The sequence below is a fragment of the Gemmata algarum genome (assembly GCF_034097035.1).
GTDB classification, from domain to species: Bacteria; Planctomycetota; Planctomycetia; order Gemmatales; family Gemmataceae; genus Gemmata; species Gemmata algarum.
In genome coordinates this window covers 1-54,395 of record NZ_JAXBLV010000198.1, presented here as the reverse complement: position 1 = coordinate 54,395, position 54,395 = coordinate 1, and the positions used below count along the sequence as shown (strand labels likewise).

General features: G+C 68.4%; 47 protein-coding genes, 1 tRNA gene and 1 pseudogene. 35 read left to right on the top strand and 14 right to left on the bottom strand.

The features are described 5' to 3' along the window. A partial coding sequence (gene rpmB / locus R5W23_RS21370; RefSeq protein WP_261190035.1) for a 50S ribosomal protein L28 occupies positions 1-257 on the bottom strand: 257 nt, incomplete at its 3' end. Between the two features lie 141 nt (positions 258-398). Here rpmB and R5W23_RS21365 point away from each other — a divergent pair. Beyond that, positions 399-1,610, top strand: coding sequence for a lysophospholipid acyltransferase family protein (locus tag R5W23_RS21365; protein WP_320688032.1), 1,212 nt, complete (start codon positions 399-401; stop codon positions 1,608-1,610). A gap of 72 nt (positions 1,611-1,682) precedes the next feature. Here R5W23_RS21365 and R5W23_RS21360 read toward each other — a convergent pair whose 3' ends face one another. Next, positions 1,683-1,907, bottom strand: a complete 225-nt coding sequence (locus tag R5W23_RS21360; protein ID WP_261190037.1) for a hypothetical protein — start codon at positions 1,905-1,907, stop codon at positions 1,683-1,685. A gap of 230 nt (positions 1,908-2,137) precedes the next feature. On the opposite strand from R5W23_RS21360, the gene R5W23_RS21355 reads away from it, so the two are divergent. Next, on the top strand, positions 2,138-3,136 hold the full coding sequence (locus R5W23_RS21355; RefSeq protein ID WP_320688031.1) for an NAD(P)H-dependent glycerol-3-phosphate dehydrogenase: 999 nt from the start codon (positions 2,138-2,140) through the stop codon (positions 3,134-3,136). Between the two features lie 44 nt (positions 3,137-3,180). Next, entirely contained in the window at positions 3,181-3,711 is a 531-nt protein-coding gene (locus R5W23_RS21350; protein ID WP_320688030.1) for a DUF1802 family protein, read from the top strand. An 87-nt stretch (positions 3,712-3,798) separates the two neighbouring features. Here R5W23_RS21350 and R5W23_RS21345 read toward each other — a convergent pair whose 3' ends face one another. Next, complete coding sequence (locus tag R5W23_RS21345; protein WP_320688029.1) at positions 3,799-5,001, bottom strand: lactate racemase domain-containing protein; 1,203 nt, start codon at positions 4,999-5,001, stop codon at positions 3,799-3,801. A 314-nt stretch (positions 5,002-5,315) separates the two neighbouring features. Here R5W23_RS21345 and R5W23_RS21340 point away from each other — a divergent pair, with 314 nt between their 5' ends. Next, positions 5,316-6,158 (top strand): hypothetical protein, encoded by an 843-nt coding sequence (locus R5W23_RS21340; RefSeq protein WP_261190041.1) that lies wholly within the window; start codon positions 5,316-5,318, stop codon positions 6,156-6,158. Between the two features lie 370 nt (positions 6,159-6,528). Here R5W23_RS21340 and R5W23_RS21335 read toward each other — a convergent pair whose 3' ends face one another. After that, positions 6,529-7,137: a Uma2 family endonuclease gene (locus tag R5W23_RS21335; protein ID WP_320688028.1), complete on the bottom strand. Its 609-nt coding sequence runs from the start codon at positions 7,135-7,137 to the stop codon at positions 6,529-6,531. 27 nt (positions 7,138-7,164) lie between these two features. Then, positions 7,165-7,815 (bottom strand): hypothetical protein, encoded by a 651-nt coding sequence (locus R5W23_RS21330; RefSeq protein ID WP_320688027.1) that lies wholly within the window; start codon positions 7,813-7,815, stop codon positions 7,165-7,167. A 141-nt stretch (positions 7,816-7,956) separates the two neighbouring features. On the opposite strand from R5W23_RS21330, the gene R5W23_RS21325 reads away from it, so the two are divergent. The 12 genes from R5W23_RS21325 (at position 7,957) to R5W23_RS21270 (ending at position 19,847) form a co-directional block, all read left to right on the top strand. Next, positions 7,957-8,028, top strand: a tRNA-Gly gene (locus R5W23_RS21325). 181 nt (positions 8,029-8,209) lie between these two features. Further along, a complete protein-coding gene (gene tig / locus R5W23_RS21320) occupies positions 8,210-9,721 on the top strand; it encodes a trigger factor (RefSeq protein WP_320688026.1) in 1,512 nt (503 codons plus the stop codon). Positions 9,722-9,836: 115 nt separating this feature from the next. Then, positions 9,837-10,463 (top strand): ATP-dependent Clp protease proteolytic subunit, encoded by a 627-nt coding sequence (locus R5W23_RS21315; RefSeq protein ID WP_261190046.1) that lies wholly within the window; start codon positions 9,837-9,839, stop codon positions 10,461-10,463. 167 nt (positions 10,464-10,630) lie between these two features. Then, positions 10,631-11,248 (top strand): ATP-dependent Clp protease proteolytic subunit, encoded by a 618-nt coding sequence (locus R5W23_RS21310; protein WP_010042289.1) that lies wholly within the window; start codon positions 10,631-10,633, stop codon positions 11,246-11,248. 29 nt (positions 11,249-11,277) lie between these two features. Then, positions 11,278-12,180 (top strand): hypothetical protein, encoded by a 903-nt coding sequence (locus R5W23_RS21305; RefSeq protein ID WP_320688025.1) that lies wholly within the window; start codon positions 11,278-11,280, stop codon positions 12,178-12,180. A 56-nt stretch (positions 12,181-12,236) separates the two neighbouring features. Further along, positions 12,237-12,716, top strand: a complete 480-nt coding sequence (moaC, locus tag R5W23_RS21300; RefSeq protein ID WP_320688024.1) for a cyclic pyranopterin monophosphate synthase MoaC — start codon at positions 12,237-12,239, stop codon at positions 12,714-12,716. Positions 12,717-12,809: 93 nt separating this feature from the next. Next, positions 12,810-13,844, top strand: coding sequence for a polyprenyl synthetase family protein (locus R5W23_RS21295; RefSeq protein WP_320688023.1), 1,035 nt, complete (start codon positions 12,810-12,812; stop codon positions 13,842-13,844). 22 nt (positions 13,845-13,866) lie between these two features. After that, positions 13,867-14,226, top strand: a complete 360-nt coding sequence (locus tag R5W23_RS21290) for a hypothetical protein (RefSeq protein WP_320688022.1) — start codon at positions 13,867-13,869, stop codon at positions 14,224-14,226. Beyond that, positions 14,223-14,945, top strand: coding sequence for a phospholipase D-like domain-containing protein (locus R5W23_RS21285; protein ID WP_320688021.1), 723 nt, complete (start codon positions 14,223-14,225; stop codon positions 14,943-14,945). Before R5W23_RS21290 ends, R5W23_RS21285 begins: the two co-directional genes overlap by 4 nt. A 59-nt stretch (positions 14,946-15,004) precedes the next feature. Next, positions 15,005-17,167 (top strand): DUF7133 domain-containing protein, encoded by a 2,163-nt coding sequence (locus R5W23_RS21280; protein WP_320688020.1) that lies wholly within the window; start codon positions 15,005-15,007, stop codon positions 17,165-17,167. Between the two features lie 278 nt (positions 17,168-17,445). Continuing rightward, a complete protein-coding gene (locus R5W23_RS21275; protein WP_261190053.1) occupies positions 17,446-17,949 on the top strand; it encodes a nucleoside deaminase in 504 nt (167 codons plus the stop codon). 146 nt (positions 17,950-18,095) lie between these two features. Continuing rightward, a complete protein-coding gene (locus R5W23_RS21270) occupies positions 18,096-19,847 on the top strand; it encodes an outer membrane protein assembly factor BamB family protein (RefSeq protein WP_320688018.1) in 1,752 nt (583 codons plus the stop codon). A gap of 229 nt (positions 19,848-20,076) precedes the next feature. On the opposite strand, the gene R5W23_RS21265 is transcribed toward R5W23_RS21270, so the two are convergent. Both R5W23_RS21265 and R5W23_RS21260 read right to left on the bottom strand, forming a co-directional pair. Beyond that, positions 20,077-21,459 (bottom strand): heavy metal sensor histidine kinase, encoded by a 1,383-nt coding sequence (locus tag R5W23_RS21265; protein WP_320688017.1) that lies wholly within the window; start codon positions 21,457-21,459, stop codon positions 20,077-20,079. After that, on the bottom strand, positions 21,437-22,111 hold the full coding sequence (locus R5W23_RS21260; RefSeq protein WP_320688016.1) for a heavy metal response regulator transcription factor: 675 nt from the start codon (positions 22,109-22,111) through the stop codon (positions 21,437-21,439). Before R5W23_RS21260 ends, R5W23_RS21265 begins: the two co-directional genes overlap by 23 nt. Before the next feature lie 364 nt (positions 22,112-22,475). Here R5W23_RS21260 and R5W23_RS21255 point away from each other — a divergent pair, with 364 nt between their 5' ends. The 3 genes from R5W23_RS21255 to R5W23_RS21245 all read left to right on the top strand — a co-directional run bounded on the left by R5W23_RS21255 (position 22,476) and on the right by R5W23_RS21245 (position 25,991). Further along, positions 22,476-23,684: a DUF418 domain-containing protein gene (locus R5W23_RS21255; protein ID WP_320688015.1), complete on the top strand. Its 1,209-nt coding sequence runs from the start codon at positions 22,476-22,478 to the stop codon at positions 23,682-23,684. Between the two features lie 453 nt (positions 23,685-24,137). Further along, the gene (locus tag R5W23_RS21250; RefSeq protein ID WP_320688014.1) at positions 24,138-24,980 is read left to right on the top strand and encodes a bifunctional transcriptional activator/DNA repair enzyme AdaA; all 843 of its coding nucleotides are present in this window, start codon (positions 24,138-24,140) and stop codon (positions 24,978-24,980) included. 72 nt (positions 24,981-25,052) lie between these two features. Continuing rightward, complete coding sequence (locus R5W23_RS21245; RefSeq protein ID WP_320688013.1) at positions 25,053-25,991, top strand: nucleotidyltransferase domain-containing protein; 939 nt, start codon at positions 25,053-25,055, stop codon at positions 25,989-25,991. Here R5W23_RS21245 and R5W23_RS21240 read toward each other — a convergent pair. Both R5W23_RS21240 and R5W23_RS21235 read right to left on the bottom strand, forming a co-directional pair. Further along, a complete protein-coding gene (locus R5W23_RS21240; RefSeq protein ID WP_261186740.1) occupies positions 25,988-26,533 on the bottom strand; it encodes a DUF2617 family protein in 546 nt (181 codons plus the stop codon). The genes R5W23_RS21245 and R5W23_RS21240 overlap by 4 nt on opposite strands. A gap of 125 nt (positions 26,534-26,658) precedes the next feature. Continuing rightward, complete coding sequence (locus R5W23_RS21235) at positions 26,659-27,165, bottom strand: hypothetical protein (RefSeq protein WP_261186741.1); 507 nt, start codon at positions 27,163-27,165, stop codon at positions 26,659-26,661. A 306-nt stretch (positions 27,166-27,471) separates the two neighbouring features. Between R5W23_RS21235 and R5W23_RS21230 the strand changes: the two genes are divergently transcribed. The 3 genes from R5W23_RS21230 (at position 27,472) to R5W23_RS21220 (ending at position 31,262) form a co-directional block, all read left to right on the top strand. Then, positions 27,472-28,785 carry a hypothetical protein gene (locus R5W23_RS21230; RefSeq protein ID WP_320688012.1) on the top strand — a complete coding sequence of 438 codons (1,314 nt, stop codon included), beginning with the start codon at positions 27,472-27,474 and terminating at the stop codon, positions 28,783-28,785. 110 nt (positions 28,786-28,895) lie between these two features. Next, positions 28,896-30,827, top strand: a complete 1,932-nt coding sequence (locus R5W23_RS21225) for an HTTM domain-containing protein (protein WP_320688011.1) — start codon at positions 28,896-28,898, stop codon at positions 30,825-30,827. 111 nt (positions 30,828-30,938) lie between these two features. Further along, positions 30,939-31,262 (top strand): DUF3467 domain-containing protein, encoded by a 324-nt coding sequence (locus R5W23_RS21220; protein ID WP_010049381.1) that lies wholly within the window; start codon positions 30,939-30,941, stop codon positions 31,260-31,262. Between the two features lie 242 nt (positions 31,263-31,504). Here R5W23_RS21220 and R5W23_RS21215 read toward each other — a convergent pair whose 3' ends face one another. Both R5W23_RS21215 and R5W23_RS21210 read right to left on the bottom strand, forming a co-directional pair. Next, complete coding sequence (locus tag R5W23_RS21215; protein ID WP_320688010.1) at positions 31,505-33,328, bottom strand: alkaline phosphatase family protein; 1,824 nt, start codon at positions 33,326-33,328, stop codon at positions 31,505-31,507. Positions 33,329-33,454: 126 nt separating this feature from the next. Next, the gene (locus tag R5W23_RS21210; protein WP_320688009.1) at positions 33,455-35,494 is read right to left on the bottom strand and encodes a prolyl oligopeptidase family serine peptidase; all 2,040 of its coding nucleotides are present in this window, start codon (positions 35,492-35,494) and stop codon (positions 33,455-33,457) included. Between the two features lie 203 nt (positions 35,495-35,697). On the opposite strand from R5W23_RS21210, the gene efp reads away from it, so the two are divergent. Beyond that, positions 35,698-36,273 carry an elongation factor P gene (gene efp / locus R5W23_RS21205; RefSeq protein WP_010038603.1) on the top strand — a complete coding sequence of 192 codons (576 nt, stop codon included), beginning with the start codon at positions 35,698-35,700 and terminating at the stop codon, positions 36,271-36,273. A 543-nt stretch (positions 36,274-36,816) separates the two neighbouring features. Here the strand turns inward: efp and R5W23_RS21200 are convergent. Beyond that, entirely contained in the window at positions 36,817-38,145 is a 1,329-nt protein-coding gene (locus R5W23_RS21200) for a leucine-rich repeat domain-containing protein (protein WP_320688008.1), read from the bottom strand. 217 nt (positions 38,146-38,362) lie between these two features. Next, a complete protein-coding gene (locus tag R5W23_RS21195; protein WP_320688007.1) occupies positions 38,363-39,757 on the bottom strand; it encodes a leucine-rich repeat domain-containing protein in 1,395 nt (464 codons plus the stop codon). Between the two features lie 302 nt (positions 39,758-40,059). On the opposite strand from R5W23_RS21195, the gene R5W23_RS21190 reads away from it, so the two are divergent. The 10 genes and pseudogenes from R5W23_RS21190 to R5W23_RS21145 all read left to right on the top strand — a co-directional run bounded on the left by R5W23_RS21190 (position 40,060) and on the right by R5W23_RS21145 (position 50,078). After that, positions 40,060-40,524, top strand: a complete 465-nt coding sequence (locus R5W23_RS21190; protein WP_320688006.1) for a hypothetical protein — start codon at positions 40,060-40,062, stop codon at positions 40,522-40,524. Positions 40,525-41,010: 486 nt separating this feature from the next. After that, positions 41,011-41,877 carry a hypothetical protein gene (locus R5W23_RS21185; RefSeq protein ID WP_320688005.1) on the top strand — a complete coding sequence of 289 codons (867 nt, stop codon included), beginning with the start codon at positions 41,011-41,013 and terminating at the stop codon, positions 41,875-41,877. 97 nt (positions 41,878-41,974) lie between these two features. Then, positions 41,975-42,319: a hypothetical protein gene (locus R5W23_RS21180; protein WP_320688004.1), complete on the top strand. Its 345-nt coding sequence runs from the start codon at positions 41,975-41,977 to the stop codon at positions 42,317-42,319. A 953-nt stretch (positions 42,320-43,272) separates the two neighbouring features. Beyond that, a complete protein-coding gene (locus tag R5W23_RS21175; protein ID WP_320688003.1) occupies positions 43,273-44,778 on the top strand; it encodes an aldehyde dehydrogenase family protein in 1,506 nt (501 codons plus the stop codon). Between the two features lie 321 nt (positions 44,779-45,099). Continuing rightward, positions 45,100-45,303, top strand: a pseudogene (locus R5W23_RS21170) (aldehyde dehydrogenase family protein); the annotation flags it as partial. 149 nt (positions 45,304-45,452) lie between these two features. Then, complete coding sequence (locus tag R5W23_RS21165; RefSeq protein WP_320688001.1) at positions 45,453-45,689, top strand: hypothetical protein; 237 nt, start codon at positions 45,453-45,455, stop codon at positions 45,687-45,689. A 23-nt stretch (positions 45,690-45,712) separates the two neighbouring features. Continuing rightward, positions 45,713-47,062: an acetyl ornithine aminotransferase family protein gene (locus R5W23_RS21160; protein WP_320688000.1), complete on the top strand. Its 1,350-nt coding sequence runs from the start codon at positions 45,713-45,715 to the stop codon at positions 47,060-47,062. Between the two features lie 100 nt (positions 47,063-47,162). Further along, positions 47,163-48,188: a methyltransferase gene (locus tag R5W23_RS21155; RefSeq protein WP_320687999.1), complete on the top strand. Its 1,026-nt coding sequence runs from the start codon at positions 47,163-47,165 to the stop codon at positions 48,186-48,188. 59 nt (positions 48,189-48,247) lie between these two features. Further along, positions 48,248-49,261 carry a dTDP-glucose 4,6-dehydratase gene (gene rfbB, locus R5W23_RS21150; RefSeq protein WP_320687998.1) on the top strand — a complete coding sequence of 338 codons (1,014 nt, stop codon included), beginning with the start codon at positions 48,248-48,250 and terminating at the stop codon, positions 49,259-49,261. Between the two features lie 88 nt (positions 49,262-49,349). Beyond that, positions 49,350-50,078, top strand: coding sequence for a sugar phosphate nucleotidyltransferase (locus R5W23_RS21145; protein ID WP_010039516.1), 729 nt, complete (start codon positions 49,350-49,352; stop codon positions 50,076-50,078). A 61-nt stretch (positions 50,079-50,139) separates the two neighbouring features. Here the strand turns inward: R5W23_RS21145 and R5W23_RS21140 are convergent, their stop codons facing one another. Then, complete coding sequence (locus R5W23_RS21140; protein ID WP_320687997.1) at positions 50,140-51,210, bottom strand: FAD-dependent oxidoreductase; 1,071 nt, start codon at positions 51,208-51,210, stop codon at positions 50,140-50,142. A gap of 204 nt (positions 51,211-51,414) precedes the next feature. Here R5W23_RS21140 and argA point away from each other — a divergent pair, with 204 nt between their 5' ends. Together argA and R5W23_RS21130 are read left to right on the top strand one after the other, a co-directional pair. Beyond that, on the top strand, positions 51,415-52,716 hold the full coding sequence (gene argA, locus R5W23_RS21135; RefSeq protein ID WP_320687996.1) for an amino-acid N-acetyltransferase: 1,302 nt from the start codon (positions 51,415-51,417) through the stop codon (positions 52,714-52,716). Between the two features lie 607 nt (positions 52,717-53,323). Further along, entirely contained in the window at positions 53,324-54,196 is an 873-nt protein-coding gene (locus tag R5W23_RS21130) for a ThuA domain-containing protein (RefSeq protein WP_320687995.1), read from the top strand. The last annotated feature ends 199 nt before the right edge of the window (positions 54,197-54,395 follow it).

Here is a 54,395-nt window from a genome sequence, read left to right as displayed (position 1 = left end):
ACGTTCACCTTCTCGAACGGCTGGACCTTCACGGGCTTCACGACCAAGCCGCTGCGGATGGCGGACGCGGACACCCACACCCGCTTCGCCTCGCCGTCCACCATGCAGAGCACCTTTTGCAGGTTCGGCTTGAACTTGCGGCGGCTCGTGCCGAGGATCTTCTTACCGACGCCGCCCAAGTACTTCGCCTTACCGCGGTACTTCTTGCGGTTCCCGAAGACCGCCTTCTTCCCGGTGAAAATGCACGTCTTGGCCATGGCCGTTGATCCCAGTTACCTCGGCCCGGGGACCGGGACCGAACGCGAAATCGAAAATCTTACTATAGCGGTCGCTCCGACAGTGGCAAGGATTCCGGCCGGTTGATATACCGTGCCCGCGTCCATCTCCGGGAGGAACCGATGCCGGAATCCGAGTCGCCCCAGGTCGTGCGGGACCGGCGCAGTCTGTTCGTTGCGGTGGCGGTCGTGTGCTTGGCCCTCCCGAGCGCGGCCTTTCTCGTCTCCGTCGCCCCGGGCGGCGACCGCACCGACCAGCTCCTCTGGTTCGCCGGCACGGCGGTCGCGGGGGCGGCGCTTCCGTTCCTGTACTGGAACCCGTACCGGGCTCTCGGGTTCGTTCCCCTTGCCGCGCTGGCATGGCTCGCGGCGGCGGCCCACGGCGTGTACTGGCACGAGTGGCCCGGTTGGGCGCACGGGCTGCCGCTGGGCCTGATCGTGGGGGCCTGCGCCAGGGGGCAGCGCGGGAAGCAACCGGCGGCCGAAACCGCCCTCCTCGCCGGCGCGGTGCTCGCCGGCGTGGGCGTGCTGCGCGCGTTCGACCTGCGCGGCCGGCCGTACGACGTGATGGAATGGTTCGCACTCGTGGCCGCGGTCGCGCTCGTGATGTGGTCGTGGGCGCGGCTGTTCCGCCCCGCGTTCGAGGTGTCGCTGGAGCCGGCGTGCTGGCTCGCGTACCGCATCCGGTGGCACGGACCGGGGTTCGCCCGGTTCCCCCGAACGGGGCCGTGTCTGGTGATCGCGAACCACGCCTGCTGGCTCGACCCCATCTTTCTTGTGAAGGTGCTGCCCCGGCCGCTCACCCCGATGATGACCTCTGGGTTCTACGACCTGCCGGTCATCCGCACCCTGATGATCAAGTTCGGCGTGATCCGCGTTCCGGACCGCGCGCTGAAAAAGGAGGCGCCCGAGCTCCAGGAGGCGATCGCGGCCCTCGACCGCGGCGAGTGCGTGGTGATCTTCCCGGAGGGGTACTTGCGCCGGTCGAGCGACCGGGAGCTGCGCCGGTTCGGCCAGGGGGTGTGGAAGATCCTGAAGGAGCGCCCGAACACGCCGGTGTTCGCCGCGTGGATCGAGGGCGGTTGGGGCAGCTACACCTCGCACTCGAACGGGCCGCCGACCCGGAACAAGAGACCGGACGTCCGGCGCCGCATCAGTGTAGGGATGCTCGCCGCGGTGACGGTTCCGCCGGTGGTGCTCGAAGGGCACCTCCGGACGCGCACGCACTTGATGAATCTGGTCAGCGCGGCCCGGGGCCACGCGGGGTTGGAGCCCCTCGCGCCGTTCGATCTGCCGGCAAAAACGGAAGAAGCGGAAGCAGAAGGGGACGTGTGACGGGCGCTGCGCTAGAAACGTCGGGCGCCCCGGCCGTGCGGCCGGGGTCCGCCTGAAGGTTGAACGTGCCGCTCACGCCGAGGTCGGGCGGCTGCTGCGGAACGCCTGCATCACTTCGTACAGGTCGGTGCTCACGACCACCTCGTCGTCGAGGAAGTCCTTGAGCCAGATGAAGTTCATGCGCTGGGCCATCGCCATAACGGGTAACAGGTCGCCGAGCCGCACGCGGACATCGGGCTCGGTGCTGGAGGTAGTTTCTTCTGGCTCGGGAGTGTAAAGCTTGAGTCGGCTTGCCATGTCATCCTCCGTGGCGAGAGAGCACGGTTCCGGTCCCCCCGTAGGTCGCACAGGTTCCCCAACCCGCACGACCCGCGCCGGCGATCCGAGCAGATTCTCGCCTGTTTAATCGGCCAGTGAATGCGGGCAACTTCAGCGCGACCTGCGAAGGGCGGCGGATTGAGTGCCCGAGTAGATAAGATGTACCGGGGCGCGCGCCCGCGCCATCTCCGTAGGTGGAAATATGTACCATGCCGATCACGTTCGCGGTCCTCGGTAGCGGTGGGTGGGGGACGGCCGTCGCGTGCCTGCTGGCCCAGCACCCGGACCACCGGGTGAGGCTGTGGAGCGCGCACCCGGAGCGCGCGGCGCTGCTGAACGCGGCCCGCGAGAACGCGCGGCTCCTGCCCGGTGTGAAGTTCCCCGACGCGCTCCGCGTCGAGTTCGATGTGGCGTCCGCCGTCGCGGGTGCGGACTGCTGGGTCAGCGCGATCCCGACGGCCTACTTACGGGCCACGCTGCACCGGTTCTCGGGGCTGTGCGGCCCCGACGTTCCGGTGGTGAGCCTGACCAAGGGGCTCGAGGTCGCAACCTTTCGCCGCCCGTCGGAGATCATCTCCGAGGTGCTGGGCACCGAGAAGGTGGCGGTGCTGAGCGGCCCGAGCCACGCGGAAGAGGTGGCGCGGGGGATGCCCACGTCGCTGGCGGTCGCCGCGCCCGACGGCGGGTTCGCGATGTGGGTCCAGCAGCGGTTCGGCACGGACCGGTTCCGGGTGTACACGAACAACGACCTGATCGGCGTCGAACTGGCCGGCGCCCTGAAGAACGTGATCGGGATCGCGGCCGGCGTGTGCGACGGGCTCGGGTTCGGGGACAACGCGAAGGCCGCGATGCTCACCCGCGGGCTGGTCGAGATGACGCGGTTCGGGGTGGCCCACGGCGCCGAGCCCGCGACCTTCTCGGGCCTGACCGGGATCGGCGACCTGATGACGACGTGCTTCAGCCCCCACGGGCGGAACCGGCGGGTGGGGTACCGGCTCGGTCAGGGCGAGGCGCTCGCCGAGGTGCTGGCCGGCCCGCAGGTCGCGGAGGGGGTGCTCACCGCGAAAAGCGTTCACGAGCGGGCCACGCGGAGCGGCATCGAGGCCCCGATCATGACCGGGGTGTACGAGGTGCTGCACAACGGCAAGCCGCCGCTGGCGGCGGTGCAAGACCTCCTGTCGCGGAGCCTGAAGCACGAGCGCGGGTGACCGGCCCGCTCCACGGAGCCGGCCAAACTACGGGGACGTTCGAGATGCTATCGATCGCGTTCAAGGAGTGGGCGGTGATCTGCGAAGCGCTCGCGGCGGGGCGCCAGGCGGTGATCCTGCGGAAGGGGGGCATTTCCGAAGAGAACGGCGAGTTCCGCCCGGAGCACGCCGAGTTCCTGCTCTACCCCACGTACTTCCACGAGCACCGCACCGGCATCAAGCCGGCGTTCCTGCCGCTCCTCGAACGCGCCGAGGCCGCCAGGCCCAAGGCCGGCACGGTTCGCTTCACCCACTTCGTAAAGGTCGAGTCCGTTGCGCACGTCGCCGATCTGGAGTCGGCCCTCGCGCTCGATGCTCAGCACGCCTGGACGCCCGACGTGGTGAAGCAGCGGTTCAACTACCGCACGCCGGGGCTGTACGTGCTGAGCGTTCGCGCGTTCAAACTCGCGCAGCCGGCGGAAGTGTTCGAGAGCCCCGAGTACGCGGGGTGCAAGACGTGGGTGCAACTCGACGCGCCGGTGAGCACCGAAGGGGCCGAACCGGTGGTGCTGGAGCGCGGGCCTCTGGCCCGCTGACGCGAGCCACCTGTTGTTGTTTCGCGAGCGATCGCAAAGCGGCACGCAATGCGAACCGGCGGGCCAGAGGCCCGCGCTCCAGGGCCGTTACCCCACAGTAATCATCGCCCGGTGCGCGTCCGGGATCAGCAGTACGGTGCCGCTGCCGGTGTCGATCAGCCGCTGCGCCTCGGACCGCGTGTAAATCGGCGTGCAGAACAGCTCTTCCGCAACGTCGTCGGGGTAGCCGCTCGCGAGGAACAGGCTCGCCGACCTCGCGGCGTACGCCCACAAGCTCGCCGCGGCCCAGTCGCTCGGCTTCTCGTGGGCGAGCAGCTTCTTGGCCCCGGCCGGCCCTTCCAGCGTGCGGAGCAGCTCGGCCCCGGGGCCGAGTTCGGGAGCGGCGGTCGTTAGCAGCGCAATCCGCCCGCCCTTCTTGACCGCCCGGGCCGCGGTCGCGGCCGCCTGGGCCAGATCCAGAAACGTGATCGTGTCGGGCTCGCCGCCCACGGCCGCGATCACCGTGTCCACCTCTTCCGAAACGGCGCCGCGCCAGCGGGCGTCCTGCTGGCGGATGCCCTCGGCCCCGCTCTCGAACAGCCCCCCGACCACGGCGTGAACGGTTCCGGCTTCGCCTTCGATCACCTGAACGAAGAACGGCGCGCCGAGCAGCCACGCGACCTCCGCGGCCTCGGTCTCGCGGCCCCCGTCGGGCGCGGCGGACGAGAACCGGTCCGCGAGCGCGGCGAGCGTTTCGGCGTTCGAAAGCGCCGGGAACAGTGCCGCTTCGGCGCCCGCGTACCCGGCGTGCGGGTCGTACCGGCGGCCGGCCAGCACGACCACGAAATCCGCCTCCGCGACGCGCCGGTTGAGGTACACCCGCCGGCCGCCCTTCGTGGTCGCCACGTACATGAGTTTCTGCACGTCGGCGGGGTCGTGCGTCTCCGCGGTGATGTCCTCGAACGCCTCGGGCAGGTCGTCGATCCACGCCTGCGGCGCCCCGGGCGGCGACACGACCGTGACCGCGGCGGGCGGTACGCCGGCGGAGCCGATGTGCGTGAGCACTTCCGCCAGCATTTCCGTGAGGTGCGGCAGGCGCGGGTCGATCACGACGGCCACGTGATCGTCGGGGGTGAGCGCCCGGCGGAGCGGCTCGAACCGGAACGGCTTCTCGAGCGCCGTGCGCACCAGTTCCGCGGCGCCCGCGGGGGGGGCGGTAATGAGGGCGCGGCGCACGTGAACCGCGCGGTCCGCGGGTACGGTCAGGGGCCACGGTTCGGAACCGACGACGAGCGCGTTCGTTTCGGACATGAGCGTTCCTCGGTGCAGGCGCATCCGTGCATTCTACGGGCCGGGGCCAATCCGTTATTCACGCGGGCAACCCCGATAAACCTCCGGGCGTGCGCGGCGCGCGTCCGAAGCCGTTCGAGGGCTCTGAGCCGGTCCTTGGCGGGGCCGGCCGTGGCTCGCGGCATCACCCGTAAGTCCCGGACACCCGTGCCGGGGCGCCACGTTCACAGGTGCCCGGGACCAGGAGCGACGCCCCGGATTGCCCTTCGCGCCGGCTGGCGCTGGCGTTATGTGCCCGTCACTCATGGCCCGTTTCCGGCCCGGGAGGCTTCAGCATGACGCGGTTCACGGTGTTCGCTCTTGCGTTCTTGGGCGCGGTGCCGGTGCTGGCGCAGCCGCCCGCCCCCGCCGCGCCGCGGTTCAAGTGGGAGGCCGGGAAGGTTCACACGTACCGCGTCATCCAGCAGACGGTCGTGAAGGAAACGGTGCTGGACGAGAAGAGCGAAAAGCCGGTGGCGACGGAGGCCAAGACGAGCCTCGTTCTCGTGCGCAAGTGGGCCGTGAAAGACGTGGACAAGCAGGGCGTTGCGACGCTCGAAATGAGCATCGCGGAGATGAAGCAGGAGTTCCGCCAGCCGGACGGGACCACCACGACCACCGACTCCGCGAAGCCCGAGGACGCGAAGGCGATGGCCGAGTACCTCAACAAGCCGATCGTCACGATCCGCATTGATACTCAGGGCAAGCTGGTCGAAGTGAAGGAGGCGAAGGGCGGGGCCGCGGCGCGGCTGCAAGCGGAGCTGCCGTTCCGCTTGGTGCTGCCCGACGCCGCCCCCGAGGCGGGCAAAACCTGGGACCGCCCGTTCGCGTTCAAGCTCGACCCGCCCGCCGGCACCGGCGAGAGCTACGACTTCACCCAGAAGTACACCAACAAGGGTGCGAAGGACGGCTACCTGATCGTGGGCGTGGAAACGGCGCTGAAGGCCCCGCCGAAGACCACCGGCGAGCAAGTGCCGCTCGTCCCGATGCTCTGGACCGGTGACGTGTACTTCAACACGGGTGCTGGCAAGTATCAGGCGTCGCGCCTCAGCGCGAAGGCCGAACTCGCCAACCACCAGGGCGAGGGCACCAAGTTCGTGTACGAGAGCACCTACGCCGAAGACTGCCTGGACAAGTGACCTGCGAACACCCGCACATTCACGAACCGCCGGCCGCAAGGTCGGCGGTTCGGCGTTTACGCACGCGGTTACACGGATATTGTCACAGCTCGGACGGCATTCTTGCGCCGTGGGCCGAAGAGTTTTTGACAGGATAAACAGGATTGGAGATTGAAGACACCAATGCGCTTTCTGAGGCCAGTGTGACTCTGGCTCGGAGTGTGGCCCGCTCGCTCCGCGAGCGGTCGCGCCGCCGCTCAAGTTTGCTGCGGAAAGCGGATCAGAGGCTCGAAGCACCCGGGGAGCGAGCGGGCCACATTCTGGTCTGAGTCTTGAATCCGGTCGGTCCTGTTTATCCTGTCAAACATTTTTCTTCCTACCGGGCCGCAGGTCAGGGCAGCAGGTCGGCGACGAGCAGCGCGGCCGCCGGCGCCGCCAGCGGCGCGACTGAGTCGCCCGGCCCGAGGATCAGGTGCGTGCGGTACGCCGTCGCCCCGAGCCCGGCGGGCAGCGGCTGCGGGTCGCGGAGCACGTGCAGCACACGCCCGTTCAGGTCCAGCACCCAGTAATCGGCGATCCCGGCGGTCGCGTACCGCTCCGCCTTGGCCGTCAGGTCCGTGTGCAGCGTCGAGTCCGACACCTCGACCACCAGCGCGGCCACCGTTGGGTGAACGGTCGCATAGTCACGCGGTCCGCCGGGCACGACCGCGAGGTCGGGCATCGGGTTGTTGAACGGATCGAGGTGCAGTGGCGTTTGAACGCAAAGCAGCCAGCCGACGCCGAAAATTGCCCGAAGGGCAGCATCGACGAGGGCCAGGCCGGTTGCGTGCGGCGGGTCCATCGGTCCTTGCTCCAGGATGACGCCGTCGAGGAGGAACGCCCGCCGGCCCTCGAAGCACCCGAGCGACCCGAGCCGGTCGAACTCGTGAACGGTCCACTTGCGCGGCTGTGGCACCACGCTCGACGGCTTCCACGGCGGCGGGGATAAAAGTGCGGACATGCTTCACCTCCACCGAACAGCCTACCCTCATTCGTAACCGAGCACGAGATCAGCAACCCAGCACCCGCGCACGTGAACCTGCTGCGGGTCGCGGCAGTGCGCGAGCACGTCTTCGTTGTCGCAACCGGCATCCTGAAGTGCGTCGGCCAGAACCGGCATCGCGCTGAAGTCTCGGGAGTCGTACATCTGCCGCGCGATCGCGGTTGCGGTATCGGTGCGCCACTCCGGAGCGAAACTCACCGGCCGGAACGGGTTCCCGAAGATGTCGCGCACGAGGTCGGCGTTGGCCCGGCGTACCGGTTCGAGTTTTTCCGGTAAAACAGGCGAGTGGTAGATGCCGAACTCGTAATCGGTGTCAGCGTGTTGCCAAGCCCAGAACACGGCATCAGCAATCGCCGCGTAATGGGCGCGGGCAGATGGAGGGAAGGGGCCAAAAAGGTGTTGTGATTCGTACTCTGTCGCTGTTTGGATGCAGTCGAGCGCCTTGGTCGCCCGACGACCGGTCAAGACACTTTCAATGGCCCGCTCCCAGAGCTTCAGTGCGGGGGTAAGCAACGCGGGGCGGGAAGCGAGCAGTGCTGCCGCGTACAGCAACGGCTTGCGAGCGTTTCCGTCGGCGTTGAGGTGGTGCAGCATCGCCACCGGCGAGGCGCTCGCGAGCCATTCGTGTTCGGTCATTGCATCGCCCCGGCGCGTGGTCCGGATAATCGGGTTGGGCGATTTCTGCGGCCGCGACTGTCCGCCTCACGCGATCCAAATATTCTCCCTTGAAACCGCGACCGCGAGCCCTAAAAATGGTTGTGCCGGGATGAAAGACGTGCGGGTGTAACTCAGTGGTAGAGTACCTCGTTGCCAACGAGGTTGTCGTGGGTTCAAGTCCCATCACCCGCTCTGGTCGATGTAACGCCCAGTACACTTTGGCGTAAGACGAAGCCGGGAAGTCGCGGGCCGACGGCGGGTATACAATCCCGCCAGCCCACTACTTCCCGGCTTATCGTTTTTCCACATACTTCCACATACGGGCGACGTAATCGGACGGAACGGCCCGGCTTCATCAAGGGAGGAAACACCCATGGCGAACGACGACGAGACCACCCCGCCGGCCGAAGCCACCGCCGTCGCGGAAGCCCCCGGCACAGAAGCCGGTGAGGAAAACGGCAAGCTGGTCCAGACGGTCGAGATCAAGGACATCGGGCCGTGCAAGAAGCACGTCAAGGTGACCGTGGACCGCAAGGCCATCGACGAGCGGTTCAACGAGAAGTTCACGGAGCTGACGCTCAGCGAGGAGCCGCAGGTCCGCGGGTTCCGCCCGGGCAAGGCCCCGCGCAAGATGATCGAGAAGCGGTACTACACCACCGTCGCCGACGAGATCAAGTCGCAGGTGCTCATGGCGAGCCTCGAGCAGCTCGCCGACGAGCAGGCCATCTCGCCGCTCAGCCCGCCCGAGTTCGACCCGAGCCTCGTGAACATCCCCAAGGAGGGGCCGTTCGTTTACGAGTTCGACATCGAGGTCCGGCCCGAGTTCGACCTGCCCGAGTACAAGGGGCTGAAGCTCCGCCGCCCCACCCACACGTACACGGCCGATGAGGTCGCGAACGAGAAGAAGCGGCTGCTCGACCCGTACGGCCAGATCGTGCCGAAGGACTCGGGGGTCGCCGAGCTGTACGACGTCATCTCCGCGGACGTGGCCATCTCCTTCCAGGGCAAGGAGATCAACAAGCTCGACGAGGTGCAGGTCAAGGTCGAGCCGCAGCTCGCGCTGTCGGACGGCGTCGCGGCCGACTTCGGCAAGACGATGGCCGGCGCCAAGGCCGGCGACGTGCGGGCGGTCGACATCACGCTGTCGCAGGAGACCGCGACCGAGCAGCTCCGCGGCCAGACCGTGCAGGCCCAGTTCACCATCAAGGACGTGAAGACCACCCGGCAGCCCGAGCTCACGCCGGGCCTGCTCGAGTCGGCGTTCGGGGTGAGCACCCCGGAGGCGTTCACCGAGCTGGTCGAGGCGGTGCTCAACCGCCGGCTCGAGTACACCCAGCGCCGCGTGGCCCGCGAGCAGGTGCTCCAGCAGATCGCCGCCGCCGCCGCGTGGGAGCTGCCGCAGGACATGCTCCGCAAGCAGGCCCGCAAGACCCTGGCCCGCAAGGTCATGGAGATGCGGAACGCGGGCATGAGCGACGAGCAGATCCGCGGCCGCAGCCGCATCCTCGAGCAGGACGTGCTGAAGAGCACCGCCGAGGCGCTCAAGGAGCACTTCGTGCTCCAGAAGATCGCCGAGGTCGAGAAGATCGAGATCGAAGAGGACGACATCGACGCCGAGATCGACCGGATCGCGGACCAGTCGGGCGAGAGCCCGCGCAAGGTCCGCGCCCGGCTCGAGAAGGAAGACCTGATGGAGGCGGTCGCGGCCGACCTGCTCGAGCGGAAGGCGCTCGACCTGATCCTCGGCAGCGCCACCTACGAGGACTACGAGCTCAACTCCGAGGCGCAGCAGGGCGAGGTGGCGACCGTGGAGCAGGCGGTGCTGCCCGACGCCCCGGCCCCGGCGCCCGCCGAGGGCGAGGCCAAGGGCGACAGCGCCAGTTGACCGCACGCGTACAGTGTAACTGACCCTCTTTCTCGTTCGCCGCGACTCAGGACGGAGTGCCCGCGCTCTCTGGCCCCGGGTCGCGGCGAAGTGGCGTAAGCCCGGAAGGCCAACCATGTTCCCACCGTTCGACCCGACGGCCGCGGCCGGCCCGTTCGAGCCGCTCCTCCAGCGCGGCCAGTACGCGCGCCAGCGGACGCTGACGCTCGACGACCTGCTGCTCGAGCAGCGCATCATCTTCCTCAACTGGCCGATCAACAACGACGTCGCCACCCTCGTCATCAAGCAGCTCCTGTACCTCGAGTACGAGAAGAAGAGCGAGGACATCAGCCTGTACATCAACAGCCCGGGCGGGTCGGTGTCGGCGACGCTGGCGATCTACGACACCATGCAGTTCATGCAGTCGCCGATCAACACGTTCTGCATGGGCCTCGCGGCCAGCGGCGCGGCGGTGCTCCTGGCCGCCGGCAGCCCGAAGAAGCGGTACGCGATGCCCAACTCGAAGGTGATGATCCACCAGCCCTACGGGCAGGTCGGCGGGCAGGTGTCGGACATCGAGATCCAGGCCAACGAGATCCTGCGCGAGCGGGCCCGGCTGAACGAGATCCTGGCGAAGCACACCGGCCAGCCGGTCGACATCATCGCGCGGGAGACGGACCGCGACAAGTACTACCACGCCGACGAGGCCAAGTCGTTCGGGCTGGTGGACGAGGTGCTGGTCCGCCCCGAGCCCAAGAAGTGACCCGCGGCGCGGGCGTGAAGGCGGGCAAACCGTACCGACCGGTGCGGCACTTCGGGTTCTGAGCCCGCGCCCCGCGTCCCGCGCCCCGCATTCCGCATACACCCCCAATCACCCGCGCGCCGCCGGCCCGATATAAGAGCCGCGGCGGCCCGCCCGGAGAGCCTGACATGCCGCTCGTACCGATCGTGGTTGAGAGCCGGGGCCGCGAAGAACGCGCCTACGACATCTACAGCCGGCTGCTGAAGGACCGGATCATCTTCATGCAGGGCGTCGTTCAGGACGACATGGCGAACCTGATCGTCGCGCAGATGCTGTACCTCCAGTTCGAGGACCCGAAGCGCGACATCAGCCTGTACATCAACAGCCCCGGCGGGAGCGTCACCGCGGGCATGGCGATCTACGACACGATGCAGTTCATTACCTGCGACGTGGCGACCTACTGCATCGGCCAGGCGGCCAGCATGGGCGCGATGCTGCTGACCGCGGGCACCAAGGGGAAGCGGTACGCGCTGCCCCACGCCCGGGTGATGATCCACCAGCCCAGCGCCGGCAGCGAGGGCACCGCGGAGGAGATCCTGATCCACGCGAAGGAGTTCCTCCGCACGAAGGAGACGCTCAACAAGCTGATGGCCGATCACTGCGGCCAGCCGGTCGAGAAGATCCTCAAGGGCACCGACCGCGACAACTTCATGTCCGCGCAGGAGGCCCGCGAGTTCGGCCTGATCGACAAGGTGCTGGAGCGGATGCCGGCGGAAGCGTTTGCGGCGGCCCGCCCGCCGGAGTAGCGGGCCGCAAACAGTGGGCAGTGGGCAGGATGCAGACGAACCACACACCACCGCCGGGGCAGTCGTTGCGGCACCGCCGGCGGGCGGGCGTCCGGTGGTTCGCCTGCACGCTCCTCGCCGCCCACTGTGCGATCGGTGCCGGTTGCCGATCGACCAACAACCGGTACGACCTGATCGAGGCAGAGCTGCGCACCCGCGAGCGCGAGCTGGCCGACACCCGCGCGGCGCTGGAGCAGTCGCGCAACCTGCTCCGGGCCTACGAAACCGCTCAGCGCCCGGAACCGCCGCCCGGAACACCAGTCAACAGCCGGGGCGGCCCGTTCTATCCGGTCAAACAAATCGACATCGCCCGCGGCACCGGGGGCATCGACGAGGACGGCGCCCCCGGCGACGAGGGGCTGATGGTGGTGATCGTCCCGCGCGACGAGGACGGCTCCGCGATCAAGGTGCCCGCCCGCGTGCTGGTCGCGGCGTGGGAGATTTCGCCCGCGGGCCTCAAGAGCCCGATCGGGTCGTGGGAAATTTCGGCCGAGAAGCTCCGCGGCACCTGGAAGAGCGGGCTCATCAGCACCGGATACTTCGTCGCGGTGCCGTGGCAAACGCTCCCGTCTTCGGACCGCGTGCGCGTGGCGGTCCGGCTCACCACCGCCGACGGGCGGGCGTTCGAGGCCGATCGCGACATAACGGTGCGGGTCACGGTTCCGCCGCGCGGCCCCGGCGGAGCCGTGCTCCCGTACCCGCAACCGGCGCCAGGCGGCCCCGCCGTGCCCCGAATGGCCGTCCCCCCGGGCGGCAGCCGGGCGCCGCTCCTCCCCGAGTCACCGCCGCCGGGCGTGCCGCCCGCCGTGCCCGCGGGCACGGAAGAGTTGCCGCCGCCGATGCCTTCGAGCGGGGAACGCGGCGCCCGGCTCCTCCCGCCGGTCAGACCATGATCGCACAGGGCGGCCGGTGACACCATAACCAACCGTGATTCGGTGTTGACCCACCCATGACCACCCTCTCGCACTTCGACGATTCGGGCGCTTCGCGGATGGTGGATGTCGGCGCGAAGGCCGAAACGCATCGCGTCGCGCGAGCGTCGGCCCTGGTGCGCATGCAGCCCGCCACGCTCGCCCTGATTCGCAATAAGGAGCTGGCAAAGGGCGATGTGCTTGAGGTGGCCCGGCTCGCCGGGATCATGGCGGCCAAGAAAACGGCCGATCTCATCCCGCTGTGCCACCCGCTGCCGCTCACGTCGGTGACGCTCGATTTCCGCTTCCCGGCGGCGGATGTGCTGCGGATCGAAGCGGTTGTGTCCGTTTTCGCGCGCACGGGTGTTGAAATGGAGGCCCTCACTGCGGTTACGGTGTCAGCCCTGACGGTGTACGACATGTGCAAGTCCGCGGACCGCGGCATGACGATCGAGGCGGTCCGGCTGGAGGAGAAGGACGGGGGACGCAGCGGGCACTTCGCCCGCGACCCGTCGTAACTCCCCCGCAATTGACGGTCGGCACCGCGGGCGTATGCTTTCCGGGTTGCGGCACGCACCGGAATGCGGGAGGGCCGCGTGATGGGGACCGCAATGGCAACTGTTTCGCCCGCCGTGACCGGCGGACCCGCCGCGGGGCTCGACCCCGCCTCCCGTAACGGTCTGAAGGCGGCCCTGATGTTCGGCCCGATCGCGAGCGACGTCGCCGAAGCGGAACACATTTTCGACCGCACCCTGGCCCCGCACAAAGGTCCGTTCGGCCCCCTCGTCGAGCACCTCCGGCACTACCGCGGCAAGCGGCTCCGCCCCGCCCTGCTGCTGCTCACCGCGAAGGCGTGCGGCGGGGTGACCCCCGCCCACCACACGCTGGCCGCCGCGATGGAGATGATCCACACGGCCACGCTCGTTCACGACGACGTGCTGGACGAGGCGGACGTGCGCCGCCACGCCCGCACGTTCCGCGCCGGCTGGGGCAACAAGGTCAGCATCCTGCTCGGGGACATGCTGTTCACGCACGCGTTCCACCTCACCAGCACCGTGGACGGCCGGGCGTGCCAGATCACCGGCGAGGTGACCAACCGCGTGTGCGCCGGCGAGCTGCGGCAGGTGACCGAGCGCGGCAACCTGGAGCTGAGCGAGGCCGACTACTTCGCGATCATCGACGGCAAGACGGCGGCCCTCACCGAGTGCTGCGGCCGGCTGGGCGCCCTCTACGCCGGCGCGTCGGAGGAGGTGGCCGCGCGGATGGCGAACTGCGGGCGCTCGATCGGGCTGGCGTTCCAGATCGCCGACGACCTGCTGGACCTCACCGGCACCGAGGAGGCGGCGGGCAAGACGCTCGGCACCGACCTCGAACAGCAGAAGCTGACGCTGCCCGTGATCCACTGCCTGAACCGGCTCCCCGCGGGGGAGGCGGCCAAGCTCCGCGACCTGATCCGGGCCGGCGGGGACGGGATGGGCGCCCGGGTGCTGCAAGCCCTGGAGAAGACGCAGTCGGTGACCTACGCGAAGCGCCGCGCCGAGGAGCTGTCCCGCTCCGCGCGGCAGGAGCTGGAGTGCTTGCCCCGCGGCGAAGCCCGCACGATCCTGGAAGCCGTGACCGACTGGAGCATCCGCCGCGAGAAGTGAGCCCTTTCCGAGGCATTCACCTGTGGGCAGGCGCGCCAAACGCGAGCAGCGCAAAGCGGAGCGTCGCGCGGCCGAAGAAGCCGAAGCGGCTCGCATTGCCGAGCAGAATGCGAGCTATTTTGCGACTTGGCGGGCTGAAATCCTCGCGCAGACGTGCCCGACATGCGGGCGTCGCGCGGTCGCACAGTACTTCTACGGGCTTCCACACTTTACGCCCGAACTGAACGCGCTGCTCGATGACGGTCTGATTGTACTCGGCGGTTGTGACTATGCCCCGGATGAACCGCTGTGGGTGTGCCGGTCGTGCAAGCGCACCTGGGGGCGAGCGGATGACCTCGTGCAACTGATTCGCGTGCGCCGTTCCCTACAACACCCCGCATGAACCCCGACGACCTCACCCGCTTCCTCACGCAATCCCTTGCGGACCGCAAGCTCTCCGGCGGCGAGAAGTCCGCGCTCGCCGACTGGCTCGCCAAGAACGTGAAGTCCGACCAGCACCGCGGGCTGGTCCGGCACACCGCGTTCGAGGTGGCGCGTGCGGCCGTCGCGGACCCGGCGGCGAGCGAACTGATCGAGTGGCTCGAAGACGTCATGAAGGTGGTCGCCCCGGTGCAACCGCCGGGGGGCGCCGCGCCCGCCGCAGCCGCGAGCGACGAGGCGTATTTTGCGCCCGGCGAGCGGTGCCTTCAGCAAATCGTCGCGCGGTTCAACCAGTGCCGCCGCACCGCCGACGTGTGCGTGTTCACCATCACCGACGACCGCATCTCCCGCGCGATCCTCGACGCGCACCGGCGCAAGGTGGCCGTGCGGATCGTCACCGACAACGAGAAGCAGCACGACGCCGGGTCGGACGTCCAGAAGTTCCGTGAGGCCGGCATCCCGGTGAAGACCGACGACATGCACGGCCCCGCGGACGCCGGGCTCAACGGGCACATGCACCACAAGTTCGCCGTCTTCGACGGCGCGCGGCTCATCAACGGCAGCTACAACTGGACCCGCGGCGCCGCGGACCTCAACTACGAGAACATCGTGGACACGACCGACGCCGCGCTGGTCGCCGCGTTCGCGGCCGAGTTCGCGCGGTTGTGGGCCCGGTTCTGAGCGGGTACACTCGTTTTCATCCCGTTAACCGCTTCCAACCCCGCCTCCCGGAGTCGCCGATGAACTCCCTGTCCGCGCTCCTCACGGTGGCGCTGGCCGCCGGTCTCGCCGTCGTACCGCTCACGGGCGCGCAGCCGCCGAAGGAAAAGCCACTGGACGGGGAGTACGTCAACAAGGGCAACCGCGCCGACAGCGCGCGAGCCACGCTCAAGTCGCACGGGCTGCCCGACCTCGAAGGCAAGTGGTATTACGCGGGGCCGTTCGACAACACCGATAAGGCCGGGTTCGACTTCGCCTACCCGCCCGAGAAAACGGTCGATCTGAAGGCCACCTACGCCGGCAAGAGCGGGGCGAAGGTGACCTGGAAGGAGTACACCGGTTTCCGGCCCGGGCGGGTCGTGAACCTGCAACGGCTCTTCCCGGACGTGCGCACCAACGCGGTCGTGTACCTCTACCACACGTTCGAGTCGCCCCGGGCCTTCAAGCTCCCCCTCTCGTTCGGCAGCGACGACTACATCAGCGTGTTCGTGAACGGGAAACGAATCCTGCACGAGCAGCACACCCGCGCCGCCGCGGCGGACCAGGACAGTGCGGTCGCCGACATCAAAGAGGGCGCCAACGAGATCCTCATCAAGGTGTGCCAGGAAGCCGGCGAGTGGGCCGTGTACGCGAACCCGGAGCTGCCCGAGATCGTTCCCGCGACCGTCCGCAAACGGCTGGACCGCGACTTCCCGCCGAAGGGCGAAGCCGCGGTGGCCGCCTCAAAGGGCGAGGAGCTGCACTACCGGGTCGTTACGATCCCCCTCCCGGCCGACTGCGTTCTTGAAGTTGGCGGGCTGGCGTTCCGGCCGGACGGCAAGCTGCTCGCCTGCACGCGCCGCGGCGAAATCTGGCTGATCCACAACCCGACCGCCGACAACCCCGCCGACGTGAAGATGACCAAATACGCCTCGGGGCTGCACGAGGCGCTCGGGCTGTACGTCGAGTCGAACAACGCGGTGTACGTGATCCAGCGGCCGGAACTCACCAAGCTCACCGACACCGACGGCGACGACAGGGCCGACCAGTTCCAGACGGTGTGCGACAAGTGGGGCGTGAGCGGCGACTACCACGAGTACGCGTTCGGCCCGGCGCGCGACAAGCAGGGCAACTTCTTCATCACCCTGAACGTCGGGTTCGGCGGCGGGCACCAGGCGAAGGCCCCGTGGCGCGGGTGGTGCGTCAAGGTGTCGCCGGACGGCAAGATGGAGCCGTTCGCCTACGGGCTGCGCTCGCCGAACGGCATCAACTTCGCGCCGGACGGCGAGCTCTTCTACTGCGACAACCAGGGCGAGTGGGTGGTCACGAACAAGATGCACCACCTGAAACAGGGGCAGTTCTACGGCCACCAGGCGGGGCTGCGGTGGGTGAAGGACTCGCCGTTCGCCGGGAAGGTGCCCCAGACGGTGGCGAGCGGGATGTGGTACGACGGCACGCAGCCGGCGCTCAAGAAGTGGAACGACTTGGGGCGCACGCTCCCCTGGGTGCAGCCGGCCCCGGTGTACCCGGCCCTCGACCCGCCGTGCATCTGGTTCCCCTACGGCCGCATGGGCAAGTCGGTGACGGAACCGGTGTGGGACACCACCGGCGGCAAGTTCGGCCCGTTCGCGGGCCAGTGCTTCGTCGGCGACCAGACCAACGCGGTCGTGATGCGGGTGGCGCTGGAGCAGGTGAACGGCGTGTACCAGGGCGCGTGCTTCCCGTTCCGCGCCGGGTTGCAGTGCGGGGTGAACCGGATCGCGTTCAGCCCGGACGGGGGCAGCCTGTTCGCGGGCCAGACGAACCGCGGGTGGGGGTCGCTCGGCGGCAAGCCCTACGGGCTGCAACGTGTGGTGTACACCGGGGCCGAGCCGTTCGAGATCCACCACATCGGCCTGACCCGGAACGGCTTCGCACTGACCTTCACGAAACCCGTTGACCCGGCGACGCTTGAGAAGTCCGTCACGGTGAGTTCGTACACGTACCAGTACCTGAGCAACTACGGCGGCCCCGAGGTCGATCTCCGCGCCGAAACGGTCGGCGCCGCGACGCTCTCAAAGGACGGGAAGACGCTGACGGTGCCGGTGTCGGGGCTGAAGAAGGGCCGCGTATTCGCGATCCGGGCCGACGACATCAAGAGCCGCGACGGCCGACCGCTGCTCCACGCCGAGGCGTACTACACGCTCAACGAGCTGGTGAAGTAGGCGGGCTGCCAAGGCAGAAGAGTATTGGCCACAAAAAAGCACAAAGGGCACAAAAGAAAACCGAAGAGGAAGACAGAAGAGGATTGGCCGCAAAAAAGCACAAAAAGCACAAAAGGAAACCGAGGACGAAGGCAGCAGAGTGATTTCAAGCCAACTCTTCTGCTTTGGTCTTCGGATTCCTTTTGTGCTTTTTGTGCTTTTTTGCGGCCAATCCTCTTCTGCCTTCGGTTCCCTTTTGTGGCCAATCCTCTTCCCGCGTGCGCGGCTACACTAACGGCATGAACCCGTTCGACCTCGCGTTCACCGACCCGGCGCACCCGTTCCACGTTCACCACATGGAGACGGCGCTCGGCGAGGCTGCGGTCGCGGCGAGCGAGGACGAGGTGCCGGTCGGGGCGCTGATCGTCCACCCGGAGCTGGGCGTGATCGGGCAGGCGCACAACATGCGCGAGCGGCTCAACGACCCGACCGCGCACGCCGAGATGATCGCCATCACCCAGGCCGCGACCGCCCTCAAGTCCTGGCGGCTGGAGAAGTGCATCCTGTACGCCACCCTCGAGCCGTGCCCGATGTGCGCCGGGGGGATCGTCCAGGCGCGCGTGCCGATGGTCGTTTACGGTTGTACCGATCCGAAGGCCGGGGCGTGCCACACGCTGTTCCAGATCGCGAGCGACCCGCGCCTCAACCACCGCGCGCAGGTCGTCGGGGGGGTGCTCGCGGACCGGTGCGCCGCGGCGCTCACCGATTTTTTCCGCCGCAAGCGGGAGATGGGCAAGAAGTAGTCGCGCCGGCCGCACAACCGGCGCCACCGACACGGCCCCCGCCGCCTTCGCACGTTCGCCACGCGGTTCGCACCTCGCACGGCCCGCGCGGCCGTGGTAAAGTGAACGGAACGTTTCGCGCCCGGCTTCGCTCTGGAGTCGCACCCATGTGGCATCGTTCCGGCGCGGTCGCCGGCCTCGTTCTGGCGCTCGCGGCCTTGGCCCCGGCACAGCAGAACAACACGTCCCCGCAGGCCGTGCCGCCGGACAAGGCGGCGCTCGAGCGGCTTAATCTGCGCACCGAGTGGTCCCTCGTGCTCCCGGTCGAGGGCACGAAGGACGGCATCACCCAGGCGCAGACCTTTGACGACCAGATGTTCGTCCAGACCCGCAGCGGGATGCTGGTCGCGGTGGACGCGCTGACGGGCCGCATCCAGTGGGCCGCCAAGCTGGGGAACGGGTTGCACGGGAACGCGTACCCGGTGGCGGTGAACTCGCAGTACGTGTTCTGCGCGCACCTCACCCGGCTGTACGCGTTCTACCGGTACACCGGGGTCACCGAGTTCGTTCACGAGCTCGGCACCCCGACCACGACGGGCCTGGCGGCCGACGACGAGGCGGTGTACTGCGTCCTGGGGATGCGCCCCGGCGCGGCCGGGGCGCACCGGATCGCGGTGTACGACATGCTCCGCCCGATCCCGGTGAACGACCCCACCAAGGCACCGGCCGACGCGCTCGCGCAAGGGGCTAAAAAGGACGCCCCCAGCCCGCTCGGCGAGCTGGTGAAGCGGTACCCCACGTCCGGGACCGCGCACGCGGCCGGCCGGTACCCCGAGATCACCGCCCGCCCGGCCGCCGCCGCGGCCCCGGTCGGCGGGGTCACCGGCTCCCGGACCCCGGCGATCGGCGTGCTCCCGAGCGTCGTCCCGCCGTACAACCTCGACAACCGCTCGCCGACCCCGGCGATCAACGTGATCCCGTCCCTGCGCCAGCCGTACACCCTGCGGCTCGAATCGGGCCAGTACGTGCAACAGACCCCGTCGATCGGCGTGATCCCCCCGTCGGTGGCCGCGTCGCTCGCGCTGGCCGATCTGCGGCCCAAGGCGCCGCCGCCGCCGCTCCGGTGGGAGTTCGGGCTCACCAGCCGGATCTTGTACCCGCTCCTCCTCACCCCGACCCGGGCGTGGGCCATCGCCGACGACAACACGGTGATGGCGTTCGGCAAGGAGCTGAGCAAGGAAAAGGTGGTGACCGAGGTGAAAGAGCGGTTCAGCAGCGCGATCCCGGCCACGCCGGCCGCCGCGGGAACGACGCTCTACGTGCCCCTGGACAACGGCATCCTGGTCGCCATCTCGGGCACCACCGGGAACTTGGCGGGGGGCATCAACGTCAAGTGGCGGGCCGCCACCGGCGGGCTGAACAACCACACCCCGTTCGTCTCGAAGGACCGCGTGTACGCCGCCGGCGACAACGGCGGGGTGGTGTGCTTCAACCGCGACACCGGCGACACCGTCTGGCGGTCCGCCGCCGGCGCCGACCGCGTGATCGGTGCGAACGAGGAGTTCGTGTACGTCCGCGACCGCCAGGGCCGGTTCCTGGTGTACGACGCCAAGCGCCCGACGGATACGGCGAGCCAGCGGTCCGCGCCCCTCGGCTCGGCCGACTTCGGCGACTTCAACGTCCCCGTCGTGAACACGGCGTCGGACCGGGTCTACCTGGCGGCCAACAACGGGCTGATCGTGTGCCTCCGGGACGCCAACGCGAAGTACGCCAAGCCGATGCGGAACCTGTGGCCGGCGCCGGAAGTGAACCGCCTGCGGGTCCGCGGGGTGGAGGGCTTGAACAAGGACGGCGAGCCGAAGAGCGAGGCCGACCCGAAGAAGGAGCCGGAGCCGAAGAAAGAGCCCGAGAAGAACTGATCGGGCGGTCAACGCGAGCGGGGGCGCACGGACATCCGTGCGCCCCCGCTCGCGTTTGTATTACGGCGGTGAGAAAGAGGCGGGTGGCGCGATCACCGAGGGTCGGGCCTCGCACATCGGCCGCGATCGAGCCGGGCGCGACGGTCAAGCGTTCGCCGTGGTTTGTGCTCTCGAGATCCGCTCGGCGGGGTGTCATTCCTGGGCGGTGCCCTTCGGCCCGGTGTGAACGCTACCGGTCCGGGGATGGCGCCGCCGGCCCAATCCGGCCCGGCCCTGCCACCGGCAGCCGGAGCGTCACCTGCGTCCCCTGTCCGGGCCGGCTGGCGATCTCGGCACGGCCGCCGTGCAACTCGGCAAAGCTCTTGACGATCGCCAGCCCGAGACCGCAGCCCGCGCCGGAGGGGCGGGCCGGGTCCGGCCGGTAGAACCGGTCGAAGATGCGGGGCAGGTGCTCCGGAGCGATCCCGGAGCCGGTGTCGGAAACGCAGATCACCACGTCCGCCCCTTCGACCGCCGCAGCAACGGACACGCGCCCGCCGCGGGGCGTGTGGGCGAACGCGTTGGTGAGCAGGTTGCCGACGGCCTGCTGCATCAGGGTGCGGTCCACCCGACACGGCAGCGGCGGGGAGGGGAGCCGGACCAGCTCGATGCCCGCCTGCGATGCGGCGGGCTCGTAGAACTCCCGCACCGACTCCAGCTCGGCCGCCAGGTCGACCGTCTCCAGTTCGAGCACGGTCCGGGGGGAGTCGGCGCGGGCGATGAAGAGCAGGCGGTCGATGAGCCGGGCGAGGCCGCCGGCCGACTCCAGGCAGACCGCCAGCGCCTCCTGGTCGTCGGCCCGGGTCTGCGAGGTGGTCAAGGCGACCTCGGCGACGTTGCGGAGCGCGTGCACCGGCGTCCGCAACTCGTGGGCGATGTCCGCCGAGAAGCGCTCCAGCCGGCGGAACGACTCTTGGAGCCGGTCGAGCATCACGTTGAACGTCGCGGCGAGGTCGCTCAGCTCGGCCGGCAGCCGGTCCGCCGCGATCCGCTCGCCCAGCCGGTCCGGCCCGATCCGGGCCGCCGTCGCCGCGATCTCCGCGACCGGCCGCAGGCCCCTGCGGGCGACCACGGCACCCAGGACGGACGAGGCCAGGACGGCCGGCGCGAGGATGAGAGCCATCCAGCGGCGGTATCGCCGGAGAAGTTCCATCTCTCGGGTCCGGTCGTAGCACACCTCGTAGGTCCGCCCGCCGATCTCCCGCGACACGGCTCTCACCCAGCGGCCGGCGGGGGTCCGGTGGTCGACGCCGCCCGCCCCGGCAACCAGCCCCGGCGGCAACCGCTCGTCCGCCTCCGGGGACGAGGCGATCACCGCGCCCGCGGCGTCGCGGACGCGGTAGCCGTCGCCCGGCCAGTCGTCGTGCGCCGGCCGGCCGCCGGGGCCGACCCCCGACTTTTCTAAACTCGCGGCCGCGTATTCGAGCACCTCGTCGCCCTCTGCCTCAAGGGAGGACGCGACGCCGAGGTACAGCGTCGTCGTCGCCACCAGGAGCAGGGCGGTGGCCGAGGCCGCGTACCAGACGGCCATCCGCCGCCCCATCGACCAGCTAGCCGCGGTCTTCGAGGGCATAGCCCACCCCGCGCACCGTGTGGATCAGCTTCGTCGGGAACGGGTCATCGACCTTGGCCCGCAGCCGCCGGACGTGGACATCAACGACGTTGGAGTCGCTGTCGAAGTTCATGTCCCAGACCTGCTCGGCGATGACCGTCCGCGAGAGCACGTCGCCGGCCCGCCGGGCCAGCAGGGCGATCAGGCCGAACTCCTTCGGGGTCAGGTCGAGCTTGCAACCCGCCCGGCTCGCCACGAGGCGGACCGTGTCGACCTCCAGGTCGGCGACCCGCAGGACGTCCTTCTGCCGGGCCGCCCCCCGCCGCAGCACCGACCGCACGCGGGCCAGGAACTCGGAGAAGGCGAACGGCTTGACCAGGTAGTCGTCGGCGCCCAGTTCCAGCCCGCGGACGCGGTCCGTTACGGCGTCCGCGGCGGTCAGGAACAGGACCGGCGTCTGCCGCCCGGTCGCCCTCAGCTCGGTCAGGACCGACCAGCCGTCGCGGCCCGGCAACATGACATCGAGCACGACCAACTCGTACCCGCCGGTCGCGGCCAGGTGCAGCCCGTCGTCGCCCCGCGACGCGATGGCGACCGTGAAGCCCGCCTCCCTCAGCCCCTTGCGGAGGTATTCGGCCGTCCGGGTATCGTCCTCAACGATGAGCAATTTCATTCGCACGCCCGTTCGGAAGTGCATGGCGACAGCCCTGGGGGGGCGTACCAACCGCGGTACCAATTATAGATCGGTTCGTCGCCGGGCGTCGCCGCCGCGATCCCCGCACATTTCCGCCCGGGCGCCGTCCCGGCCGAGGGCGCCGACGATCCCGATTACGAAAGCGTCATCCCCGCGTCACGTTGCCGTCATTTGCGCCAACTACTTTTCAAAGACCGGCTGCGGCCCGGCGCCCTCTTCCGCCGCAGCCGGCATCGAGCTGCGGTCGAGGTGCGCCGCGGCTCCAGACCCACGCCCGGGCCTTATCCCGGCGCGAGAGACCGGCCGGCCGGCGGCACCGCCGACCAGCGACACGAGATGAGTCATGAGCACGAACGTTGACGAGGCTCCTGCCGGCCCGCGATCCGAGCGGCCGCGCGTGCAGGTGCTCGATGCCCTCCGCGGCATCGCCATCCTGGGCATCTTCTTCATCAACCTCCCGATCATGGTGGGGCCGCTGGGGAAGACGGACGCGAAGTCCACGGCCCCCAGCCCCGAACACGCCGGAGGGGCGATCGGGCTGCTGGCGGACGGGACGCAGCGCGGCTTACTACAAATGTTGTTCGGCGCGGGCATGCTCCTGTTGACGGCGAGGGCGGCCCGGCCGGACGGCCCCGTCGCGGTCGCCGACGACTACTTCCGGCGCAACCAGTGGCTACTCGGCATCGGGCTCGTCCACGTCTTCCTGGTCCGGTGGGCTTACGACATCGTCCACGTCTACGCCTTGGCCGCCCTGTTCCTCTTCCCGTTCCGGCTCGTCCGGCCCACCACGGCCCTGCTCCTGGGTCTGACCTTCGCGGCCCTCACGCTGGTCGGGGCCGTCCCCGGCTTCGGCGGCGCGCCCGGGCCGGAATCGGGGCCGGGCGTCGCCGCCGGGGGGCTGGCCCGGGACCGGGCCGTCGAGATGTGGCTCGCGACGTTCGACGGCTTCGGCTTCTGGTCGGTCCTCCTCGAGTCGCTCTGCACGATGCTCGTCGGCGTCGCCCTGTTCAAGTGGGGCGTCCTGCAGGGCCTCCGGTCGCGGCCCTTCTACTTGGCGCTCGCCGCGGCCGCCTACGCCGTCGGGTGTACGGCTCGCCTGATGGCGCAGGCGCCCGGGGAGCACGGGGCGCCGACAGGGTGGGACTTCGGCGAGGTGGGCCGGCTCTCCCTCGCGGTAGGGCACATCGCGGCGGTCAACCTGGCGTGGCAGACGGCGGTCGGCCGATGGCTCCTGCACCCGTTCATCGCCGCCGGCCGCACCGCCCTGTCGCTCTACGTCATGCAGAGCATCGTGGGCCTGTGGGTGCTCGCCTCGCTCCCGGGGCTCACTCGGACGGCTGGCACCGGGGACGATCATCTGGTGGCCACGGCGGCTATCGTGGCACTCGTCCAACTGCTAACGGCCAACCTGTACCTGCGGTTCTTCAAGAGCGGGCCGGTCGAGTGGGTCTGGCACCGGCTGCTCAACCTCGGCCGCACGACCCCGGCGAAGAAGGCGGGAACAGAAAGCGAGGGCGCATCGGCCCCATCGGCACAACGGTCTGATACATGAACTTACCGGCGGTGTCGCTGTTCTTGATGCCGCGGCCGCCCGGGAGCGGGGTACATGGCCCCGCTCCCGGGCGGCCGCGGCGCATCAACAAAGTGGCAGTAGTACCGGGTACGTGGACGAGAACGGGTGGCTCTTTGCGGCCCGCGCGGGGCGCACGCTCCGGAAGGCCGTTTTTGACAGGATCGACAGGATAAACAGGATAAAGACCGATCGATTTTAGATCCTGTTCATCCTGTCGATCTTGTCAAAAACAGCCTTCGTATCCCCCTCGCGCGTTCGTGCCCCGCTCCCGGGCGGTCGCGGCGCGTCTAGAACAGCGGCACGATCACCGGGCACGTGTATCAGAGATCGTGCCCCCACGCCCCACGCGGCGATAAGCACTTTTCCGCTGGCCGCGCAAGAACCGGATAGCGGCCCCGCCCCCCGCCCGCGTATTGTGAGCGCGGAGGCCCCATGCCAACGACCGCGGAAACGGTGTCGCTGATCGGCGAGCTGTGCGACTACATCCGGGCGAACCTCGATTCGCCGCTCACGCTCGCGCAGCTCGGCCGGCAGGTCGGGCTGAGTCCCGCACACCTCCAGCGCGTGTTCACGCGGGTGGTCGGGCTGAGCCCGCGCCGGTTCGCGGACGCGTGCCGGCTCCGGCTCCTCAAATCGAAGCTCAAAGAAGGTGAGACCGTGACGACCGCGATGACCGCCGCCGGGTACGGCTCCAGCAGCCGGCTGTACGAGCGTGCCGCGGGCCAACTCGGCATGACGCCCGGCCAGTACCAGAAGGGCGCCGCCCTGGTGATCCGCTTCACAACCGCGGAATGCGAACTCGGCCGGGTGCTCCTCGCGGCGACGGACAAGGGGATCTGCTGGCTCGGGTTCGCCGACACCGACGCGAAGGGCGAGGCGGCGCTCCGCGCGGAGTTCCCGAAGGCCGCGCTGGCGCGTGCCGACGACTCGCTCGCCCCGTGGGTCGGCGAGCTTCAAAAGCACCTGGCGGGGGCGCAACCGCACCTGGACCTGCCGCTGGACGTGCGGGCTACGGCGTTCCAGCGCCGGGTGTGGGACGCGCTGCTCGCGATCCCCTACGGCGAAACCCGGAGCTACAAGCAGGTGGCCGAAGCGATCGGCGCCCCGGACGCGTGCCGGGCGGTGGCGCGGGCGTGCGCGACCAACCCGGTCGCGGTGATCGTCCCGTGTCACCGAGTGATCGGCACGAACGGCACGCTGACCGGCTACGCCGGCGGCCTGCACCGCAAAAAGAAGCTGCTCGAAATCGAGGGCAAGAGGGAGCAGCCGCGGTAGCTGGTGCGTCGGGCGAACTTCGCCGGGACGCTCCGTGTCCGTCCTCGCTCCCGTAACCCGCCGTGGTGCCCCATGCTTGCGTCCGACCGGGCCGACAACCTGCCGCCGAACTTCCTCATCCCGGTCGGGACGCAGGTGGTGCTGCGCTACGAGCGCCGGGTGCCGGGCACAGAACAGACCAAGCTCGCCGGCACGGTGGGCGAGGTGGCCGAGGCGCCCGAGTCCAACGACCGCCCGTACCTCGTGCGGTTCCTCGACGGCGCGGCCTTCCGCCTGAAGTTCGGCGAGTTGCTCGTGCGCCGGAAGGACCACAGCGTCGAGGCGACGGCGACCGCCGGGCCGGACGTGTCGGCGTTCGTGGTGTACCGCGTGGTGCTCGGGTCACGGGCCTTCGGGCTCGCCACCGAGTCGTCCGACGAGGACCGCCGCGGCGTGTTCCTCCCGCCCGCGGACTGGCACTGGTCGCTGACCAAGCCGCCGGAGCAGGTCGAGTTCTTCGGCGACGGCGTCGAGGAGACCGACTGGGAGATCGAGAAGTTCGTGCGGCTAGCGCTCCAGGCGAACCCGAACATCTTGGAAACGCTCTGGTCGCCGGTGGTGCTGCACGCCGACGAGACCGGCGAGGAGCTGCGCCGCGTCCGCACCGCGTTCCTCTCGAAGCACCTGTACCGCACGTACTCCGGGTACGTGCTGTCGCAGTTCCGGCTCATGAAGAAGGGGTTCGCGGCCGACCGGCGGTACAAGCCGAAGCACGCGATGCACCTGATCCGGCTGCTGCACAGCGGCATCCACGCGCTGCGGAACGGGGACATCCGGGTCGACGTGGCCGAGCACCGCGACGAGCTGCTCACGATCCGGAAGGGGGACGTGCCATTCGAGGCCGTGGAAGCGCGGGCGCTGGAGCTGGACCGCGTGTTCCAGGAGGCGTTCGCGGCCACGACGCTCCCGGAGCGGCCGGACACGGACCGCGCGAACCGCTTCCTGATCGCGGCCCGCCGCCGCCGCGTCTAATCCGCGTACTCGATGAGCGACTGCGTCTTCACCACCGCGAACTCGTCCGGGAATGTGTGGAAGGCGTGAACGCTCAGCGCCCGCGGCAGCGCCTCGGCGATCACCGCGCCGAGCGGCGACAGCCCCACCCGGTTGTTCTCCCGGCAGTGGAACACCAGCCCCTTCCGCGCGCCGTCCGCCAGCAGTTCGGCGTGGACGTGAACGAACTGCTCGGGCGCCAGCACCTCCACCTGTGCCGACACCTGGTACCGGGCGCCGGGGAGCTCGACCCGGCGGCTCTGGGAGCCGTCGAACCGCTTGGTCAGCCACAGCCCGGCCCCGGGCAGCTCGGCCGCGGCCGTCGTGATGACCTCTTCGACGTGCGTGCGGCCCCGCGACCAGCTCAGCGCGTGGCCGGTGCGCGTGAGGCGAACGGTGAGCTGCGCGCCGTCGCGGGCGACGGCCCGGGCGGCCACCGCGTCGAACAGCTCGGGGTGCAGCGGCCGGTCGTAGAGCCGGAACAGCAGTTCCGCGACCGGCGGCCGGATCAACGCGCCGCCCATAATTCGAAACGCCCTCAGCCGGGAGCCGACGGGGGATTATAGCTCGGTCCGACAGACCGTACAAACGCGAGCGGGGCCGCCCGGACGCACCGGACGGCCCCGCCCCGCGTTGTTCGGACGATCACTTACCAGCCGTGGCAGCCGCCGTGGCAGCCGCCCTTCTTCTTGCCGAACAGCCCGCCGCCGTCGCGCAGGCCGAGGAACCCGCCGCCGTGGCAGCTCGACCCGTGGCAGCCGGCCGGGGTGTACCCGGTGCAGCCGGTGCAGCCGGCCGGGGCGGCGACCACCACCGGCGCCGGGGCCGGGGTGTACCCGGTGCAGCCGGTGCAGCCGGCGTACTCGCTGCCGTGGCAGCCGCTCTTGTGCTTGCCGAACAGCCCGCCGCCGTTCCGCAGGCCGAGGAACCCGCCGCCGTGGCAGCTCGACCCGTGGCAGCTCGACCCGGTGCAGCCGGCGCTGATCACCTCGCCGTGGCAGCCGCCCTTGTCCTTACCGCCGAACGCCGCCATGTCGCCGCCGGAGGTCGCCGCAACCATCAGAACAACGCTGTACATCTCGATGCCCTCAATGAGACCGCCCGGCGCGAACGGCTCCCGGTCACGGCTCCATGTCCGTAACAGAACGGGTGCCAAGTTGTCGCTCTGGTCGTTGCCGCAAGTGGGGAAACTTGAACCAGTCGGGCAGTCGAACCCGCGTAGTGAGGATGGTAGATTGAGGGGTTTTGGGAGTCAACGGTAAATTAGGCTGTTTGACCCGGAGACAAAGTCCACCAACGCCGGTTGTAGGGCCGCCTATCGGTTGCCCGGGACGGAGCTAAAATTCGGGTGCCGCGCCCGGCGGTTTCCGGCCGCCAACGTCGGGGTCAAAATGGAGTTATGCCTCCAGAAAGCGCCCGCCGATGTATTCACCACACACCCGGGACCGCACTGAGGACAGTTATGGACAGGGACGCAGCCCCCGGCGCCGAAGAGGTGGTGCCGTCTTTTGAATGGAGGCTCGTGCGCCGCGCGGGCTTGGCGGGCCTCGGGCTGACCGCCGCGGCGGCCGTGCTGGGGCTCGTCGCGACCGCCGCCGCCCCGCCCCCCGCGGCGCTTTCCACGGCCCGGCTGCTGCTGGCGTTCGCCGGCACGCTGACCGCGGGGGCGGCGCTGTCGATGCGCCCGGACCTGTGGCGGGCGTGGGCGGTGGGCGGCGGCGCGGCGGCCCTGGCGGTGGCCGGGGTGCCCGAGCACTGGGACTCGTTCCGGCTGCTGTTCGGCGTGCTGGCGGCGGTGGGGCTGGCCGGGGCCGCGACGCTGGCCGCCCCGGCCCGGTACCGGCTCCCGGTCGTCAGCGGGTGGCTGCTGTTCCACTTCACCGGCATCTTCTTCGCGACCACCACGCCGCCCTCGACCCCGTGGCTCACCGAGCAGATGTTCATCCGCGTGTACAACCCGTACCTGCAATTCATTTACATGCGGAACGCGTACCACTTCTACTCGCCCGAGCCCGGGCCGGCGAGCGTGCTGGTGTTCGTGCTCAAGACCGAGACCGGCACCGACGCGCAGGGGCGCCCGCAGTACGACACGCAGTGGGTGGTGCTGCCGAAGCGCCCCGACGACGTGAAGGACCCGCTCGGGCTGACCTACTACCGCCGGCTGTCGATCACCGAGCAGCTCGCCCGCGTGACCCCGGGCCTGCTCTCCAACGTGGCCGAGCGGAGCGAGATGCTCCCCCGCCGCCAGGCGGTGGCGCACCTGATCCCGATGAACCCGAGCGAGGAGCCGCTGTCGCAGTACCGGCTGCCGCAGCCGGAGGTGGCGCGGTACGTGCTGCCGTCGTACGCCTCGCACGTCATCCTGGAGCACGCGCCGCCGGGGCTGGCCGGCAAGACGACGGTCAAGATCTACCGCGTGGAGCACCGGACCATGAACGTGGAGGAGTTCGCCAACCCGCGGCACCGCCCGGGCAGCACCAGCCCCTACGACCCGACCACCTACCGGCCGTACTTCCTGGGCGAGTTCGGGTACGTCGCGGACCCCGAGAAGCCGGGCGCGGCGCGCATCGAGCTGCTCAACCCGCAGGAGCCGCTGCTGTACTGGCTGGTGCCGATCGTGCCGCGCCCGGGCGGGGTGCCGCCGGGCGACCCGCACAAGCGGCCGTTCATCGACTTCATGTCCATCCACGCGCTCGACACGCTCGACCTGAACGCGGGCGACGTGGACGACCCCAAGCACCGCAACAAGGTGTTCGACTGGAACCAACTGCGCTGACGCCCCGGGCGCGAGCGCGGGCGGCGGGCCGGGGCCGCGGGCGCACGCATCCCGCCCCGGACGCCCCGCGCCCCCCACTCCCCCGCACCCACACTTAACACAACACTCACATGGCCTCTGAAGCGCCGTCCATCACCGCCCCCGAGCCCGTGTACCGGACCCCGTGGCAGCGGTGGGTCGGGTTCTGGTTCCCGGCCGCGGACCCGACCACCCTCGGGTTCATCCGCGTCACCACCGGCCTCCTGGTGCTGTACATCCACATCGCGTACAGCATCGATTTGCAGCAGTTCTTCGGCAAGCACGGGTGGTACGCCGCCGCGTACATCGAGCGCGAGCGGCACGAGTACCCGTGGCAGGTGTCGCCGTTCTGGTCGTGGGACCCGGAGTCGGTGGTGCCCGCGAAGGTGCCCGAGTTCCCGCACCGCCGCAAGGCGGTCGTGGACTTCATCCGCGCCCTGCCCGCCGACGGGGCGAAGCGCAAGGCGTCGCTGGAGTTCCTGCGGCGCGTCAGCGACAGCGACAACCCGGAGGCCCCGGTGGTGGCGCTGAACTGGTTCCAGGACATGCGCACGTTCCCGGAGCGCCGGGACCGGTACCTGGCGGCGCTGGTCAGCGGCCAGGTGCCCGCGGTGCAGGCGGACCAGCCGCCCACCCCGGCCCCGCCCGCGTTCTTCGCCGCGCTCCCGGTCGCCGAGCGCGAGCGGGTCGCCAACGACGTCCGCGCGTTCTGGGACGTGCTCCCGGCCCGCGACACCGGCGCCCGGGCGTACGTGCTCAACCACTTCGTCGAGCTCGGACCGGAGCTGCGCCGCGCGCTGGTCCATTTCCTGTACACGCTCCCCGACGACCCGGCCGAGCGCGAGAAGAAGATCGAGTACCTCGACTACTGGAACAACGAGGCGGACAAGGCGCTCCGCACGGGGCACAAGGTGTTCTCCGTCTGGTTCCACGTCACCGACCCGACCCAGATGGCCCTGGTCCACGCGTGCGTCCTGATCGCCATCCTGCTGTTCACGATCGGGCTGTTCACCCGCGTCACCTCGGTCCTCACCTGGATCGCGGTCGTGTGCTACATCCACCGGTCCCAGCAGATCCTGTTCGGGATGGACACGATGATGAACATCCTGCTGTTCTACCTGATGGTGGGGAACAGCGGGGCGGCGCTCTCGGTGGACCGGCTCGTCGCCCGGTACCGCGCCGCGCGGGCGGGCTTCGCGCGGGCGGGCTTCGCGCGGGCGGGGGGCGCGCTCCCGCCCGCCACGCAGGCGTTCCTCGACGCGCCCCCGCCGTCCCGCTCGGCGGGGCTAGCACTGCGGCTGATCCAGGTCCACTTTTGCTTCATTTACGTGGCCGCCGGGCTGTCGAAGCTGAAGGGCGGGGCGTGGTGGGACGGGCGGGCGCTGTGGGACGTGGTGGTGAACCCCGAGTTCACCCTGATGCAGTACGAGTGGTACGAGAAGGCGCTGCGGGCCGGCGCGACCATCAAGCCGCTGTACTACGCGGTCACCGTGCTAGGGGTCTGGGGCACGCTGTTCATCGAGATCGCCGGCCCGTTCCTCCTGTGGACCCGGCTCCGGTGGCTCATCATCCTGCTCGCGACCGCCATGCACGCGTTCATCGCGGTGCTGATGGGGCTGAACCTGTTCGAGCTGCTGATGATCATCATGCTCATCGCGTTCCTGCCCGATCAGGTGATCCGCGACCGGCTCCGCGGCGGCCCGGCCCTGCCCCGGCTGAAGCTCGCGTTCGCCCCGGGCTCCGCCGCCGCCACCCGCGCCGCAGCGCTGGCGGTCGCGGTGGACGCCGAAAATCAGGTGGCCCTCGTCCCCGACCCGGGCGCGACCGCGCCGGTGCTGACCGACGCGCAAGGGACACGGACCACCGGCCCGCACGGGGTCGGGGCGCTGTTCCGGTCCTTGCGGCTGCTCGCGCCCCTGTCGTTCGTGCTGTGGGTCCCGGGGGTGCGAGGGTGGCTGGCGGGCCGGCTCTTCCCGGCCCCGGCGGCGGTGCCCCAGCCGGCCGCGCCGACCGCCGCGAGTTGAAATTCGTGGGCAGGTGAAGGTGGTGGGCGGCGGTTTCGATGACGATATACTGTGTGCGTCCGCGAGTCCTGACACTTGCGGCGCGTGCAACCCTCGCTCAGGAGCCACCCAATGGCCGACGAAATTAAGCCCGCGGCGCAACAACAGGTTCAGATCCCGGTGGACGTGTCGAACCGGGAGACGGTATACGCCAACTTTGTGCAGGCGCACCTGAACGCCGACGAAGTGTACCTGGAACTGGGCCAGTTCTCCCAAGTGGTGACCCCGACCGGCCCGGACCCGATCGTCCTGAGCCACCGGGTCATCATGAACTTCGTAACCGCCAAGCGATTGGCCGATCTGCTCCGCCGGGCGGTGTCCCAGCACGAGCAGATGTTCGGCGTGGTGGAAGTGGACCCGAACCGCCGGCTCCGCGTCCAGCAGCCCCCGGTGTAATTTCGACCACCGGCCGGCCACAAAAGAAAACCAAGACCGAGGAGAGTTGGCCACAAAAAAGCACAAAGGGCACAAAAGAAAACCAAAACCGAAGACAGAAGAGTGAGCTTAAAAGCACTTCTCTTGTCTTCGGTTTTGGTTTTCTTTTGTGCCCTTTGTGCTTTTTTGTGGCCAACTCTCCTCGGTCTTCTGCCTTGGTTTCCCGTTGTGCTTTTTTGTGGCCAACTCTCTTCGGTCTGCGGTTATTTCGTCTTCGTGAGCGCGTCGGGCGCCGGCAGCGCGGCGGCCCGCGGCGGCTTGATGCCCAGCGCCTGGGCGAGGGTCGGGGCGACCGCGAGCGACGACACCTTTTCGGTCCGCTTGCCGAGCGCCGGGACGCCGGCCCCGTAAGCCAGGAACGGGATGTGCGTGTCGTACGGGTGCGGGCTGCCGTGCCCGGTCCCGCCCTTGTACGGCGTGACCTGCACGCCCGCCTTGGGGATCACGATCACGTCCCCGCACCGGTCCGGGCGGTACGCCAGCGCGACCGACTTCTTGAACGGCTGGTCGGCCGGGAACTGCCCGTCTTCGATCTGCTTGCGTGTAAAGGTCGTGTCGATGTAGCCGCGCCCGGCGAGCCACGCCGCCGCGGCCTCGGTGACCTTGTCGGGGTCGAGGTTCCGCGCCTTGATCGACTTCTGGTTCAGGTAAACCCAGGGCCACGTGTCCTCGTCGAACGCCGCGACCCACGGGGCGGCCGGGTCGGCGCCGAACATCGCGTCGAGCGCCTTGGGCAGCCCGGTCGTGAGTTCGCCGATCATGACCCGCTGGGCGGCCGGGTACTTCTTCAGCTCCGGCAGCGGGCACACGCCGTGGTCGGCCGAGACGACGAGCGTGTACCGCCCCTTGCCGACCTTCTCGTCCAGGAACGACAGGAACTCACCGACCAACTGGTCCGAGCGGAGGGTGACATCGAGCATCTCTTGAGAGTCCGGCCCCCACCGGTGGCCGAGGAGGTCGTTCGAGGAGAAGCTCACGCACAGCAGGTCCGGGGCGTCGCCGCGCCCGAGGTTCTCGGCGGTAACGGCCTTCCTCGCCAGGGCCGCGAGCAGCTCGTTGCCGTAGGGCGAGCCCTCGACCGCGTCGTAGTACTTTTTCGCGGGCGCGGTCAGCTTGCCCTTCAGCGCGTGCGGGAACGTGCGCCCCTGCCCGTTGAACCCGTCCGCCTCGCCCAGCGCGTCGTCCGGGCCGGCGAACTTCAGATAGTCGGCCTCGGCCTTGGGGCGGAGCCGGTCCCAGCTCGTGTTGAACCACGAGTCCACCAGCTTGGAGTCGTTGAGCTCCTTGACCCAGGCGTGCTCGCGGAAGTTCTCGCTCTTGCGCCCGTACCAGGCGCCGGTGTGGAACCGGCCGTCGCGGGTGTCGAAGCAGTACGCCCCGGACGGGTCCTGGCCGCCCATCAGCACCGCCGTGCGGTCCTTGATCGAGAGCGAGAACACCCGCCCCTTCCGGCCGGTCTGCTCGCGCAGCGCGTCGGCGACGGTGGGCACGAGCAGGCGCTCGGGCGAGTACCCGGTGGCGGCCCCGCGGTTCAGGTCCTTGCTCGCCGACGCCAGCGGCGGCACCAGCTCGTACGCCCGCCCCACCGGCTCGCAGCAGTACACCTTCACGCCCTTCTCGCGGTCGAACCACTCGTTCTCGATGATGCCGTGGTCGCGCGGCGCCGCGCCGGTCGAGAGCGACGCGTGCCCCGGCGCGGTGGAGGTGCAGGCGTAGGGGATGTGGCACTCCGAGAACCAGACGCCGTCCTTCTTGATGCGCTCGAACCCGTCGGGGCCGAAGAGCGGCGCCCAGCGCTCGAGGTAGTCGCCGCGCATCTGGTCGAACACGAACAGTACGACCAGCTTGGGCGACTCGGCCGCCGCCCCGGACGGCGCGGGCGGCACGGGCTGCGCCGCCCCCGGCGGCTGCTCGCGCTGCCGCGGGGGGCCGTCCGGCGGCGCCGGGCGGATCAGGAAGTACCCGCCGACGCCCGCAGCGACGAACAGGAGGAACACGGCCGCGATGGCGAGCCAGAACCGGGACATACGCACTCCTGAAAGAACCCGCCCCGGCCCCCTTCCTCCCCCTTTTAGGTAGAGAAGAACGAGCCGGCGCGGGTTGTCGGCTCCTTCTCCCCTCAATTTGAAGGGAGGGGCCGGGGATGGGTCGATCTACTTCCCGTCGTTGTCGAGCAGTTCCCACTTCTCGCCGAAGAAGCCCGCGCGGACCACCTTTCCGGGGTACCGCGCGTTGGGCGGGGTGGTCACGTCGATCACCGCGTAGTCCGGCAGCTTGGAGACCTGCCGGGCGTTGTTCAGGTAATCGTATTCGCGGAACGTGAACCCGCTGTTCAGGACGACGTATTTCTGCGGGTTCAGCGGGTTCGGGTAGATCAGCACCGGAACGTGCGTGCCCGCGTCGTAGGTGTGCTTGCCCACGACGACGCCCGTGTCGGTCCACTTCACCGGCAGCTTGTCCGCGATCTTCGCCAGCACCGCGTTGCTGCGCGGGTCGCCCCAGAGGATCAGGTTGTTGTTCGCGATGTCGGCGTCCGTGACCTCGGCGTCGGCCTTCACCGGCGCGTCGCCGCGGAACTGCTTCCGCCAGTGCTCGGTCGCGTGTTTGAGTTCCTGTTCGACCCACGCGCCGACCTTCTCGTTCGCCGCCTTGCCGGTGGGCTTCACCATCAGGAACGCGGACATGAGCGCGTCGTCGATCGGCCCTTGCAGCCGGGGCCGCTTGACGAGTCCGCCGGCCGGGGCGGACGCCTTCTCCCACGCGCCGCCGGTTTTGCGGAGGAGCACCGCGTCAACGCCGGGCTGCTTCGCCTCGGTGCGGTGCGCGATCGCGGTCCCGTCGATGGTGACATCGACCGCGCTGCCGGCGAACCGGAGCAGCAGCGCCGTCACGTTCTCCGTCTTCAGCGTGACCGCTTGGCCCTTGCGCTCGCCCTCCACGCGGGCGCGCGACCAGTGCTTCTCCATGCCGTGGATTTCGACGCCGGGGCCGCGCGAGTAGCGGAGCGTGTAGGTGACGAACTTGAACCGCGCGGGCAGCTCCTCGCGGTCCTGGGCCACGGCCGCGTCGATGAGCCGGTTGACCTCCTCCTTCGCGCCCTTCTCGTAGCTGTGACCGGTCTTCGGGCCGATGACGTGCTTCAGCTCGAGGCCCACCTTCTTCATCTCGCGGGCCATCACGTCGGCGGCCTGCTTCTGCGAGTCGATCTCGCCGCTGTACGCGACGGTGGGCAGGTTGAACAGGTTCTCGCAGTAGTCGGTGGCGTTGTACATGTGCCACAGCTTCTGCTCGTACCACGTCGGCTCGAGCGTCTCGTTCTGGAACACTTTGAGGAACTCGGGGGTCTCGCTGAACCCGGCGCCCGGGGCGCACGCGGCCCACAGGTGCGGGAAGTGGACGCCGTACTGCCAGCACGCGGCCCCGCCCATGCTGAACCCCCGCGCGACCAGCCGCCGCCCGTCGATGCGGTAGTGCCGGGACACGTGATCGAGGCACTCGAAGGTGTCGACCTCGCCGGCGAACTTGTTCGCGTTACTGAACCGCCCGAACGGGTGCAGGATCAGCGCGCCGGGGGCCGGGATGATGCCCCCGCCGGTGCCGGGCGCGTTCGCCATGAACCCGGCCTCGACGGTGTTCTCGTACCGGCCGTGCCACCACAGGTCGAGCCGGTGCTTGGTCTGCCCGTTGAAGTCGTACTCCTTCGGAACGATGAGCCAGTACGGCTGCACGCTCCCGTCGATCTTGGATCGATACCCGCGCAGCACCGCGCCGGTTTGCGTGGCCCAGGGCGCCTTGCCGCCCTTCAGCGCCTTCGCGCGTTCCAGGCCCGCGGCCAGCACCTTCTTCACGTTGTTCGCGGGCACCGGCGGCTTCTTGTCCTTGCCCGGCGCCGGGTCGAAGATCTCCTTGTAGTCGAGCGCCCACCGCACGGCCTTTTCGTAGACGAGCACGTCCGGCAGCAGCTCGTGCGGGCCGGTGTCCTTGATGAGCTGTTGCAGCTCGGCGAGCCCGGCCCGGATCGCGTCGCGGTCGGCGGGCGGGATGTCGTTGCCGACGGGCGGGACCGGGCGCACCTTGTCGGGGACGTTGTCCTTGGGGCCGTCGGCGCGGGTGGGGCTCGCGGGCAGCGTCGCGAGCGCGGCGACGGCCGCCGCAAAGAGGAGGGCGGAAAAGGCGCGTGGCAGCGCGAACATGTGAGCACCTCGGGGGTGTCGTGGGATAGGCACACTGTACGCGCGGCGGCGCGAGGTGCCAGGGCGCGGGCGGGGGCCGGACCGGGCGTTTCGGCCCGGTTCCCTTCTCCGCCCCGCGGGCATCTGCTAGAACGACGGTTGACCGTTCTCACACACCGGGACATCGCGCACGGACCGCGCGGTCCCCCGACAGGAGGCTTCCAGTGGCGGCGACGAAGATGATCGACATCCGGCGGGGCATGGTGCTGAACATGGACGGCACCCTCTTCTACTGCCTCGACCGCGACCTGAACACGCCGGGCAACTGGCGCGCGATCCTGTACCTGAAGCTCAAGAACATGACCACCGGGGCCATCACCGACGAGCGGGTCCACCCGGACCACAAGGTCGACGTGGTGTTCCTCGACACCAAGGACTACACGTACTCGTACAAGGACGGCGAGGACTTCGTGTTCGTGGACAAGGAGTCGTTCGAGCCGGTCACCCTGTCGGGCGACATGGTCGGCGACATGATGAAGTACCTGCGCGAGAACGACGACGTGAAGATCACGTTCTACGACGGCCGGGCGCTGTCGATGGAACTGCCGCAGACGGTCACGCTGAAGGTGACCGAAACGGAGCCCGGCATCAAGGGCGCGACGGCCGCGGCGCAGACGAAGGCCGCCACCCTGGAGACCGGCCTGGTCATCCAGGTGCCGTCGTTCATCGCCGAGGGCGAACTGGTCGTGGTGCAGACCGAAGACGGCAAGTACCTGCGCCGCGCGAAGGAAGGCAAGTAAGCGTTTCGGGCCGACGGCCCGCGGTCGGTGGCCGAAGCGAACGGGGGCGCGAGCTCCCTGTTTGCCTCACCCCAAACCCCGCAGCACGCAAGTACCGCGCCCGCGTCACCGGCCAGCCTCTTGGGCGCTCGCGCCGCGGCCCGCACCGGTCCGGCCCGCCCGCAAGCGACCCGATCGGACCCGTGATGCCGGCTCCGGCCGAAGAGGCCCCTTCTTCTGTCACCGGCTGCCGTGAGGCCGGTGCGACATCACCCGAATGCCAGTGGGCGAGGCACTGAACTGGTTCGACACCGGGCCGCCCGCACAACGGACGGTTCCGACCGCGCCCAGGCCTGGGAGCACGAGCGGCATCGGCCGCGCGACCGCCCCGCCAATGCGGCCCACCGACGTCGTCTTCGCCGGCCGCACGCTCTTGTACCGATCCCGATCGAGCCGCACCGCGTTGACGCACCCGCCCGCCCGCGCGCGGCCCACCAACGCGGACGCTACGCCCGACCGCTCCGGGGCGCCGCCCGTGGCTTGGTGCCGCCCTGCGGCCTTACATCACTTCCAGACCTGGCACTTCGGTAGCGCCGAGTTCAGCTCCTTCACACCCGCGTCCGTCACTTTTGTGCGACGCAGGTCGAGTGTGGTCAGGCCCTTGAGCGCGATCAGATCCTTCAGGCCCGCGTCCGTCACACTCGCGTCGCCCAGGCCAAGGTGGGTGAGGTTCTTGAGCCCGGCCAACCCCTTCAGGCCCGCGTCCGTTACCCCCGTGCCGCCCAGATAGAGGTGGGTGAGGCCCTTGAGCCCGGCCAACCCCTTCAGGCCCGCGTTTGTCACCCCCGTGTCGCAGAGGCCGAGGGCGGTCAGGCCCTTGAGACCGGCCAAATCCTTCACAGCCGCATCCGTTACCCCAGGGTTGTAACTCAGGTGGAGGATGGTCAGGCCCTTGAGACCGGCTAGCTCCTTCACACCTACGTCCGTCACCCCCGTGCCATCCAAGTGGAGGGCGGTCAGGCCCTTGAGACCGGCCAGATCCTTCGCACCCGCGTCCGTCACCCCGGTGTCATCCAGGGTGAGGGAGGTCAGGGCTTTGAACGTGGCCAGCTCCTTCACCACCGCGTCCGTCACTTCCGTGTTGCCCAGGTCGAGGGCGGTCAGGCCCTTGAGCGCGGCCAGCGCCTTCACGCCCGCGTCCGCCACTTTCGTGCGGCGTAGTTTGAGGGTGGTCAGGCCCTTATTCAGCGCGGCCAGTGCCTTCACACCCGCGTCCGTCACCTCCGTTTGGCTCAAGTCGAGAATGGTCAGGCCTTTGAGACCAGCCAACGCCTTCATGCCCGCGTCCGTCACCCGCGTGGATCTCAAGCGGAGGGTGGCCAGGCTCTTGAGTGCAGCCAACTCCTTCAGCCCCGCGTCCGTCACCCCCGTGGAACCGAGGTCGAGGTAGGTGAGGTTCTTGAGCGCGGCCAACTCCTTCAGCCCCGCGTCCGTCGCCCCCGTAAAAGACATGCCGAGGGCGGTCAGGCCCGTGAGCCCGGACAGTTCCTTCACACCCGCGTCCGTCACCCCCGTGGAACCGAGGTCGAGGGCAGTCAGGCCCTCGAGCGCGACCACCGCCTTCAGCCCCGCATCCGTCACCTGCGTGCTAAACAGTTTGAGGTAGGCGAGGTTCTTGAGCCCGGCCAGCTCTTTCAGCCCCTTGTCCGTCACCCGCGTGAAGCTCAGGTCGACCTCGGTGACGGACCGGCCGTCGGGCCTCGTGTCGCGAGTCACCCTCCCGCCGAGCTTCTCGACGAACGCCACGGCCTTGTCCTCAGCCTCGTCCGCACGGGCCGACGGACACACGCACAGGACCGCAAGGGCCAAGGCGGAAGCGCACACCCTGAGCATCGGTGTCTCCAGTTCCGAGGCAGTTCCGGACGGTCTTACAGCGCCGCGGGTCCCGGCTTGCGGCCCCCGCCCTTCGTACACAGACGGTTCCGGCCGCGCCCGGGTCTGGGAGCGCGAACGGCATCGGCCGCACGCTCTTGTGCCGGTCCCGATCGAGCCGCACCACGTTGACGCACCCGCGCCCGCCCGTGGCTTGGCGCCGTCCTGCAGCCTTACATCACTTCCGGACTTGGCACTTCGGTAGCGCCGATTTCAGTTCCTTCAGCCCCGCGTCCGTTACACTCGTACCATGCAGGTCGAGTGTGGTCAGGCCCTTGAGCGCGGCCAGTTCCTTCACACCCGCGTCCGTCACTTTCGTGTTGTTCAGGTCGAGGTGGTTGAGGTTCTTAAGCGCGGCCAACTCCTTCACACCCGCGTCCGTCACTTTCGTGGAACGCAGCTCGAGGCGGGTGAGGCCCTTGAACCCGGCTAGATCCTTCACACCCGCGTCCGTCACCCCCGTGCCCTCCAGGGTGAGGGCGGTCAGGCCCTTAAGCGCGGCCAACTCTTTCAGCCCCGCGTCCGTCACTTTCGTGAAGCCCAGGTCGAGGGTGACCAGGCCCTTGAACCCGGCTAGCTCCTTCACACCCGCGTCCGTCACCCCCGTAAAAGACAGGCCGAGGGCGGTCAGACCCTCGAGCCCGGCCAGTTCCTTCACACCCGCGTCCGTCACCTTCGTGCCGCCCAGGTTGAGGGTGACCAGGAAGTTGAGCCCGGCCAACGCCTTCACCCCCGCGTCCGTCACCTTCGTGACGCCCAGGTAGAGGTGGGCGAGGTTCTTGAGGCCGGCCAGTTCTTTCACCCCCGCGTCCGTTACCTTCGTGCCGCCCAGGTTGAGGGTGACCAGGAAGTTGAGCCCGGCCAACGCCTTCACCCCCGCGTCCGCCACTTTCGTGGAACGTAGGTTCAGGTGGGTGAGGTTATTGAGCCCGGCCAGCTCCTTCAGCCCCGTGTCCGTCACCTCCGTGTAGCTCAAGACGAGGGCGGTCAGACCCTTGAGCCCGGCCAGCGCCTTCACGCCCGCGTCCGTCACCTTCGTACCGTCCAGGTCAAGTTGGGTGAGGCACTTAAGCCCGGCCAGCGCCTTCACACCCGCGTCCTCCACCTTCGTGCCGCTCAGGTGGAGGGTGGTCAGGCCCTCGAGCGAGGCCAACTCCTTCAGCCCCGTGTCCGTCACCCGCGTGTAGCTCAAGACGAGGGCGATCAGGCCCTTGAGTCCAGCCAGCGCCTTCACGCCTGCGTCCGTCACCCGCGTGAAGCTCAGGTCGAGTTGGGTGAGGTCCTTGAGCCCGGCCAGATCCTTTACGCCCGCGTCCGTCACCTCCGTGGAGCTCAAGTCGAGGGTGGTCAGGCCCTTGAACCCGGCCAACTCCTTCAGCCCCGCGTCCGTCACTCGTGTGAAGCTCAAGGAGACCTTGGTGAGGGGCCGGCCGTCGGGGCTTGTGTCGCGAGTCACCCTCCCGCCGAGCTTCTCGACGAACGCCACGGCCTTGTCCTCGGTCTCGTCCGCACGCGCCGGCGGGCACACGCACAAGACAGAAACGACCGCGGCGAACGCCAACGTCCTGAACATCGGTTGCTCCTGGTTCGGGGTAGCAGTGCAGGGGCGCATTGTACCACGCCTCGGGTCGGGGCGCGCGGGCGCCGCGGCGCCCTTCGGTTCGGAACGCGGTTCCAGCTCCGCGGCGGCGCCGGCGTCCGAGAGTCGCTGAACGAGTTGTAGGACGGTTGCGAGTTAAGCGGGCTGGCGCTGCTGTACCGAATCCGGGCTCGTCGTAAGGTTCTCCCGAAGGCCGGTACGAGTCGCTTCCAACAGAGGCCCCGGGTAGACTGCACACGCTAATACGCACATGGACTCGCATACGGAAACCGGTCATGCACACCCTCGCTCTGGTCGTTTTCGCCTTGATGGCTGCGGCTCCGGTGGAACTAGCGGCGGACGTGTACGAGTGGCGGGAGCGGGCGTTCGGGTTCCCGATCGGACTTGGTGCGGACCAGCGAGCGGGGATCAGCCACTTCCGGCTGTTGGTGTCGGAGGACCGCGGCCGGACCTGGCGGCACGAGGGCGACTACGGGGCGGACACGAAACTGATCCGGTTCGATGCACCGGACGACGGGCTGTACTGGTTCGGTCTGCAACTGGTGTTCAAAGATGGTACGGCCACTCCAGCAGACGTGAAGCAACTGAAGGCGGACCGAAAGGTGTTCGTGAACACGAACGGGCGGCCGGTGGTGATGAAGAAGGAGTACGCGGTCCTGCAAGCCGAGAACGAAGCACTGCGGAGGCGGATCGCGGAGCTGGAGCAGAAGCTGGACGAATCAGGCCGTAAGCCGAAGTGACGGGTGCCCTTCCCGCCCATCAACACGCCGCTGCGTGCGGGCCGTGGGTCGGTGATGATGCCCCTTCCCACCCGGATGCGTGCATCCCTGGAGATGCAAAGCCCCTCTCCTGGCACAACCGCTACAATCAGCGATACTTGCCGCCGGCGCCCGACGGGCGTGATACACGTACCCGGTAATATTGCCGCTTCTTGACGAGCCGCGACCGCCCGGGAGCGGGGCACGAACGCTCGACCGGGACATGAAAGCAGTCTTTGACAGGATGAACGGGATAAACAGGATTGAGAATCAGTCGGTCTTCATCCGGTTCATCCTGTCGATCCTGTCAAAAGCGGCCTTCATAAGCGTGCAGCCCGCACGGGTCGCAACGGAGGTGCCGCCGCCCGGGAGCAGGATACGTGGCACCGCTCCCGGGCGGCCGCGGCTCGTCAATAAAAGCGGCAGTGCAGGTGGGTTCATGTATCGGGCGGTGCGGGAGGAACGGACATGCGCGTGGCGTGGTGTGCGGCGGTATTCGTGTTCGCGGCCTCACTCGGGTGCGGCAAAAAGCCCAGCGCCCCCGCCGGCCCTGGGGCCGCAGAAGAGGAAGCGCCCGAGCCGGCAGGGCCGGCCTACTCGCTGAAGCTTCGGGACCGAAAAGCCAGCGGCGACAAGTGGTCCGTGGTGTCTCTGAAAGAGTCGCGGATCAATGCCAAGATCGGCCCCGACACAATCATCAAGACGTCTTCCGACGAGAACCGGTACACGCAGTCCAACGTGTCCGCCGACGGCAGTAAGCTCGTTCGCGCCTATCAAGTGAGCCGGGAAACCCAGGACGGCGGCAAGACCGTCACCCGAACGTACTCCGGGAAGACCGTAACCATCGAGAAGAAGAACGAGATCTGGACCTTTACAGTCGCCGGCAAGCCGATTTCGGACGCGAAGATTCTTGAGGACGAGTTCAACAGCGGCGGGCTCTCCCAGCACACGGCCGAGTTGCTACCGAAGGGGCCGGTCAAAGTGAACGAGCGGTGGTCCGTCGATCGCGACTTCCTCCGCAAGCTCACGCGCCGATCGACCGTGCCGATCGATGCCGAGAAGACGACCATCACCGGCCGCCTTGTGAAGACCTACGCGAGCGAGGGAACGCAATGGGGTGTCATCGAGTGGGACATTGAACTGGTGATGGCGGGCGCGAAGTCCGGTCCCCAGCGCGTCACCGGTAAAATGAGCTACGAAGGCCCCATCGACGGCGCGAAGGCCGAGTCCAAGATCCAGCAAACGGTGTCCGGCTCGTGGAGCGAAACGACCCCGAACGGCCCGGCCAACGTCGAACTGGAAGAGAGCCGGACGCTGACGCACTCGCCTCAGTAGTCGGAGAGTGCGGTCTCATACACGAACCCACTTGCGGTATAGCTTTCTTGACGAGCCGCGACCGCCCGGGAGCAGGGCACGAGCGCTCGACCGGGACATGAAAGCAGTCTTTGACAGGATGAACGGGATAAACAGGATTGAGAATCAGTCGGTCTTCATCCGGTTCATCCTGTCGATCCTGTCAAAAGCGGCCTTCATAAGCGTGCAGCCCGCACGGGTCGCAACGGAGGTGCCACCGCCCGGGAGCAGGATACGTGGCACCGCTCCCGGGCGGTCGCGGCTGGTCAACAAAAGCGGCAGCGCAGGTGGGTACGTGTCTCAGGTCTCGGTCGGTCAAGCCGCTCAACCGTTTGCCCACTTCCGATTTGAGGCGGTGTTTCTGCCGCTCGAACCGGCGCTCCGCGTCCTCGCGGGTTGTGCCGGCCCGGTCGGTTTTGTTTGAACCGACCGGCGAACCTCTCGACAAATTCAGCAAACTCGACGGCGCTCGGCCCCGGTGCCCGGCGTGCCATCTGGTATTTAGCGGGACCGTCGCGCTCGCACGGGCTGAGGGCTCGCAGCCGGCGGCCCGCTCCCTGGGACCGCGGACGTCCCGTCCGCCGGTATGCGTGCGGACCCCGTCGGCGTCGAGCGGGACGGGGTCGCTCACCGACCCGCGGCCTCCCGTCCAACGGTATGCGTGTGGAATAGGCGACACCGCGCGGCCCCGCCGAGCGATCGAATCCCACAGCGGCGGACGGGACGTCCGCGGTCCCAGGGAACAGGCCACCGGCTTCAGCGCGACCTGGTCTCTGCTTCGCGCACGGCTCAAACAGAAGGCGGAAATCGTGATGCGAAGGGCGGCACCGTCTGCGGTTCACGCGAGTCGCTGTAACGGGGGTTACAGCACAACGCCAGTGGTACTCGAGCGGGTCACCGACGGGACATTCGCTGCCGGTCCGCTACCCATTCGCGGGCCGGTCGCTACCCACGAATCCCACACCCTCGGCGCCGGGTTTCAGCGTAGCCGGCTGGCCCCACGGGCAACGCAACATCCTGAACGGGAACATGATACGGCCGATTTGAAGCGCAAAATGCCGTCCACCCCACGGGCGGCCGCACGGGAAACCGCCCCCCAGACGCGCCGGGCGTGCGTTCGGAACTACCACAAGGCGGCAGCGGCCGGATCAACCGTTGCCATCCCGAGCGGGGCCGGTCCCGTCGCCAACGGGTCGCACAAGGAACGCGGGCACCGGACACCGTGGGGAGAGAGCCGCATCCGACCAACGATTCCACACGTGCCCAAACGGAGACACGGAACGGCCCTGTTCTGTCGGGCCGCGCCAAGATCATCGTGCTTGCTCGGCACAAGCGGGCCGGCGTACAATGCGGTAGCGACACATCCGGAGGCGCAGCATGGCCCATCCTCTCCCGATCCCGGGCCGTTCGTTCATCGGCGGCGAGTGGCACGCCCGCGAGGACTTCACCAGCCTGAACCCCGCGAACCTGAGCGAGGTGGTGGGCACGTTCCCCGCGGCCACGCCGGCCGAAGTGTCCGCGGCGGTCGAAGCCGCCCGGGCGGCGTTCCCGGGCTGGCGCCGCACCTCACGCATCCTGCGGGCGGAAGCGTTCGACCGACTCGCGCAACTCATCAAGCGCGACACCGACGCGCTCGCCACGCTGATGGCTCGCGAGTGCGGCAAGAACGTCACCGAGTGCCGCGCGGAGGTGGTCGAAGGGCTGCACATGGTGCAGTACGTGTTCGGCACCGGGCGCACCGGCGTGTACGGGGAGGTGGTGGCGTCGGAGATCGCCGAGAAGGACGCGTTCACCCGGCGGAAGCCGTGGGGCGTCGTGGCGGTGGTGACCCCGTGGAACTTCCCGTTCGCGGTGCCGCTCTGGATGCTGGGGCCGAGCCTGCTCGAGGGAAACACCTGCGTGTTCAAGCCGAGCGAGGAGACGCCCGCCATCGCGCTGAAACTGGTGGAGCTGTTCGCCCAAGCCGGCTTCCCCGCCGGCACTGTCAACCTCGTTCACGGCCGCGGCGACGTGGGCGAGGCGCTCGTGAAGAACCCCGGCGTCAACGTGGTGTGCTTTACCGGCAGCTACGCGGTCGGCGAGCGCATCCAGCAGGTGTCCGCGACCATCCCGAACCGCATCGTTGCGGCGGAAATGGGCGGGAAGAACGCGGTCATCGTGTGCGACGACGCCCGGTTCGACCTGGCCGTGAACGCCGGCATCCTCAGCGCGTTCAAGACCACGGGCCAGCGGTGCGTCTCCGCGAGCCGGATCATCGTTCACGAATCGCTGGTCGAGCGGTACGCCAAGGCGTTCGTTGATACGGCGAAGCGGCTCCAGTTCGGTGACCCGCTTGATGCGAAGAACTTCGCCGGGCCGCTCGTGAACCGGAAGGGCGTCGAGAAGGTCCTGAGCTACAACGCGCTTGCGAAGTCGGAAGGCGTGGAGGTGCTGCTCGCGCCCGACGGCCCGCCGGACGCGAAGGGGTGCTTCCTGACGCCGTTCGTGTACCGCACGGAGGCCAAACCGAGCCTGCGCGTGACGCACGAGGAGGTGTTCGGGCCGCACGTCGCACTGATCCCGTTCAAAACGGATGAAGAAGCCGCCGCGATTTACAACGACACCGAGTACGGGCTCTCGATGGCGGTCATCACCGAGAGCTACCGGCGGATGCGGTTCTTCCGCGACGAGTGCGAGTACGGCATGGGCTACGTGAACCTGCCGAGCATCGGCGCGGAGGTCCACCTGCCGTTCGGCGGGGTGAAGAAGAGCGGCAACGGGCACCCGTCGGCCGCGGCGCTGGTGGAGGCGGTGACACACAAGACCGCGTGGACCGTGAACCACGGCACCGACATCAAGATGGCACAAGGGCTGACGACGGCAATTGACGGAGGTCCGGCGTGAGCGATCAGCCCGCGAATGAAGAGCGCCCGGCTTCACTGGGACGAGGCGGCTTGGTCGCCGCGTGCCTCGTCTCCTCCTGGCTCGTGACAGTGGGGACCTGGAACGATTACTATCCCCGCGCTCGGTCCTTTGGTGGTCTGGGGTTCTTTTTCGCCGGCGTTCTGTTGCTCCGTTGGCGGCGGCATTTTGTCGCCTTCGACGGCTTGATTCGGCGATGGGGCGGGATGTCAATTTCTCCCGACCTAGCGATAATTCAGGCCCTCGTTGTGGGCATCTTTTCGATGCTCTTTGGGCTCCAGATTTTCTTCAGTGCGACTGAACGGCATGGGCTACGTGAACCTGCCGAGCATCGGCGCGGAGGTCCACCTGCCGTTCGGGGGCGTGAAGACGAGCGGCAACGGGCACCCGTCGGCCGCGGCGCTGGTGGAGGCGGTGACACACAAGACCGCGTGGACCGTGAACCACGGCACCGACATCAAGATGGCACAAGGGCTGACGACGGCAATTGACGGAGGTCCGGCGTGACCAGCGAAACGAGGCGGGCCGAACGCGAGAGGCTGCGCCGGACACGTTGGCGAGGGATGAAGGGTACGACCGCCTTACTCGGGGTGGCCCTCTGTCTTCCCATGCTTCAGCCCCCTGTCAGTGGGGCAAGGCCTCTTTGGTTCGTGCTCGTGGCCGGCATCGTCGCTTGGGGCGCTGCGGTGTTCGCGCTCGCGCACCTGCGCACGGTGGCGGAAGATTACCGCCGCGCCGCGTGGACGCAGTACGAGTGGTTCGGGTTCACTAATCGCTTCGCCGCGACCCGTGAGGTCAACGCCGGTCACTATCTGAGCGCGTTCGGCTTGGTAGTCGGCGGTGTGGCCATCGGCGCGTTTCACGTCTCGAGTGCGCTCGTTCGGCTGGGATGATTTAACTCGGCGAGGGCCAAACAATGTGGATGTTCGACAACGCCGTGGTGCCCGACATCCGCACCCCACTGCCGGGGCCGAACGGGGCCGAGTTGCTCGCGCGCGACCGGCGGTACGTCTCGCCATCGTACACCCCGATGTACCCGCTGTTCGTCGAGCGCGCCAGCGGGTGCGTGGTTCAGGATGTGGACGGGAACCTCTTCCTCGACTTCACCGCCGGTATCGCGGTCACCAACACCGGCCACTGCCACCCGGAAGTTGTGGCGGCGATTCAGGACCAGTCCACGAAGCTGCTCCACATGAGCGGCACCGACTTCTACTACCGGCCGCAAATCGACCTTGCGGAGAAGCTGGCGCAGGTGGCGCCGGGGCCGACACCCAAGAAGGTGTTTTTCTGCAACAGCGGCGCGGAAGCGATCGAGGGCGCGCTGAAGCTGGCGCGCTGGCACACGAAGCGGAACCGGGTGGTCGCGTTCTTCGGCGCGTTCCACGGCCGCACCTATGGGGCTATGTCCCTTTCGGCGTCGAAGCTCATCCACCGCAAAGGGTTCTCGCCGCTCGTACCAGATGTTCACCACGTGCCGTTCCCGCGCGAGTGTCCCGGGTGTGCGACGAGGTGCGGGCTCGCCGCGACCATTGACGACACCATCTTCAAACGCACCTGCCCGCCGGACGAGGTGGCCGCGATCTTCGTCGAGCCGATCCAGGGTGAGGGCGGCTACCACCCGATGCCGCCCGCCTGTCTGACGGCCCTCCGCGCGCTGTGCGACAAACACGGGATCATGCTCGTGGCCGATGAAGTGCAGTCCGGGATGGGGCGCACCGGGAAGATGTTCGCAGTGGAACATTACGGCGTCGAGCCGGACATCATCTGCTCCGCGAAGGGGATCGCGTCGGGGTTGCCGCTCGGCGCGATCATCGCAAAGGCGGACGTGATGGACTGGCCGTCGGGCAGCCACGCCAGCACGTTCGGCGGCAACCCGGTGGCGTGCCGGGCGGCGCTGGCGACGATTGAGTTACTCGAGCGCGAGCTGATGGCGAACGCGGCCGCCCGCGGGGAGCAACTCCGGGCCGGGCTGCGCGAACTCGGTGCGAAGCACCCGGCCCTGACCAACGTGCGCGGGCTCGGGCTCATGACCGCCGCCGATCTGCCGTCGCCGGCCGTGCGCGAGCAGGTGATTCAGACCGCGTTCCACCGCGGCCTGCTCCTCCTGGGATGCGGCGAAACCGCGCTGCGGTTCATCCCGCCGCTGTGCGTGTCCGCGGCGCAAGTCGATACCGCGCTTGGCATTCTGGACGGCGTGCTGGGAACGGCCGAGCCGGCCAAGGCCGCGACCGGCGCGCCCGCCGGGGCGGCCCTTCCGGTGGTGTGAGCGCGCCGCGGGTCCGCCTTGCATTTCTCCGAATTTGACGCTCTTCTGCGCTCGTAGTGCAAGCCGTCGCCCGCTTACGAATGCAGAAGGACGCTACGCGATGCCCGCTCCGCAGTCGCCCGAACCGCTCCCGCCCCACGCGGTGCTGATGCAACTGGTGTTCGGAAAGCTCGTTACGCAGGCCGTATCCGTTGTCGCGCGGTTCAAGCTCGCCGACCAGATGGCCGCCGGCCCCAAAACCGCGGCCGAACTCGCTTCCGCCGCCGGGCTGAACGCGAACCACCTCTACCGCGTCCTTCGCGCGTTGGCCGGGTTGGGCGTGTTGAGGGCCGAGGGAGAGCGGTTCGCGCTCACACCGGTGGGCGAGTTCCTGCGGTCCGACGTTCCGGGCTCCATGCGTGCCATCGCCACCTACGTCTGCGATCCGTGGAGCTGGAAGCCGTGGGGCGACCTGGCGGGCAGCGTGAAGGCCGGGGCGCCCGTTTTCGACCGCATGTTCGGTGAGGGGGTGTTCGACTACCTCGCGAAGCACCCGGACGAAGCCGCCACGTTCAACGAGGGCATGACTGGGTTCTCACAGCAGGCCGCTGCCGCGATGCTGAAGGCCTACGACTTCACGCCGTTCGGCACAATCGTTGATGTGGGCGGCGGGCACGGCGCGATCCTACGCGCGGTCCTGGGCGCGGCCCCGAACGCGCGGGGCATCGTGTTCGACGCCCCGCAGGTCGCGGCCGGGGCGGACGAGCCGATCCGCGCCGCGGGCCTGGCCGACCGGTGCAAGGCCGAAGGCGGCGACTTCTTCCGGGCGGTCCCCGCGGGCGGCGACCTTTACATCCTGAAACACATCATCCACGACTGGAACGATGCGAAGGCCACGCAGATCCTGAAGTCCGTTCGCGCCGCGATCCCGGCGACCGGCAAGCTGCTCCTCGTCGAAATGGTGGTGCCGCCCGGGTTCGCACCGCACTTCGCCCACGTACTCGATCTCGAGATGATGGTGGTGTGCGACGGCAAGGAGCGTACCGAACAGGAGTACCGCGAGCTGTTGGCGGGGGCCGGGTTCAAGCTCACCCGGATCGTCCCGACCGAGGGGCCGCACGGCCTGATCGAAGCCGAACCGGTTTGACGCCACACGAGTTCCGACTTACAAACCCTTCGTAGCTCTCCCGGCGAAGGGTGTGGTTCATGCCGACAGTTTTGATCACCGGCGGTGCCGGGTTCATCGGGTCCAACTTCGTCCGCCACCTGCTGGCGACCGACCCCGCCGTACAGATCGTCAACTTCGACGCGCTGACCTACGCGGGCAACCTCGCGAACCTCCGCGACCTCGACGGCCACCCGCGGCACACGTTCGTGCGGGGCGATGTCACCTCCCGCGACGACGTGCGCGGCGCGATGCAGCGCGGGGTGACGGATGTCATCCACTTCGCGGCCGAGAGCCACGTGGACCGCAGCATCCAGGACAGCGGCCCGTTCGTGCGAACCAACGTGCTCGGCACACAGGTGCTGCTCGACGCGGCCCGCGAGTTCCGGGTGAACAAATACGTTCAGGTCTCGACCGACGAGGTGTACGGGAGCCTGGGCGCGACCGGGCTGTTCACCGAAGAGACGCCCTTGCACCCGAACAGCCCGTACTCGGCAAGTAAAGCGGGCGCCGACCAACTCGTGCAGGCGTACCAGCACACGTTCGGGCTGAACGCGGTGATCACGCGGTGCTCGAACAACTACGGGCCGTACCAGTTCCCCGAGAAGCTGATCCCGCTGTTCGTGACCAACCTGCTCGCCGACCAGCAGGTGCCGGTGTACGGCGACGGCCAACAGGTCCGCGACTGGATTCACGTGCTGGACCACTGCCGCGGTGTCGAGGCCGCGTGGCGCCGCGGGACGCCCGGTGAGGTGTACAACTTCGGCGGCCGGTGCGAGATGGCGAACCTGGACCTCACGCTGCTCCTGCTCAAGCTCCTCGGCAAGCCCGAGACGCTCATCAAGTACGTGGCCGACCGCTTGGGGCACGACCGCCGGTACGCGATCGACTGCACGAAGGCCGAGCGCGAACTGGGCTGGGTGCCGCAGGTGAAGTTCGACAAGGGCTTGGCTGAGACGATCGACTGGTACCGGGCGAACGCGGACTGGGTCGCGACGATCAAGAACAAGGACTACCTGAGCTACTACGAGAAGCAATACGGGAAACGGGGATAGTCCCACGTCTCACGTCGGCAAGTCTCAGGTCGGCAAGCCGATCGCGGACCTGCGACCTGAGGCCTTCTGACTTGAGACCGGAGAAAAGATGTCCATTCGCGGCGTGATTCTGGCGGGCGGCAAGGGCACCCGCATGGGCGAACTCACACGGGTGACCAACAAGCACCTGCTGCCGGTCGGCGCGTGGCCGATGGTGTACCACCCGCTCAAGAAGCTCACCGGGGTGGGGCTGCAAGAGATCTTGCTCGTGTCCGGCACCGAGCACATGGGCGATTTCGTCGAGTTGCTCGGTTCGGGCAAGGACCACGGGTGCCGGCTCACGTACCGCGTCCAGGACGAGGCCGGCGGGATCGCCCAGGCGCTCGGACTGGCCGAGCACTTCTGCATGGGCAGCCGGTCGCTGGTGCTGCTCGGCGACAACATCTTCCGCGACCCGCTCATCGGGCTGCTGGAGAAGGCCAACACCCGCCCGGACTGGGCCTGGATCGGGCTGAAGGAGGTTCACGACCCGGGGCGGTACGGGGTCGCGGAACTGGACGGGGACAAGGTGCTGGGCATTGAGGAGAAGCCCGAGAAGCCCAAGAGCCCGATGGCGGTGGTCGGCATTTACATCTACCCGCCGGACGTGTTCGGGCTCATCAAGACGCTCAAGCCGAGCCGGCGCGGCGAGCTGGAAATCACGGACGTCAACAACCACTACATCCAGCAGGGCCGGATGGGGTGCTTCAACCTCGACGGCTACTGGACCGACGCCGGCACGCTCGACAGCCTCGACTACGCGAACGAGTTGGTCCGCAAGGAGCCGCCGCGGTTCTGACGTCTCTCGGCGCCGGAGGCGTTCGGCGCCGAGAGCGCCGAACGCCGCGTGAAACCCGACCTCAAATCAGTCCGTGGTGGCCGAGGTAGCGCTCGGCGTCGAGCGCGGCCATGCACCCGGTGCCGGACGCGCTGACCGCTTGGCGGTAGTAGTCGTCGGCCACGTCACCGGCGGCGAACACCCCTTCCACACTCGTGTACGTGCGGGCCAGCGTGGTCCACTTGATGTACCCGCCCGGGTTCAGCTCGAGCTGGCCGCCCAGGAAGCCCACGTTGGGCGTGTGGCCGATCGCCAGGAACAGGCCACTCGCCGCGAGTTCTTCTGTCGCGCCGGTCTTGTTGTTCTTCACCCGCACCGCGGTCACGCCCTTCTTGTCCTCGCCGAGCACCTCGTCGACCTCGGTGTTCCAGCGGATCTCGATCTTCGGGTTCTGCTCGGCGCGCTCGGCCATGATCTTGCTGGCGCGAAGCACGTCGCGGCGCACCAGCAGGTAGACCTTGCTGCCAAACTTCGTGAGGTACCCGGCCTCTTCGACGGCCGTGTCGCCGCCGCCCACCACCACGATCGGCTGGTTCTTGAACCGCGGCAGGAACCCGTCGCACACGGCGCACGCGGACACGCCCTTGTTCTTGAACTTGTCCTCGCTCGGGAGCCCCAGGTAGTTGGCCCGCGCGCCGGTGGCGATGATGAGCGTGTGCGTCTGGTACGTCTTGCCGTCGTGGGTGGTGAGCGTGAACGGGCGGCTCTTGAGGTCCACCTTCACAACGTCCTTCGACTCGACCCGGGTGTTGAAGTTCTTGGCCTGCTGGCGCATGAGCGCCACCAGCTCCGGGCCGTTGATCCCGTGCGTGGGCTGCGGCTTGTCGTCCGACACCCAGTACGGGAAGTCGGGGTCGTCGGCCTTCAGAGCGGTTTTCAGGTACTGCCGGGTGTCCCCGGCGGGCCACGACGGGAAGTTCTCGACCTCGGTGGTGAGCGCGAGCTGCCCGAGCGGGAGGGTGCCGTTCTGCCGGTTCTTGTCGTCGTTCGGGTTGCCCTCGAACACGAGCGGGTTCAGTGTGGCCCGGGCCGCGTAGATGGCCGCGGTCCATGCGGCGGGGCCGGAGCCGATGATGATCACGTTTTCGGGCATGGCGTTCTCGAGAGTGGTCGGTACGCAGCTACAGGTTCTCGGTCGGCGCGGCAAACGGGTGTCGTCGCCGCCGGCGGTCGTGCTATTCTAGATGTTCACCCGGTGCTGTCCTGATCGGCGTTCCAATCGCGGGGCATCGGCAAAACCGACCGAACCACTGACGAGCCGTCGAGTACCGCAAACCGACAGGAACAACTCCCCCCAATGCACGAACGCCTGACGCACTTCCGCGAGATCCTGCGCTACGTCCCCCGGTTCCGCGACCGGGTGTTCGTGATCGCCCTCGACGGCGCCGTGGTCGAGGACGACAACTTCCCGAACCTGCTGCTCGACATCGCGCTGCTGCGGAGCCTGAGCATCCGGGTGGTGCTGGTGCACGGCGCGGCGCTCCAGATCAAGCGGTACGCGGAGCTGATCCAGATGACCCCGTCGGACATCGACGGCACCGGGATCACCGACCGCGAAACGCTCAACGTCGCCATCACCGCGGCCAACCGCGTCACCCACGAGATCCTAGAGGGGCTGACCGCCAACGACCTCCGGGCCGTGTGCCCGAACGCGCTGGTCGCGCACCCGGCGGGCATCCTGGGCGGCGTCGACCACCTGTTCACGGGGCGCGTCGAGCGGGTCGATACCGGGCTCCTCGAGTTGCTCCTCGAGCGCGACATTGTACCCGTGATCCCGCCCATCGGCATCGACGGCGCCGGCGCGTCGTACCGGCTCAACTCGGACGCCGTCGCGGTGGAGCTGGCGAAATCGCTCAAGGCCGTGAAGCTGGTGTACCTCAACACGGAGGGCGGGGTCCGGGACGCCCGGGGCGCGGTGATCCGGCAAATGACCGCGCAAGAGGCCGACGCGGTTCTGAAGAAGAGCCGGGCCGAGTTGCCCCCGGGAGCGGTCACGAAGCTGACGGCGGCCGTGCGCGCGTGCAAGGAGGGCGTGGAGCGGGTTCACATCATCGACGGTCGCGAGCAGGAGGGGTTGCTCGGCGAGGTGTTCTCGAACGAGGGCATCGGCACGCTCATCCACGCCAACGAGTACCAGGCGATCCGGCAGGCGCAGAAGAAGGACGTCCGGGCGGTGTACGGCCTGATCCAGCAGGGCGTTCAGAACGACGAGCTGTTGAAGCGGTCGCGGGCCGAACTGGAGAAGATCATCGGCGACTACTTCGTGTTCGAGGTGGACCGCAACCCGGTCGCGTGCGCGGCGCTGCACGTGTACCCCGAGCAGAACATGGCCGAGCTGGCGAGCGTGTTCGTCGCGGAGCGCTACGAGAACCAGGGGATCGGGGCGAAGCTGATTCAGTTCACCGAGGGGGCGGCGCGGCGGCGCGGCATCGCGAAACTGTTCTGCCTCTCGACCCAGGCCATCAACTACTTCGTTCAGAAGGGCGGGTACGCGCTGGGCACGCCCGACGACCTTCCGCCGGTGCGGCGCGAGCGGTACGAACAGAGTCGCCGCAAGTCGCAGGTGCTAATCAAGCAGTTGAGCGACCGGCCCGCGTAACGCCGCGCTGGCACTTCGGGTTCCAGCTAAAAAACGCATGGCGGTGTGAACGCCCTCGGGGCGCGGCTGGTCCGAAGCGCGGCCGGGTCGCATCAATGCTCGGTAGAGGGGCCAAGAAGAGTTTGACAGGATAAACAGGATCTCGAACCGATCGGTCTTCATCCGGTGAATCCGGTTCATCCTGTCAAAACTTGTTTTCGTGACCACGAGGCTCGCCCGGCTCCAGGCCGCAGGCCCGGAACGGTTACCAGACCTGTTCCTCTTAATCTGGGGACAGCCGCAGTTCCGCCCGCACCGGTTGGAACCACAGCAAGCCTACCCACTACGACTCCCGGGCTGCCTTCTCCGCGGCCAAAAGCTCCTCGCCCCGGGCCGTCGCGCGGTCCAGTTCGGCGCGGACCTGGGGCCGTTGTGTCCGGCCTCGTTCAGTTGCTGGTAGTTCTCCAAACGGCCAACAAAAGGCACCGGTAGGGCAGTAAGCGTTCCGACCCCGGAAGAGAAGTAAACGACAGCCGACACGCGAACCGGGAAAGCCATCGCCTTCCCGGTTTCGTTTCCGCGGCACGTGTGTTACGCTCGGGCGGTTTCACCTCCCGGAACCCCACTCATGCGCCACGCCGCTCTCCTCGCCGCCGCGCTCGTCATGCCCGCGCTCGCGGCGACCGCCGACCCGCCCAAAAACGCTCCGCCGATCGAACGGCCCGCCGACCCGAAGGCGACGAAGATCGTCCTGATCGCCGGCTCGAACTACTACAAGGCCGGCGAGCACGACTACGTCGCGAACTGCGCGGTTCTGGCGGACCTGCTGAAGCAAACCCCAAACGTCGCGCCCGTGCTCGCGCTCGACTGGCCCAAGAAGGCCGACACGCTCGACAACGCCAAGGCGGTCGTGTTCCTGTTCGACGGCGCCGAGAAGCACCAGGCGCTCAAGGGCGAGCGGCTCACGCAGGTGCAAAAGCTGATGGACGCGAAGGCCGGGCTCGTTCAGCTCCACCAGACGGCCGATTACCCGAAGGACTTCGCCCCCAAGGCGCGCGAGTGGAGCGGCGGCGCGTGGGAGAAGGGCGCCGGCGAGCGGGCACACTGGGTCACGACGTTCGACAAGTTCCCGGAACACCCGGTGTGCAACGGGGTGAAGCCGTTCAAGATCGACGACGGTTACCTGTTCAAGAACACGTTCGTTGCCGGCATGAAGGGCGTGACGCCGATCCTGCGGACGTGGAACCCGAAATCGACCGCCAAGCCCACCGGCGGGCAGGACGTGGTCGCGTGGACCTACGAGCGGCCCGAGGGCGGGCGTTCGTTTACGTTCACCGGGGCGCACCTGCACGCGAGCTTCGCGGAGGAGGGCTACCGGCGGTTACTGGTGAACGGCATCCTCTGGGCCGCGGGCGTGGACGTGCCCAAGGAAGGCGCGAAGGTCGATCTCGACCCGTCCGAATTGCCTAAGTACCTGAAGCCCGCGCCGGCGAAGAAGTAGCCGCTTGCGGCCCGGCTAGAGTGCCCGCATCGGGCTCGGCGAGAGAGGCGGAAAGGTATAGGCATGATAATACCGATACCAATTGCTACGCACTGGGTGGCGACGGCCCACGGAACCGTTTGGAAAGTCGTCACCTGTTCGCACTGCCTACAACGGTATGCCTTCCTGCTGAAGTTGGAGGCGACCGGCAAGGAAGTCG

What these genes read in the sequence shown, in the direction of transcription:
- R5W23_RS21365 (WP_320688032.1), top strand. Translation starts at nt 399, where the DNA reads ATGCCGGAATCCGAGTCGCCCCAGGTCGTGCGGGACCGGCGCAGTCTG.
- R5W23_RS21360 (WP_261190037.1), bottom strand. Translation starts at nt 1,907, where the DNA reads ATGGCAAGCCGACTCAAGCTTTACACTCCCGAGCCAGAAGAAACTACC.
- R5W23_RS21355 (WP_320688031.1), top strand. Translation starts at nt 2,138, where the DNA reads ATGCCGATCACGTTCGCGGTCCTCGGTAGCGGTGGGTGGGGGACGGCC.
- R5W23_RS21350 (WP_320688030.1), top strand. Translation starts at nt 3,181, where the DNA reads ATGCTATCGATCGCGTTCAAGGAGTGGGCGGTGATCTGCGAAGCGCTC.
- R5W23_RS21345 (WP_320688029.1), bottom strand. Translation starts at nt 5,001, where the DNA reads ATGTCCGAAACGAACGCGCTCGTCGTCGGTTCCGAACCGTGGCCCCTG.
- R5W23_RS21340 (WP_261190041.1), top strand. Translation starts at nt 5,316, where the DNA reads ATGACGCGGTTCACGGTGTTCGCTCTTGCGTTCTTGGGCGCGGTGCCG.
- R5W23_RS21335 (WP_320688028.1), bottom strand. Translation starts at nt 7,137, where the DNA reads ATGTCCGCACTTTTATCCCCGCCGCCGTGGAAGCCGTCGAGCGTGGTG.
- R5W23_RS21330 (WP_320688027.1), bottom strand. Translation starts at nt 7,815, where the DNA reads ATGACCGAACACGAATGGCTCGCGAGCGCCTCGCCGGTGGCGATGCTG.
- tig (WP_320688026.1), top strand. Translation starts at nt 8,210, where the DNA reads ATGGCGAACGACGACGAGACCACCCCGCCGGCCGAAGCCACCGCCGTC.
- R5W23_RS21315 (WP_261190046.1), top strand. Translation starts at nt 9,837, where the DNA reads ATGTTCCCACCGTTCGACCCGACGGCCGCGGCCGGCCCGTTCGAGCCG.
- R5W23_RS21310 (WP_010042289.1), top strand. Translation starts at nt 10,631, where the DNA reads ATGCCGCTCGTACCGATCGTGGTTGAGAGCCGGGGCCGCGAAGAACGC.
- R5W23_RS21305 (WP_320688025.1), top strand. Translation starts at nt 11,278, where the DNA reads ATGCAGACGAACCACACACCACCGCCGGGGCAGTCGTTGCGGCACCGC.
- moaC (WP_320688024.1), top strand. Translation starts at nt 12,237, where the DNA reads ATGACCACCCTCTCGCACTTCGACGATTCGGGCGCTTCGCGGATGGTG.
- R5W23_RS21295 (WP_320688023.1), top strand. Translation starts at nt 12,810, where the DNA reads ATGGCAACTGTTTCGCCCGCCGTGACCGGCGGACCCGCCGCGGGGCTC.
- R5W23_RS21285 (WP_320688021.1), top strand. Translation starts at nt 14,223, where the DNA reads ATGAACCCCGACGACCTCACCCGCTTCCTCACGCAATCCCTTGCGGAC.
- R5W23_RS21280 (WP_320688020.1), top strand. Translation starts at nt 15,005, where the DNA reads ATGAACTCCCTGTCCGCGCTCCTCACGGTGGCGCTGGCCGCCGGTCTC.
- R5W23_RS21275 (WP_261190053.1), top strand. Translation starts at nt 17,446, where the DNA reads ATGAACCCGTTCGACCTCGCGTTCACCGACCCGGCGCACCCGTTCCAC.
- R5W23_RS21270 (WP_320688018.1), top strand. Translation starts at nt 18,096, where the DNA reads ATGTGGCATCGTTCCGGCGCGGTCGCCGGCCTCGTTCTGGCGCTCGCG.
- R5W23_RS21265 (WP_320688017.1), bottom strand. Translation starts at nt 21,459, where the DNA reads ATGCCCTCGAAGACCGCGGCTAGCTGGTCGATGGGGCGGCGGATGGCC.
- R5W23_RS21260 (WP_320688016.1), bottom strand. Translation starts at nt 22,111, where the DNA reads ATGAAATTGCTCATCGTTGAGGACGATACCCGGACGGCCGAATACCTC.
- R5W23_RS21255 (WP_320688015.1), top strand. Translation starts at nt 22,476, where the DNA reads ATGAGCACGAACGTTGACGAGGCTCCTGCCGGCCCGCGATCCGAGCGG.
- R5W23_RS21250 (WP_320688014.1), top strand. Translation starts at nt 24,138, where the DNA reads ATGCCAACGACCGCGGAAACGGTGTCGCTGATCGGCGAGCTGTGCGAC.
- R5W23_RS21245 (WP_320688013.1), top strand. Translation starts at nt 25,053, where the DNA reads ATGCTTGCGTCCGACCGGGCCGACAACCTGCCGCCGAACTTCCTCATC.
- R5W23_RS21240 (WP_261186740.1), bottom strand. Translation starts at nt 26,533, where the DNA reads ATGGGCGGCGCGTTGATCCGGCCGCCGGTCGCGGAACTGCTGTTCCGG.
- R5W23_RS21230 (WP_320688012.1), top strand. Translation starts at nt 27,472, where the DNA reads ATGGACAGGGACGCAGCCCCCGGCGCCGAAGAGGTGGTGCCGTCTTTT.
- R5W23_RS21225 (WP_320688011.1), top strand. Translation starts at nt 28,896, where the DNA reads ATGGCCTCTGAAGCGCCGTCCATCACCGCCCCCGAGCCCGTGTACCGG.
- R5W23_RS21220 (WP_010049381.1), top strand. Translation starts at nt 30,939, where the DNA reads ATGGCCGACGAAATTAAGCCCGCGGCGCAACAACAGGTTCAGATCCCG.
- R5W23_RS21215 (WP_320688010.1), bottom strand. Translation starts at nt 33,328, where the DNA reads ATGTCCCGGTTCTGGCTCGCCATCGCGGCCGTGTTCCTCCTGTTCGTC.
- R5W23_RS21210 (WP_320688009.1), bottom strand. Translation starts at nt 35,494, where the DNA reads ATGTTCGCGCTGCCACGCGCCTTTTCCGCCCTCCTCTTTGCGGCGGCC.
- R5W23_RS21200 (WP_320688008.1), bottom strand. Translation starts at nt 38,145, where the DNA reads ATGCTCAGGGTGTGCGCTTCCGCCTTGGCCCTTGCGGTCCTGTGCGTG.
- R5W23_RS21195 (WP_320688007.1), bottom strand. Translation starts at nt 39,757, where the DNA reads ATGTTCAGGACGTTGGCGTTCGCCGCGGTCGTTTCTGTCTTGTGCGTG.
- R5W23_RS21190 (WP_320688006.1), top strand. Translation starts at nt 40,060, where the DNA reads ATGCACACCCTCGCTCTGGTCGTTTTCGCCTTGATGGCTGCGGCTCCG.
- R5W23_RS21185 (WP_320688005.1), top strand. Translation starts at nt 41,011, where the DNA reads ATGCGCGTGGCGTGGTGTGCGGCGGTATTCGTGTTCGCGGCCTCACTC.
- R5W23_RS21180 (WP_320688004.1), top strand. Translation starts at nt 41,975, where the DNA reads ATGAAAGCAGTCTTTGACAGGATGAACGGGATAAACAGGATTGAGAAT.
- R5W23_RS21175 (WP_320688003.1), top strand. Translation starts at nt 43,273, where the DNA reads ATGGCCCATCCTCTCCCGATCCCGGGCCGTTCGTTCATCGGCGGCGAG.
- R5W23_RS21160 (WP_320688000.1), top strand. Translation starts at nt 45,713, where the DNA reads ATGTGGATGTTCGACAACGCCGTGGTGCCCGACATCCGCACCCCACTG.
- R5W23_RS21155 (WP_320687999.1), top strand. Translation starts at nt 47,163, where the DNA reads ATGCCCGCTCCGCAGTCGCCCGAACCGCTCCCGCCCCACGCGGTGCTG.
- rfbB (WP_320687998.1), top strand. Translation starts at nt 48,248, where the DNA reads ATGCCGACAGTTTTGATCACCGGCGGTGCCGGGTTCATCGGGTCCAAC.
- R5W23_RS21145 (WP_010039516.1), top strand. Translation starts at nt 49,350, where the DNA reads ATGTCCATTCGCGGCGTGATTCTGGCGGGCGGCAAGGGCACCCGCATG.
- R5W23_RS21140 (WP_320687997.1), bottom strand. Translation starts at nt 51,210, where the DNA reads ATGCCCGAAAACGTGATCATCATCGGCTCCGGCCCCGCCGCATGGACC.
- argA (WP_320687996.1), top strand. Translation starts at nt 51,415, where the DNA reads ATGCACGAACGCCTGACGCACTTCCGCGAGATCCTGCGCTACGTCCCC.
- R5W23_RS21130 (WP_320687995.1), top strand. Translation starts at nt 53,324, where the DNA reads ATGCGCCACGCCGCTCTCCTCGCCGCCGCGCTCGTCATGCCCGCGCTC.